45 protein-coding genes and 3 pseudogenes (1 of these 48 only partly in view) are annotated in these 57,671 nt (G+C 59.0%); 26 read left to right on the top strand and 22 right to left on the bottom strand.

Features of this window, described 5'->3' with window-relative positions:
- The 5 genes from ASD03_RS12345 to ugpC (ASD03_RS12325) all read left to right on the top strand — a co-directional run.
- On the top strand, window positions 1–1,262 hold the 3' portion of the coding sequence (locus tag ASD03_RS12345; protein ID WP_057213864.1) for a sugar ABC transporter substrate-binding protein. It extends 7 nt beyond the left edge of the window; the window shows 1,262 of its 1,269 coding nt (coding positions 8–1,269); its start codon lies off the left edge, out of view; it ends in the stop codon at window positions 1,260–1,262.
- A gap of 103 nt (window positions 1,263–1,365) precedes the next feature.
- Window positions 1,366–2,262, top strand: a complete 897-nt coding sequence (locus tag ASD03_RS12340; protein ID WP_057213861.1) for a sugar ABC transporter permease — start codon at window positions 1,366–1,368, stop codon at window positions 2,260–2,262.
- Window positions 2,259–3,074, top strand: coding sequence for a carbohydrate ABC transporter permease (locus ASD03_RS12335; RefSeq protein ID WP_025431308.1), 816 nt, complete (start codon window positions 2,259–2,261; stop codon window positions 3,072–3,074). Before ASD03_RS12340 ends, ASD03_RS12335 begins: the two co-directional genes overlap by 4 nt.
- A gap of 11 nt (window positions 3,075–3,085) precedes the next feature.
- Window positions 3,086–5,332: a glycoside hydrolase family 2 TIM barrel-domain containing protein gene (locus ASD03_RS12330; RefSeq protein WP_057213858.1), complete on the top strand. Its 2,247-nt coding sequence runs from the start codon at window positions 3,086–3,088 to the stop codon at window positions 5,330–5,332.
- Between the two features lie 9 nt (window positions 5,333–5,341).
- On the top strand, window positions 5,342–6,430 hold the full coding sequence (gene ugpC, locus ASD03_RS12325) for a sn-glycerol-3-phosphate ABC transporter ATP-binding protein UgpC (RefSeq protein ID WP_057207705.1): 1,089 nt from the start codon (window positions 5,342–5,344) through the stop codon (window positions 6,428–6,430).
- Between the two features lie 200 nt (window positions 6,431–6,630).
- Here ugpC (ASD03_RS12325) and ugpC (ASD03_RS12320) read toward each other — a convergent pair whose 3' ends face one another.
- The 12 genes from ugpC (ASD03_RS12320) to ASD03_RS12265 form a co-directional block, all read right to left on the bottom strand.
- Complete coding sequence (gene ugpC, locus ASD03_RS12320) at window positions 6,631–7,677, bottom strand: sn-glycerol-3-phosphate ABC transporter ATP-binding protein UgpC (RefSeq protein ID WP_057213855.1); 1,047 nt, start codon at window positions 7,675–7,677, stop codon at window positions 6,631–6,633.
- A 23-nt stretch (window positions 7,678–7,700) separates the two neighbouring features.
- Complete coding sequence (locus ASD03_RS12315; RefSeq protein ID WP_057213853.1) at window positions 7,701–9,422, bottom strand: beta-fructofuranosidase; 1,722 nt, start codon at window positions 9,420–9,422, stop codon at window positions 7,701–7,703.
- Window positions 9,423–9,425: 3 nt separating this feature from the next.
- Entirely contained in the window at window positions 9,426–10,319 is an 894-nt protein-coding gene (locus ASD03_RS12310) for a carbohydrate ABC transporter permease (protein ID WP_057207702.1), read from the bottom strand.
- The gene (locus ASD03_RS12305) at window positions 10,312–11,247 is read right to left on the bottom strand and encodes a sugar ABC transporter permease (RefSeq protein ID WP_057207701.1); all 936 of its coding nucleotides are present in this window, start codon (window positions 11,245–11,247) and stop codon (window positions 10,312–10,314) included. The genes ASD03_RS12310 and ASD03_RS12305 overlap by 8 nt, the downstream gene beginning before the upstream one ends.
- A gap of 102 nt (window positions 11,248–11,349) precedes the next feature.
- Window positions 11,350–12,642 (bottom strand): sugar ABC transporter substrate-binding protein, encoded by a 1,293-nt coding sequence (locus tag ASD03_RS12300; RefSeq protein ID WP_057207700.1) that lies wholly within the window; start codon window positions 12,640–12,642, stop codon window positions 11,350–11,352.
- A gap of 42 nt (window positions 12,643–12,684) precedes the next feature.
- Window positions 12,685–13,689, bottom strand: a complete 1,005-nt coding sequence (locus ASD03_RS12295) for a LacI family DNA-binding transcriptional regulator (RefSeq protein WP_057207699.1) — start codon at window positions 13,687–13,689, stop codon at window positions 12,685–12,687.
- A 221-nt stretch (window positions 13,690–13,910) separates the two neighbouring features.
- The gene (locus tag ASD03_RS12290; RefSeq protein WP_057207783.1) at window positions 13,911–15,284 is read right to left on the bottom strand and encodes an alpha-glucosidase/alpha-galactosidase; all 1,374 of its coding nucleotides are present in this window, start codon (window positions 15,282–15,284) and stop codon (window positions 13,911–13,913) included.
- A 23-nt stretch (window positions 15,285–15,307) separates the two neighbouring features.
- Window positions 15,308–16,960 (bottom strand): ABC transporter ATP-binding protein, encoded by a 1,653-nt coding sequence (locus ASD03_RS12285; protein WP_234907967.1) that lies wholly within the window; start codon window positions 16,958–16,960, stop codon window positions 15,308–15,310.
- Between the two features lie 34 nt (window positions 16,961–16,994).
- A complete protein-coding gene (locus ASD03_RS12280; protein WP_057207697.1) occupies window positions 16,995–18,122 on the bottom strand; it encodes an ABC transporter permease in 1,128 nt (375 codons plus the stop codon).
- A complete protein-coding gene (locus ASD03_RS12275; RefSeq protein ID WP_057207696.1) occupies window positions 18,119–19,132 on the bottom strand; it encodes an ABC transporter permease in 1,014 nt (337 codons plus the stop codon). The genes ASD03_RS12280 and ASD03_RS12275 overlap by 4 nt, the downstream gene beginning before the upstream one ends.
- A 111-nt stretch (window positions 19,133–19,243) precedes the next feature.
- The gene (locus ASD03_RS12270) at window positions 19,244–21,328 is read right to left on the bottom strand and encodes an ABC transporter substrate-binding protein (RefSeq protein WP_057207695.1); all 2,085 of its coding nucleotides are present in this window, start codon (window positions 21,326–21,328) and stop codon (window positions 19,244–19,246) included.
- Window positions 21,329–21,464: 136 nt separating this feature from the next.
- Complete coding sequence (locus tag ASD03_RS12265) at window positions 21,465–22,937, bottom strand: alpha-glucosidase/alpha-galactosidase (RefSeq protein ID WP_057207694.1); 1,473 nt, start codon at window positions 22,935–22,937, stop codon at window positions 21,465–21,467.
- Between the two features lie 191 nt (window positions 22,938–23,128).
- Between ASD03_RS12265 and ASD03_RS12260 the strand changes: the two genes are divergently transcribed.
- The 4 genes from ASD03_RS12260 (at window position 23,129) to repC (ASD03_RS12245) (ending at window position 29,373) form a co-directional block, all read left to right on the top strand.
- A complete protein-coding gene (locus ASD03_RS12260) occupies window positions 23,129–24,058 on the top strand; it encodes an AraC family transcriptional regulator (RefSeq protein ID WP_057207693.1) in 930 nt (309 codons plus the stop codon).
- 1,573 nt (window positions 24,059–25,631) lie between these two features.
- Entirely contained in the window at window positions 25,632–26,840 is a 1,209-nt protein-coding gene (repA, locus tag ASD03_RS12255) for a plasmid partitioning protein RepA (protein WP_057207692.1), read from the top strand.
- Between the two features lie 94 nt (window positions 26,841–26,934).
- Complete coding sequence (gene repB, locus ASD03_RS12250) at window positions 26,935–27,951, top strand: plasmid partitioning protein RepB (RefSeq protein ID WP_057207691.1); 1,017 nt, start codon at window positions 26,935–26,937, stop codon at window positions 27,949–27,951.
- A 204-nt stretch (window positions 27,952–28,155) separates the two neighbouring features.
- On the top strand, window positions 28,156–29,373 hold the full coding sequence (repC, locus tag ASD03_RS12245; protein ID WP_057213845.1) for a plasmid replication protein RepC: 1,218 nt from the start codon (window positions 28,156–28,158) through the stop codon (window positions 29,371–29,373).
- 1,838 nt (window positions 29,374–31,211) lie between these two features.
- Here the strand turns inward: repC (ASD03_RS12245) and ASD03_RS12230 are convergent.
- Window positions 31,212–31,424, bottom strand: coding sequence for a hypothetical protein (locus ASD03_RS12230; protein ID WP_225906445.1), 213 nt, complete (start codon window positions 31,422–31,424; stop codon window positions 31,212–31,214).
- A gap of 1,522 nt (window positions 31,425–32,946) precedes the next feature.
- On the opposite strand from ASD03_RS12230, the gene ASD03_RS12220 reads away from it, so the two are divergent.
- Window positions 32,947–33,384, top strand: coding sequence for a hypothetical protein (locus ASD03_RS12220; RefSeq protein ID WP_057213839.1), 438 nt, complete (start codon window positions 32,947–32,949; stop codon window positions 33,382–33,384).
- Window positions 33,385–33,596: 212 nt separating this feature from the next.
- Here ASD03_RS12220 and ASD03_RS12215 read toward each other — a convergent pair whose 3' ends face one another.
- Complete coding sequence (locus ASD03_RS12215; protein WP_057207687.1) at window positions 33,597–33,803, bottom strand: cold-shock protein; 207 nt, start codon at window positions 33,801–33,803, stop codon at window positions 33,597–33,599.
- A 903-nt stretch (window positions 33,804–34,706) separates the two neighbouring features.
- Between ASD03_RS12215 and ASD03_RS12210 the strand changes: the two genes are divergently transcribed.
- Both ASD03_RS12210 and ASD03_RS12205 read left to right on the top strand, forming a co-directional pair.
- Window positions 34,707–34,889, top strand: a complete 183-nt coding sequence (locus ASD03_RS12210) for a DUF3606 domain-containing protein (RefSeq protein ID WP_057207686.1) — start codon at window positions 34,707–34,709, stop codon at window positions 34,887–34,889.
- A gap of 1,269 nt (window positions 34,890–36,158) precedes the next feature.
- Complete coding sequence (locus ASD03_RS12205) at window positions 36,159–36,479, top strand: hypothetical protein (RefSeq protein ID WP_057207685.1); 321 nt, start codon at window positions 36,159–36,161, stop codon at window positions 36,477–36,479.
- 2 nt (window positions 36,480–36,481) lie between these two features.
- Here the strand turns inward: ASD03_RS12205 and ASD03_RS12200 are convergent, their stop codons facing one another.
- Window positions 36,482–38,143: a transposase gene (locus ASD03_RS12200; protein WP_057213836.1), complete on the bottom strand. Its 1,662-nt coding sequence runs from the start codon at window positions 38,141–38,143 to the stop codon at window positions 36,482–36,484.
- Between the two features lie 499 nt (window positions 38,144–38,642).
- On the opposite strand from ASD03_RS12200, the gene ASD03_RS38875 reads away from it, so the two are divergent.
- Complete coding sequence (locus ASD03_RS38875) at window positions 38,643–38,924, top strand: hypothetical protein (protein ID WP_156407948.1); 282 nt, start codon at window positions 38,643–38,645, stop codon at window positions 38,922–38,924.
- A gap of 106 nt (window positions 38,925–39,030) precedes the next feature.
- A complete protein-coding gene (locus tag ASD03_RS12190) occupies window positions 39,031–39,420 on the top strand; it encodes a hypothetical protein (protein WP_057207682.1) in 390 nt (129 codons plus the stop codon).
- Between the two features lie 59 nt (window positions 39,421–39,479).
- On the opposite strand, the pseudogene ASD03_RS12185 reads toward ASD03_RS12190, so the two are convergent.
- A pseudogene (locus tag ASD03_RS12185) lies at window positions 39,480–40,259 on the bottom strand (protocatechuate 3,4-dioxygenase).
- 203 nt (window positions 40,260–40,462) lie between these two features.
- Here ASD03_RS12185 and ASD03_RS12180 point away from each other — a divergent pair.
- The 3 genes from ASD03_RS12180 (at window position 40,463) to ASD03_RS12170 (ending at window position 43,017) form a co-directional block, all read left to right on the top strand.
- Window positions 40,463–40,777, top strand: a complete 315-nt coding sequence (locus ASD03_RS12180) for a hypothetical protein (RefSeq protein ID WP_057207681.1) — start codon at window positions 40,463–40,465, stop codon at window positions 40,775–40,777.
- Between the two features lie 352 nt (window positions 40,778–41,129).
- On the top strand, window positions 41,130–42,095 hold the full coding sequence (locus ASD03_RS12175; RefSeq protein ID WP_057207680.1) for a magnesium and cobalt transport protein CorA: 966 nt from the start codon (window positions 41,130–41,132) through the stop codon (window positions 42,093–42,095).
- Window positions 42,096–42,498: 403 nt separating this feature from the next.
- Window positions 42,499–43,017, top strand: coding sequence for a DUF4334 domain-containing protein (locus ASD03_RS12170; RefSeq protein WP_057207679.1), 519 nt, complete (start codon window positions 42,499–42,501; stop codon window positions 43,015–43,017).
- Window positions 43,018–43,147: 130 nt separating this feature from the next.
- On the opposite strand, the gene ASD03_RS12165 is transcribed toward ASD03_RS12170, so the two are convergent.
- Window positions 43,148–43,420 carry a DUF2188 domain-containing protein gene (locus ASD03_RS12165; protein ID WP_057207678.1) on the bottom strand — a complete coding sequence of 91 codons (273 nt, stop codon included), beginning with the start codon at window positions 43,418–43,420 and terminating at the stop codon, window positions 43,148–43,150.
- A 303-nt stretch (window positions 43,421–43,723) separates the two neighbouring features.
- On the opposite strand from ASD03_RS12165, the gene ASD03_RS12160 reads away from it, so the two are divergent.
- Window positions 43,724–44,707, top strand: a complete 984-nt coding sequence (locus ASD03_RS12160; protein WP_057207677.1) for a L,D-transpeptidase — start codon at window positions 43,724–43,726, stop codon at window positions 44,705–44,707.
- Window positions 44,708–45,390: 683 nt separating this feature from the next.
- Window positions 45,391–46,272 (top strand): zincin-like metallopeptidase domain-containing protein, encoded by an 882-nt coding sequence (locus ASD03_RS12155; protein ID WP_057213831.1) that lies wholly within the window; start codon window positions 45,391–45,393, stop codon window positions 46,270–46,272.
- Window positions 46,273–46,546: 274 nt separating this feature from the next.
- Here the strand turns inward: ASD03_RS12155 and ASD03_RS12150 are convergent, their stop codons facing one another.
- Window positions 46,547–47,020, bottom strand: coding sequence for an Lrp/AsnC ligand binding domain-containing protein (locus tag ASD03_RS12150; RefSeq protein ID WP_057213829.1), 474 nt, complete (start codon window positions 47,018–47,020; stop codon window positions 46,547–46,549).
- 158 nt (window positions 47,021–47,178) lie between these two features.
- Between ASD03_RS12150 and ASD03_RS12145 the strand changes: the two genes are divergently transcribed.
- The 4 genes from ASD03_RS12145 to ASD03_RS12130 all read left to right on the top strand — a co-directional run bounded on the left by ASD03_RS12145 (window position 47,179) and on the right by ASD03_RS12130 (window position 50,836).
- The gene (locus ASD03_RS12145; RefSeq protein ID WP_225968640.1) at window positions 47,179–48,075 is read left to right on the top strand and encodes a DMT family transporter; all 897 of its coding nucleotides are present in this window, start codon (window positions 47,179–47,181) and stop codon (window positions 48,073–48,075) included.
- 503 nt (window positions 48,076–48,578) lie between these two features.
- Window positions 48,579–48,887, top strand: a complete 309-nt coding sequence (locus ASD03_RS12140; RefSeq protein WP_057213826.1) for a DUF736 domain-containing protein — start codon at window positions 48,579–48,581, stop codon at window positions 48,885–48,887.
- 550 nt (window positions 48,888–49,437) lie between these two features.
- The gene (locus ASD03_RS12135) at window positions 49,438–50,247 is read left to right on the top strand and encodes a hypothetical protein (RefSeq protein ID WP_057213824.1); all 810 of its coding nucleotides are present in this window, start codon (window positions 49,438–49,440) and stop codon (window positions 50,245–50,247) included.
- 106 nt (window positions 50,248–50,353) lie between these two features.
- Window positions 50,354–50,836 carry a hypothetical protein gene (locus tag ASD03_RS12130; RefSeq protein ID WP_057213821.1) on the top strand — a complete coding sequence of 161 codons (483 nt, stop codon included), beginning with the start codon at window positions 50,354–50,356 and terminating at the stop codon, window positions 50,834–50,836.
- 490 nt (window positions 50,837–51,326) lie between these two features.
- On the opposite strand, the gene ASD03_RS12125 is transcribed toward ASD03_RS12130, so the two are convergent.
- The gene (locus ASD03_RS12125) at window positions 51,327–51,740 is read right to left on the bottom strand and encodes a DUF2721 domain-containing protein (protein WP_280137619.1); all 414 of its coding nucleotides are present in this window, start codon (window positions 51,738–51,740) and stop codon (window positions 51,327–51,329) included.
- A 533-nt stretch (window positions 51,741–52,273) separates the two neighbouring features.
- The gene (locus tag ASD03_RS12120) at window positions 52,274–52,933 is read right to left on the bottom strand and encodes a hypothetical protein (protein WP_057213816.1); all 660 of its coding nucleotides are present in this window, start codon (window positions 52,931–52,933) and stop codon (window positions 52,274–52,276) included.
- A 739-nt stretch (window positions 52,934–53,672) separates the two neighbouring features.
- Between ASD03_RS12120 and repA (ASD03_RS12115) the strand changes: the two genes are divergently transcribed.
- Window positions 53,673–54,896 (top strand): plasmid partitioning protein RepA, encoded by a 1,224-nt coding sequence (repA, locus tag ASD03_RS12115; protein ID WP_057213813.1) that lies wholly within the window; start codon window positions 53,673–53,675, stop codon window positions 54,894–54,896.
- Window positions 54,897–54,948: 52 nt separating this feature from the next.
- Complete coding sequence (gene repB, locus ASD03_RS12110; RefSeq protein ID WP_057213810.1) at window positions 54,949–55,917, top strand: plasmid partitioning protein RepB; 969 nt, start codon at window positions 54,949–54,951, stop codon at window positions 55,915–55,917.
- 589 nt (window positions 55,918–56,506) lie between these two features.
- Here the strand turns inward: repB (ASD03_RS12110) and ASD03_RS12105 are convergent.
- The gene (locus tag ASD03_RS12105) at window positions 56,507–56,998 is read right to left on the bottom strand and encodes a type II toxin-antitoxin system VapC family toxin (protein ID WP_057213807.1); all 492 of its coding nucleotides are present in this window, start codon (window positions 56,996–56,998) and stop codon (window positions 56,507–56,509) included.
- Window positions 56,976–57,227: pseudogene (locus ASD03_RS37625) on the bottom strand (type II toxin-antitoxin system VapB family antitoxin); the annotation flags it as partial. The pseudogene ASD03_RS37625 and the gene ASD03_RS12105, both read right to left, overlap by 23 nt.
- Window positions 57,228–57,338: 111 nt before the next feature.
- Here ASD03_RS37625 and repC (ASD03_RS12100) point away from each other — a divergent pair.
- Window positions 57,339–57,640 (top strand): annotated as a pseudogene (gene repC / locus ASD03_RS12100) (replication initiation protein RepC); the annotation flags it as partial.
- Window positions 57,641–57,671: the final 31 nt, after the last annotated feature.

Raw genomic sequence — 57,671 nt, 5'->3', positions numbered from 1 at the left:
GCAAAACGAACCTGTCGCGCGTTGCGGCTGGCGTGCTCGCCGCAACAAGCCTGCTTGCGTCCACCGCCGCCTTTGCCGGGGAAGTCACGATCTGGTGTTGGGATCCCAACTTCAACGTTGCGATCATGAAGGAAGCTACGGCGCGCTATAGCGCGACGCATCCCGAAACGACGTTCAACATCGTCGATTTCGCCAAGGCCGATGTCGAGCAGAAGCTGCAGACGGCACTGTCGTCGGGCACCACTGACGCGCTGCCGGATATCGTGCTGATCGAGGACTACGGTGCGCAGAAGTACCTCCAGTCCTTTCCCGGAGCCTTCGCCGAGCTTTCCAGCAAGGTCGATTTTTCCGGCTTCGCGCCCTACAAGGTTCAATTGATGACGATGGACGGGGCCGTCTACGGCATGCCGTTCGATTCCGGCGTCACCGGCCTCTACTACCGCAAGGACTATCTGGAGCAGGCAGGCTTCAAGCCTGATGATATGCAGGACCTGACCTGGGACCGTTTCATCGAGATCGGCAAGCAGGTCGAAGCCAAGACCGGCAAGAAGATGCTCGGCCTCGACGTCAACGATGCGGGCTTCATCCGCATCCTGATGCAATCCGCCGGCGGCTGGTATTTCGATAAGGACGGCAATCTTTCGATCGAGAACAACGCCGCCCTGAAGGCAGCGCTCGAAACCGAACAGAAGATCCTGCAGGCCAATATCCATAAGCCGGCTGCCGGCTGGACGGAATGGGTCGCGACCTTCACCTCCGGCGATGTCGCCACCGTGACAACAGGCGTTTGGATCACCGGTACGGTCAAGGCCCAGGCCGATCAGTCCGGCAAGTGGGGCGTGGCACCGATTCCGAAGCTTGACGTCGAGGGCGCCTCGCATGCGTCCAACCTTGGTGGTTCCAGCTGGTACGTAACCGCCAGCTCCGCCGAGAAGGACGAAGCCATCGACTTTCTCAACGAAGTCTATGCCAAGGACGTCGATTTCTATCAGAAGATCCTGACGGAGCGCGGTGCCGTCGGCTCGCTGCTCGCGGCCCGCAACGGTCCCGCCTATTCTGGAGCCGATGCATTCTTTGGTGGCGAGAAGGTCTGGCAGAACTTCTCCGACTGGTTGGCGAAGGTTCCAGCGGTCAATTACGGCGTCTTCACCAACGAGGTGGACACGGCAGTAACGGCGCATCTGCCTTCGCTTGGCGAGGGCGCGCCCATCGATGACGTGCTGAAGGCGGTCGATAGCCAAGCGCAGGGCCAGATCCAGTAACGGCTCAAAGGCAGGCGGCAACCGCCTGCCTTCTCGCTCGGGCGCATGCGGCCATCACGTCGCGTGCCCTCCGGAACATCATCCCTTTTCGTTGAGGGCACCCATGGCTGCCGGCAAAACAGGCGGATTGAAGCGCTACTACGACCTCAACGGCTGGCTGTTCATCGCCCCGTCCTTGCTTCTCATCGCAATCTTCCTCGTCTATCCGATTTTGCGCTCGCTCTACCTGTCCTTCTTCTCGGGCAAGGGAATGATGATGAAGTTTGCCGGCTTCGGAAACGTTGCACGGCTATGGAACGATCCGGTCTTTCTTCAGGCTCTGAAAAACACCGTCACCTTTTTCATCGTCCAGGTGCCGATCATGATCACGCTGGCGCTTCTGCTTGCCGCGGTCTTGAACAACGACAAACTGAAGTTCATCGGCTTTTTCCGCACCGCCATTTTCCTGCCCTGCGTCGCCTCGCTCGTTGCCTATTCCGTGCTTTTCAAAAGCATGTTTTCCGTCGATGGCGTGGTGAACTCCGGACTTCTGGCGGTCGGCCTGATCGCCACCCCGATCGGCTGGCTGACGGAACCTTTCTGGGCCAAGGTGCTCGTCATCCTGGCCATCACCTGGCGTTGGACCGGCTACAACATGATCTTTTACCTTGCTGCCTTGCAGAACATCGACAAGTCGATCTACGAGGCGGCGCGGATCGACGGCGTGCCGGCATGGGCTCGCTTCGTCTACATCACAGTACCAATGCTGAAGCCGGTGATCCTGTTTACGACGATCATCTCGACCATCGGCACGATCCAGCTGTTCGACGAAGTCTACAACCTGACCGAGGGCCGCGGCGGCCCGGCGAACGCAACGATCACCCTCTCGCTCTATATCTACAATCTCACCTTCCGCTTCATGCCGAGCTTCGGCTACGCGGCGACCATTTCCTACGTCATCGTGATCATGGTGGCGCTTCTGTCCTTCCTCCAATTCTACGCGGCGAGGGATCGGTCATGAACGCCTCACGCCTGGCCACAACCGCATTGCAATACGCCTTCCTCGCGGCTGCAGCCTTCCTGTCGATTTTCCCGTTCATCTGGATGGTGATCAGTTCGACGAACAAGTCGATTGATATCATCAGCGGCAGAACGGGTATCGGCGACGCCTTCGGTACAAATGTCACCAACTTCTTCGCACAGGTCGACGTGCCGCTGGTTTTCTGGAACTCCACGAAGGTTGCGGTGCTTGCAACGCTTTTGACGATCGTCGTGTCGTCGCTCGCCGGCTACGGTTTTGAGATGTTCAGGTCCAAGGCGCGTGACCGGATCTATGCGCTCGTGCTTCTGACACTCATGGTGCCGTTTGCCGCACTGATGATCCCGCTGTTCATGATGATGGCGAAGAGTGGCCTCATCAACACGCATATCGCCATCATGCTGCCGACGATCGCATCCGCCTTCATCATCTTCTACTTCCGCCAGTCGACGAAGGCCTTTCAGACGGAGCTGCGCGACGCCGCCAAGGTCGACGGCCTCAAGGAATGGCAGATCTTTCTCTACATCTACGTTCCGGTGATGCGCTCGACCTACGCGGCCGCCTTCGTCATCGTCTTCATGACCAACTGGAACAACTACCTCTGGCCGCTCATCGTCCTCCAGTCGAACGAGACCAAGACGATCACCCTCGTCGTCTCCTCACTCGCCTCGGCCTATTACCCCGACTACGGCGTGGTCATGATCGGCACGATCCTCGCCACGCTCCCCACCCTCCTCGTCTTCTTCGTCATGCAGCGCCAGTTCGTACAGGGCATGCTCGGCTCAGTGAAATAGGAACGTCGTCAATGCGCATTACTGAAAACTTCAATGCCGACTGGGTCTTCCGCAACGGCTTCGAGCCGGCACATGTTCACGCTCTTCAGTCGGGCGAAACCGTGCGGCTGCCGCATAGCGCCGTCGAACTGCCCTACAACTACTTCGACGAGACCGATTACCAGAAGCCCTTCACCTATCAGAAGCGGCTCGACTGGCGCCCGGAATTCGAGGGGCGCGAAGTCTCGCTCATCTTCGATGCCGCCATGGCCGACAGCGTCGTCTATCTGAACGGCCAGGAGATCATCGCGCACAAGGACGGCTATACGCCCTTCGAGGCGCGACTGACGCCGCATCTCACGCGTGGCGAAAACCTGATCACGGTCAAGATCGATGGCTGTGAGAACCCCGAGATCCCCCCCTTTGGCGGCCAGATCGACTACCTCTGCTATGCCGGCATCTACCGCGACGTCTGGCTGAAAGTGACAAACCCCGTCTCGATCGCCAATGTGAAGATCGAGACGCCGGATGCGCTTGCCGAAAAGAAGTCCGTCACCGCTCGTGTCTTTCTCTGCAATCCGCAGGGGCACACGTTGTCCGGCATGCTTTCCGCCAAGATCCGCCGCAAGGGTGGTGGCGACGTTGCGGCTTCCTCGATCAAGTTCGATGGCAACGAGGTGGCCCTCACCTTCCCCGATCTCACCGATATCGAACTCTGGGATATCGACAACCCGGTGCTCTACGCCCTGTCGCTCAAACTTGAGACAGAGTACGGCGAAGACGTGCTGACGCAACGTTTCGGTTTCCGCACTGCGCTCTTTACACCGGAAGGCTTTCTGCTGAATGGTCGACCATTGAAACTGCGCGGATTGAACCGGCACCAGGCCTTTCCCCACACCGGCTACGCCATGGGTCGGCGCGCGCAGGAAAAAGACGCCGACATCCTGAAGCATGAACTCGCCTGCAATGTCGTGCGGACGTCACACTATCCGCAGTCGAAGTGGTTCATCGAGCGCTGCGATGAGATCGGCCTGCTCGTTTTCGAGGAGATCCCCGGTTGGCAGCATATCGGTGGCGAGGCCTGGCAGAAAGAATCGATCGAGAATGTGCGCCGCATGATCGAGCGTGACTGGAACCATCCTTCGATCATCATCTGGGGCGTTCGCATTAACGAAAGCCAGGACAACCACGCCTTCTACGCGGAGACCAACCGTCTGGCGCGCGAGCTTGATCCGACCCGCCAGACCGGCGGCGTACGCTTCATCACCAATTCGGAATTGCTCGAAGACGTTTACACGATGAACGACTTCATCCTCGGAAACGAGGAGTTGCCGGGCAACAACCGCGGGCGCGTGGTGCTGCGCGATCGGGTGGAGACGACGGGTATTCGCCGGCCGATCCCCTATATGATCACCGAATACAATGGCCACATGTATCCGACCAAGCGCTTCGACCAGGAACAGCGCCAGGCCGAGCATGTGACGCGTCACCTCTTGATCCTCAACGCCGTTGCCGGCGACCAGGATATTTCCGGCTCCACCGGTTGGTGCATGTTCGATTACAACACCCACAAGGACTTCGGCGCCGGCGACCGCATCTGCTATCACGGTGTGCTCGACATGTACCGGATACCGAAACTTGCTGCCTATGCCTACGCTTCGCAGGGAGATCCGAAGGACAATGTCGTGCTTCAGCCGGTGACCTTCTGGGCACGCGGCGAACGCAATATCGGCGGCGTACTTCCCCTGATCGTGCTGACGAACTGTGACTATGTCGAAGTGAAGTTCGGCGAATGGCCGACAAAGCGGATCTACCCGGACAGGGAGAACTACCCGCATCTGCCGCATCCTCCCGTCGTGCTCGACCTGCGCAGCGTGACGCCTGAAGAATTCGGCACCTGGGGTCGGGTCTGGCGCGAAGGTACCTTCACCGGCTACGTCGACGGCAAACCGGTCAAGACGCTGACCCTTCCGGCCGACCCGGTCCCGGCGACGCTGGAGGTCGTAGCCGACGATACGGAGCTTCGCGCCTGCGAAAAGGATGCGGTGCGCGTGGTGGTGCGCGCGCTCGATCAATGCGGCAATTTGCTGCCCTATTTCGAAGAGCCTGTCCTGCTTTCGCTGGATGGCCCCGGCCGGATCATAGGGCCCTCAGAACATACGCTGAAGGGCGGCGCGACCGGCTTCTGGATCGAGGCCGGCGAGGCCAAGGGCAAGCTCGAACTAACGGTGACGAGCCGCCGCTTCGAGAACCAGTCCATCACCTTTACCGTCAGCTGAGTACCCGCCATGGCCGAAGTCCGTCTTACCGACATTCGCAAGCGCTTCGGCGCGCTCGAAATCATCAAGGGTGTCGATCTGTCGATCGATGCCGGAGAGTTCGTCGTTTTCGTTGGCCCATCGGGCTGCGGAAAGTCGACGCTACTGCGCATGATCGCCGGTCTGGAGGACATCTCCTCCGGCGAACTCACAATCGGCGGCGAAGTCATGAACGACGTTGACCCCTCCAAGCGCGGCATCGCCATGGTGTTTCAGTCCTATGCGCTTTATCCGCACATGACGGTGCGTGAGAATATGGGCTTCGCGCTCAAATTCGCCGGTATGGCAAGAGAGGAAGTCGATAGCCGGGTCAACGACGCGGCACGAATTCTCGAGCTTGAACCGCTGCTGGATCGCAAGCCGAAGGCGCTCTCGGGTGGTCAGCGGCAACGCGTCGCGATCGGCCGCGCCATCGTGCGCAATCCGCTCGTCTTCCTGTTCGACGAGCCGCTGTCGAACCTGGACGCCGAGTTGCGTGTGCATATGCGCGTCGAAATCGCCAAGCTGCACAAGGAACTGAAGTCGACCGTCATCTACGTGACGCATGACCAGGTGGAAGCGATGACGCTGGCCGACAAGATCGTCGTCCTGCGGTCGGGTGTCGTCGAACAGGTGGGCGCACCGCTCGATCTCTACGACGACCCGGCAAACACCTTTGTTGCCGGCTTTATCGGCTCACCGCGCATGAACTTTCTGAAAGGCCATGTCGCAAACGTCGCAGACGGCCGCGCGACTGTGGCACTCACGAGCCAGCCCGGTGTCGCGTTGACTCTACCCGTTACATCGACATCTGTTGCCATCGGCGACGTCGTCACCCTTGGAATTCGCCCCGAGCATTTTCTCGCTGAAGGCAAGGGTGATGTTGATCTCACAGTCAAGGTCGATGTCGCAGAGCACCTCGGCAATACCAGCTATGTCTACGCTCATGTCTCGGACAGCGAGCGGATCATCATCGAACACGGTGACGTCCGCAACATCGCCAGTCGCGAAACCCTCAGCATCGGCATCGCCGCATTACGGTCCTTCCTGTTCGACAAGGATGGCATCCGTCTCAGATAGCGAAATCGGTGGCTCCGTAGCAGAGGCGATCGTTTTCCTAGCCTTTTCGGCTCGACCGATGGTCGCGCGTCATCGCCGCTCGAAGGAAGGGGTAACGGCTGTCCTGCCCCCGTCCGACCTCGAAGAAGCGCCGCTTGCGCGCAAGTGATCGAACTGTGCGCAAGCGGCGTCGAAACCCGTCAACTGACGAAACCATTGTCTCAGTTCAATCGCGAGCCCTGTGACGAAAACAGGTGGATTTTCGCCAGATCAGGGGCGATCGCCACGGTCTGCCCGGGTCGAAGCTCCATTCGATCGCGGATCACCAATGTCGTATCGAATGCGCCGAGCTTGACGACCAGATGCGTCTCGGCGCCAGTCGGCTCCACCACGCCGACTGTCGCTGGAATGCCGCTCTCGGCAATAGCCAGATGCTCAGGCCGGATGCCATAGGTGTGCGCAGCACCGCCGGAATAACCCGGCGGCAGCGGAAGCGTTTTGCCGTCCTCTGTGACGAACTGCCCATCGAGGATCGAGCCGTGGAAAAGGTTCATGGCGGGCGAACCGATGAACGTGGCGACAAAGGTGTTTACGGGTCGATCATAGAGGTCGAGCGGCCGGCCAATCTGCTCGACCACACCACCACGCATGACGACGATCCGGTCTGCCATTGTCATTGCCTCGATCTGATCGTGCGTGACGTAGACTGTCGTTGTCTTCAGCCGCTGGTGCAGATCCTTGATTTCGGCACGCATGGTTACGCGCAGTTTGGCATCGAGGTTCGACAGCGGTTCGTCGAACAGAAACACCTGGGGATGACGGACGATCGCACGGCCCATCGCCACGCGTTGGCGCTGGCCGCCGGAAAGTTGCTTCGGCAGGCGGTCGAGCAAAGGTTCGAGTGCCAGGATATCGGCCGCCTCCTTTACCCGGCTTTGGATCGCGGCCTTGTCCTGTCCCTTCAGCTTCAGCGCAAATCCCATATTCTCCGCCACAGTCATATGCGGATAGAGCGCGTAGCTTTGGAAGACCATGGCGATATCGCGTTCTTTGGGCGCGATATTGTTGACGATGCGGCCGCCGATGCGGATCTGGCCACCGCTGATGTCTTCGAGACCGGCAAGCATACGCAGCAATGTCGACTTGCCGCATCCAGAGGGCCCGACGAGTGTGACGAACTCGCCATCCTCGATGTCAATGGAAACATCGTGAATAACCGGAACGGCGCCATATTGCTTTCTAACCTGTTCGATCGTGACAGATGCCATTGCTTATTCCTCCCCTTGCGCGATCACAGTTCGAGTTGCCAGATCGTGGCGGCGGTAATGTTGCCCGCGGGCGCTGATAGGCGTGCCGTGCTGACGGCGGCAAAGCCTGGCAGACGTTTCGTTCCCGTCCAGCGACCGTTGTCGGCGAAGACCTCAATCGAGCCGACATCGAGGAAAATACGCAGCGTCGACGGTTGCGCCCCGACAGCGATGTAGCGCGGTGCGCCCTTGCCGTCCGGCAGGTCGTAGTGAATGATCAGGCCTTCCGCTCCGAGCTGAACGCCGAGGCCAACGTCCGGATGATCAAGCTCGAGATGAAACTGCGCACCCGGCCCCGCGAGTTCGATGACGATCTCGACCGCCCCGTTGTTAAGGCCGACAGGCTCCTGCCCCTTGAGTTTGTTGTCGTCGATCAGGTCACGACGCAGCGTCGCAACCGTTTCGACCGGCGGCGTCAGCAATGCGTCCTTTTCCAGCAGCAGCTGGCGAGGCAGTGTCATTGCCGTTGGAAAGTCTACTTTTTTTGACACCTCGGTCCAGTTGGCAAGCCAGGCGATGCCGATTGGCCCGGATCGATCGACGAATGCCTGGAAAGCATAGGCATCGGTCGCGAAATCCAGTTCCTGCTCGAATTCCTTGACGAAGCTGCGGCCGTCGAAGCGGCCGACAGTCGCCGCTGTGATGTTCCGGCGGCCGGTCTGCGGGTCGCGGCTCGTCAGCAGTCCGAAGATGAGCGCCCAGCGCGTTTTCGGATCATCAGCCGGGCCGTCGAGCGGCACGATGCACGGGCACTCCGCCGCCGTCATCCCGTACCGGTCTTCCCGGTGGATAATGCCGACAAAGGTCCAGTCGGAAGCACCGTTCGGATCGCCACATTCGTAGAGCAGGACGACGCCGCCGGCGCGGTCGCGGCTGCCGATCAACATTTTCCAAAGGTGGTCCGGGCCCTTGAAGACATAGGGGTCGCGAAAGTCGAGCGTCAGGTCAAGGCCGGACGGCCGGTGGGCAAGAATGATCTCTTGCGCGCCGGCCGTGATTTGGTCGTGCGATACCGCCGTCAATTGGATCTGCTCTTCGGGTTCCCGGTCCTTGACCTGCTCCGTGAAGAAGACACGGATACCCGGTTCACCTGACGATAGCGGAATTGCCGAGCCGGAAAACGCCCCGCCGCGGCCATCGGCGCGGGCCGAAAGGTCCGAGGAGGGAAACAGGAAGATCGGCAAGTGTCGCCAATGAATGTAGTCATCCGATACGGCATGGCCCCAATGCATGGTGTTCCAGCGCAGGCTGTGCGGATAGTGCTGGTAGAAGAGATGGACATGGTCGCCGAAACGGCCAAACCCGTTGGGATCGTTCATCCATCCGAAGGGTGGGCGGAAGTGGTACCCGCCGACGACCGTCGGCGCCGCATTTTCCCGGCTGCTGTGCAGGATCTGAACGCCCTCGGTCAGCACATTCTGGTGCTGAAAGGCATAGGCAACGGAGACCTGCGTTGTGGTCGGATCATAGGAGAGAACGGTTCGACCGCCCTGCCCCAGGTCCAGGCTGCGCTGCTCGAATTCGTCGCTGTTGGACGCCATCAGACGGTCGATTTCGCGGCCGGCCACGGTCGCTTTGATCCCGGCCGATGTTCCCAGCTGTCTCGCTTTGAGCCAGATGTGGATCGTGGTCGCATCCGCAAGGACTGCGCTGATGTTCTCGACGTCTGCCGCGGCGGCCGAAGCGGTTTCTGCATGCGTTGTCATTGATCAACCTTTCACGGCCGAACCAACGAAGGAACTTACGAACCAGCGCTGGAAGGCAAGATAGAGGGCGAGGATAGGCAGCATCATCAACACGGATGCCGCCATAGCGCGGTCCCAATAGATGCTGTCCTGGCCAAAGAACGTAGCGATCGCGACGGCTATGGGCCGCGCATAGTCGGTCTGGGTGACGAGGATCGGCCAAAGGTACTGGTTCCAGCTCTCGATCCCCATCAGGATCGAGACAGTGGCAAGTGCCGGCAGGCTGAGCGGCAGGAAAATCGACCGGTAGATGCGAAAGATCGATGCTCCGTCGATCTGCGCGGCCTCGAAGAGCTCCTTCGGAAGCTGGGCAAAGAATTGGTAGAAGAGGAAGATATAGAGCGGGCTAGCGATCCAGGGCACGATCTGCACGGCGAATGTATCTGTTATTCCGGCGCGTGACACCATGATCACGAGCGGCATGATGATGCTTTCCTGCGGAATGACGTAGAGGGCTATGACCAGCGAAAGGATAACTGCGCGGCCGCGTACGGAGCCCCAGGCAAGGACAAAGCCTGCCATAGAATTGACGATCAGGCCCGACCCGACCGTCAGCGCGAGGATGATTAGCGAATTCAGCAGATAGCGCCCAAAGGCAAGCTCGCCTGAGAAATTGCCGACCTCCGCAAAGTTGGCGAGCGTCGGATCGGAGACCCAGAACGCCCTGAAACTCCCCATGTCGGCCAGGATCTGGAAACGATCGTCCTTCAGGCTGGCAATCAGCAGCATGAACAGGGGGGAGACGATGACGAGCGCGATAACAAGGATGCAGGCCGTCTGGACGATGCGCAGCGAACCAACGGCCGAGCGGGTGTGCATCGCCTGAGCGTGTGGTGTGGAAATTGCGATATCAGACATCGAAACGCCTCAGAAGTTGACGCTGAAGCAGCGCGATAACGAGAACGATGAGAAAGAGAATGACCGATACGGCCGAAGCATAACCGAGCTTCTGCTCCTCGAAGCCGGAACGCACCATGTAGTGGACAACGGTCTCCGTGCTGCTCTTGGGACCGCCTTGGGTCAGGATGGCAACCTGGGTATAGAGCTTGAATGCCTGGATTGTCGTAATCACCAGCACGAAGACATGGGTCGGCCGCAAGCCTGGCATAGTCACATGCCAGAAGCGCTGCAGCGCGTTCGCGCCGTCGATCCGCGCTGCGTCGTAGAGTTCATCCGGAATGGACTGAAGGCCAGCGAGATAGACAATCATCTGGAAGCCGTAGGCCTGCCAGGCCGACAGCAGCACGATCGAGAACATTGCCCAGTTGGGGTCCCCGAGCCAGTCGATCGGTTCGATGGCTCCGCCCGACAGGAAACCGATCACCTGGTTGAATGGTCCGGTCGGGTACTGAAAGAGCGTTCCCCAGATGACGCAGACGACGACCATCGACGTGATCGCTGGCAGGAAGAACAGTCCGCGAAAAAGATTTCGAAACGGCATCTTCTGGTGCAACAGCAGTGCGGTGGCAAATGCCAGGCCGCATTGCACCGGCAGGATCCAGAAAGTGAAGCGCGAGACGTTCCAGAGCGATGTCCAGAAGAGATCGTCCCTAAAGATGCGCAGGAAGTTGCCGAAGCCAACAAAACGGACCGGCGTTGGCCGCGGGACCAGCGGTTGATTGGTCATCGCCGTCCAGAACGACAACAGGAACGGAACGATAAGGAATATCGTCAGCAGCACCACTGCCGGCGCAAGCATGCCCATCTCCTGAAGCAGCCGGCTCTTGTCCCGGCGCCAGGCGGGACGCGCTGCAATCGCCGGCTCGGCTGATTGTTGCAATGTCATATTCTCCTCCTCCTCCTCCTCGGATCGATGCGCAGGCCGGCGACGGGTACGATGGCGTCAGACCGGCTGCGGCCGCACCATCGTGGTCCCGTCTTTGGTTGCCTATTGCTGCTCGTCGAATGGCGGGTACCCGTCGTTCTCCTCGATGTCTTCGTCGATCTTGGCCGCGGCCGCCGACAATGCCGTCTTGGCATCGCCCCCGTTGAAGATCTCGTCGACGGCCTGCATGAAGGTCGATGTGATGACTGGATAGGCCGGATGCGGAGGACGCGCGACCGCGGTCTTGGACGCCTGTTCGAATGCGACGGCGAGCGGACCACCGGTGTTGTACAAGGGCGATGCTGCCGCGAAGCTTTTCAAACCGGGATAGCCGGAATCGGCGATTGCATAATCCCGGTAGAGCTTGTCCTTCAGCATGAAGCTGACAAACTTGCCGGCGATGTCCGGATGCTCGGAGGCGGTCGTGATGCCCCAGATCCAGGTGCCGTTGGGGCTAGCACCCTTCGGCCCGAACTTCGGCAACGGCATGACGACGATGTCGTCCTTCATCGACGCGGCAGCTTCGGCGTAGAACCAGTGGCCCCCGAGTGCGAGCGCTGCAGGATGGCCTTCGGCGAAGAACTGGTTGGTGCCGGACGATTGCGGCACGACCCAGCCGTTCTTCACCCATGTCTGCATCATAGTCAGTGCCTTGACGCACGCATCGCTATCAAGGGTGCCCGTCGATTTCCAGGTCGTGCGATTGATCAGGTCGCAGCCCGCCGACTGCAGGATCGGGCCGTAGGCGTAGGTGATCCATTCGGTTTTGATGCCGTAACCGCGAAACGTGTCGATCGGCCACTTGACGCCATCGACCTTTGCCAGTTTTTCGAGGTAGCCTTCGAACTCTTCCTGGGTCCAGGCATCGTCCACGGACTTCGGAATGCGGGCGCCGATCGCTTCCAGATACTTCCTGTTGCCGTAGAGCACGACGGAGGAGTCGGTCAGGCCGATTGCATAGAGATCCTTGTCGATCGGATAGGTGCCCTGGGCGATGTTCGACGGGGTCATGTCATCGAGCACATCCTGATCGATCAGAGGCTTGATCGGCTGCAAATAGCCGGACCAGACATAGTTGGCGAGGAAGGGGGCATCGAGCTCCATGACATCAGGCAGTTGTTTGGACATGACCGCTGCGCTGAACTTTTCATTGTAGGCATCGTGCGGTGCGTAGATCAGCTCGACATCCACATCCGGATTGGCGGCTTCGAAGCGTTTGGCGACTTCGCCATAGGTCGAAACCCAACCTGGGTCGCCTTGGTGCATGACATGCAAGACTGTCTTCGCCTCTGCACCCACGGCGGTGGCCATAAGGGCAACCGACCCCATTAACGTTGAAAGTAAACGTTTACCCATCGCTGCAACTCCTCCTCAACAGGGTTTGGTCTTTCAGTTTGATCAGACGGATGAGCGCTCCACCAACTGGAACGCGAGTTTGCGCACCTCGCCGGGGGCGCTATTTTCGGCAAGCAGAATGTCTGCTGCCAGGCGGCCCATGGCACGGTGCGGCAATGCCATGGTCGTCAAAGGGGGATCGAGCCTGGTGGCAATGTCCACCTGGTTGTCGAAGCTTGCGACTGCGACGTCATCTGGAATTTGTGCACCCACCCGGCGCAATGCGGCGTAGACTTCCATGGCAACGCGATCGTTGCCGCAAAGGATCGCATCCGGGCGCTCCGGTCCGTCCATCAGCGCGGTTACGTGTGCAAGCACGAGGCTGTGCGCCCGGTCGCTATAGATCGCCCGGCGGACCGCCGGCAGGACGCAGGCACCACCTGCATCAAGCCCGGCTTCGTCAAGGGCACGCCGGAAACCGGCTTCGCGCAGCTCTCCTGCCAGAAGCCCCGGCAGGTTGATAAAGGCAATGTTCCGGCGGCCAGCCTCGATCAGATAGGTCGTGATCTCGTGAGCGGCAGCGATCTCGTCCGGCACCAAGGACGTCACTTTGCCATTGGCCTCACGGCAATTGATCATGACGCCGACCGTATCTGCGAACTCCGCCGGCAGCGATACCATCTTGTGATACATCGCGGCGTAGGCAATCGCGCGTGGGCGGAAGCGGCGCACCTCTTCAAGCACGGAGGCCACGTCGCGACCTCCGCCGAGCGTCATTGCAAAGACCGCCATGTCCGCCGCGCGGGCGGCACCATCCAGTCCGCGGATGATCTCGGTGGCGAAGGGCGAGGTGATCAAGTCATCGGCAACGACACCGATCAGTGGCATCCAACCCTGTCGCATGCCACGAGCGGCCAGGTTAGTGACGTAACCCAACTCTTCGGCGATTTCCTTGATGCGCAGTCGCGTTTGTTCGGACATCCGCGCCGAGCCGCCATGCAACGCGCCCGAAACGGTCTTGATGGAAACGCCAGCGCGTTCAGCAATATCGCTCAATGAGGTCGTCACGGGCAGGCCTTGGGTTAACGGTTACCCAGTAACTACCCGATCGCGATAATTGAGTCAATCTCAGGCACCAATCAACTGCAGTAGGGGTTTGTAGCAAAGGGTTTATCACCCGCACCGGCATAGCATGTTGATTGCAACTGACCCGTCCGGCTGGCGACCGAAGGAAAGCCCCGGAACTGGGAGGTTCCGGGGCTTCCTCGCCGCGCGACCGGGAGAAAAAGCTACGCGGCGTGAACCTTTCTTTCGCTTCTTGCCCATTCCGGGATCCAGTTTCCGTGAGCGGCAAGCAGGTCGTCGGTGAGCGACCAGATCTGATCGAGATCGAGCTCGGCGGCCGTGTGCGGATCCATCATGGCCGCATGATAGAGATGCTCGCGGTTCTCCGTCAACATCGCGGCGACCGTCAGTTCCTGCACGTTGATGTTGGTGCGGATCAGTGCGGTCAACTGCGGCGGTAGATCGCCGATAAAGGTAGGCTGTATGCCGTTTTCATCCACCAGGCATGGCACTTCCGCTGCGCAATTGTCGGGCAACGAGGTGATGCAGCCATTGTTGCGCAGGTTGCCGTAAATGACCGAGGGCTCGCCGGTCCAGACGGAGTTCATGATCGAGGAGGCATACTCCTTCGACGGCTTGACCTCGATCTTGTCGGCGGAGCGATAGGCCGCCGCCTGCCCTTTCCAACGCTCGATCTGCTCGATGCAGCGCTTGGGATATTCGTCGAGCGGGATGCCGAATTTTTCGATCAGATCGTCGCGGCCTTCCTTGATGAAATAGGGCGTGTATTCGGCGAAGTGCTCCGAGCTTTCGGTGACGAAATAGCCGAGCCGCGTCAGCATCTCGTAACGCACCTTGTTCGGGCAACGCGGATTCCAATGGCTGGGCTTCGGGAAGCGGCCTTCGCGATAACCGCGCAGGAGATCTGGATAAAGGTTGCGATAGGATCCGTCCGGCTGGCGGTGCTCGAATTTGAGGAAGAACGCCATATGGTTGATGCCGGCCGAGCGGTAGCGGATCTCCTCGTAAGGAATGTTCAGATCCTCGGCGAGTTCCAGCGCCGTGCCCTGCACGGAGTGGCAAAGGCCGACCTGCTTGATCCGGGGATATTTCTCGGCGATCGCCCAGGTGTTGATCGCCATCGGGTTGACGTATTGCAAGAGGATTGCCTCTGGGCAGACCTCGGTCATGTCGGCGCAGATCTTCCACAGATGCGGCACGGTGCGCAGCCCGCGCATAATGCCGCCGACGCCAAGTGTGTCTGCGATCGTCTGACGCAGGCCATACTTCTTCGGCACTTCGAAATCCGTGACCGTGCAGGGCTCATAGCCGCCGATCTGGAATGCGACGACGACGAAGTCGGCACCATCGAGCGCCTTGCGCTGGTTGGCGTGCAACTCGATGGTCGCTTTGGCGCCGAGCGTTGAGATCAGTTTTCGTACGACGACTTCGCTTTCCTCGAGCCGTTGCGGATTGATGTCCATCAGCGCGATCTTTGCATCCGACAGGGCCGGACGCTGCAGAACGTCGCCGATGATGTTCTTCATGAACACGGTCGAGCCGGCGCCGATGAAAGTGATCTTGGGTTGTCTGGTCATGGATTGCCTCTGCTTTCTGACGATCATGCTGCCACATCGAAGGCGGCTCGAACGAGCCGCTCCGTGTAGGCGGTCTTGGGATTGGTAAGAATGTCGTTCACCGGCCCTTCCTCGACGATCTTGCCGTGCTGCATGACCACGACGCGGTGGCAGAGTGCGCGCACGACCTTGAGGTCATGGGAGATGAAGAGGTAGCTCAGGCCCCGCTCATCCTGCAGTCGGCGCAAGAGATCGATGATCTGCGCCTGAACGGAAAGGTCGAGCGCCGAGGTCGGCTCGTCGAGCAGGATGAATTCCGGCTCGAGCGCGACGGCGCGGGCGATGGCGATGCGCTGGCGCTGACCGCCGGAGAATTCATGCGGGAAGCGCGACAGGATATTGCCCGGCATGCCCGCCGCGACCAGCGCATCCACGACCCGGTCGAGCCGTTCCTTGCGGTTCTGCCCTATCCCGTTGACGACGAGCCCCTCCTCGATGATCTGGCCCACCGACATGCGCGGGTTGAGCGAGGCAAAGGGATCCTGGAAGACGATCTGCATGCGCGAGCGCAACGGCCTCATTGCGGTGCGGTCCTTGTCGTGGATCGGGACGCCGTCGAAGAAGATTTCGCCGCCATCGGTGTTGATCAGGCGGATCAGAGCCTGTCCGAAGGTTGTCTTGCCCGATCCGGATTCGCCGACCACTCCGAGCGTCTCATGTTTGCGCAGATTAAGGCTGAGACTGTCGACGGCAACGAGCTCGGAAAGCTGGGGTCGGAACAATCCGCCCTTCTTCAGCATGAAGGATACGCGGACGTTTCGTCCATCGAGTATGATCGGCACATCGTCCGGCAGCGGATTGGCCGCCCCCGATGGTTCCGACGACAAAAGCCGCTTCGTGTAGGGATGCAGCGGATTGCCGAATAGAGCGGCGGTGGTGTTGTGTTCCTTCACCTCGCCATGCTGCATGACATAGACGTAGTCGGAAAACTGCCGCACCACGGTCAGGTCATGGGTGATCAGGATCACCGCCATGCCAAGCTCGCGCTGCAACTCGCGGATCAGGTTGAGGATCTGCGCCTGAACGGTGACGTCGAGCGCCGTCGTCGGCTCGTCAGCGATCAGCACGTCAGGCTCGTTGGCAAGCGCCATGGCGATCATGACCCGTTGGCGCTGGCCGCCGGAAAGCTGGTGCGGATACTGATTGAGCCTGAGCTCGGGATCCGGGATCCTCACATGGCGCAGCAATTCGATGGCGCGCTCGGTGGCCGCGCGCCGGCTGAGCTTGCGATGCGCCCGGATCGCCTCGACGATCTGCGCGCCGACCGTGTAGACGGGATTGAGCGAGCTCATCGGCTCCTGGAAAATCATCGCCAGGCGATTGCCGCGCAGGCCCCGGCGCTCACGCGCGGAAAACTTGAGCACGTCCTTGCCGTCATATTCGATGCGGGACAGCGAGGCGATCGTCGCGCGTTTCGACAGAAGCCCCATAATGGTGCGCGCCGTCACCGATTTGCCCGAACCGGATTCGCCAACGATGGCGATGGTCTCGCCGCGATAGAGCTGGAAGGACACGTCCTTCACCGCCTCTACCGTGCCGTGTTCGACCTTGAAGTTGACCGCGACGTTGCGCGCGTCGATGACCGGCTTGCCGTCTCGGCTCGAAAGGTCCTTCCTTTCGACGGGAGCAGCGGCCATGAAGTCGATCGTTTCTGCCATGAGACGCTCCTCCTCAATAGGGGTCGATTGCATCGCGCAGGCCGTCGCCCAGCGCATTAAAGGCGAAGACTGTGACAAGCACGAAGGCAACGGGCGATAGAATCCAGGGATAGGACCCGATGACCGAATAGGTGGCGGTGTCCTGCAGCATCAGTCCCCATGAAATCAGCGGTGGCTTGACCGCAAAACCGAGGAAGCCCAGGAACGATTCCAGCAGGACCACCTGGGGGATCGACAGGGTGACGGCGACGATCACATGGCTCATCACGTTCGGGAAAATGTGCTGGAAGATGATGCGCCGATCGCTGGCGCCGACGGCGATGGCCGCCCGCACATAGTCGATACGGGCGAGCGCCAACGTCTTGCCGCGAACCTCGCGCGACATCTGCGCCCAGCCGAGCGCCGACATGACGATGATGACGAAGGCGAGGAACACATTCGTTGGCGCCGTTACCGGGATCAGCGACGTCAGTGCCAGATAGAGCGGCAATTGCGGAAAGGCCAACACCAGCTCGACGAAACGCTGTGTCCAGGCATCGAAGCGCCCGCCGAAATAGCCCGAAGCCATGCCGACGGTGGTGCCGACGACAGTGACGATCGAGACGACGACCAAGGCGATCATCAGCGAAATACGCGATCCATGGAGAATGCGCGAGAGCACGTCGCGGCCGAACTTGTCGGTTCCGAGCAGGTGGACCGGTGAACCGTCGATCGCGCCGAAAAGGTGCCGCTCGGCCGGGATCAGGCCGAAGAGCCGATAAGGCGATCCCTTGACGAAGAAACCGAGGACCTGCGGATTGGCATAGTCCGGGCCGATCTTCGGCTGGAAGGTGATGGGATCGAGCTCTTCGGTCTCGCGCAGCGGATAGCTGCGCGGCGGGAAGGCGAAATCGCCGTTCTGATCGCTGAAGCTGATTGCCTGCGGCGGTGCGAAGCCGACACCGGTCGCCTTCGGATCAACCGGTGACAGGAAATCGGCGAAAATCGCCATGACGAGCAGCAGACCGACAAGGATCAGTCCGAGCATCCCGGTCCAGGAGCGTTTGAGCCGACGCCAGACGAGCGCCGAATAGCTTTCGTTGTGCTGTTCGTCCTTGGGGTCGACGGCAAGGGGAATGGCGCTATGCATCTCGATGGTCATGCGTGGGCTCCTCCCCCCATGCGCACGCGCGGGTCGAGAGCGGCGAGCAAGAGGTCTGCGATGATGTTGCCGAGGATCAAGGTCGCCGAGAGCACCAGCATGAAGGTTGCGGTGACATAGACGTCTCCCACCCACATGGAGCCAACGATGGCGGGACCGACTGTCGGCAGCGCGAAGATGATTGCGGTCTCGATTTCGCCGGTCAACATGTAAGGCAGGACGACGCCCTGATACATGATCAGCGGATGCAGGGCGTTGGGCACGGCATGGCGCATGACCACGGCCCCTTCGCTCAAACCCTTGGCCCGGGCGGTCTCGACATATTGCGCATTTAGCGTGTCGAGCAGATTGCCGCGCATCACGCGCATATTGTAGGCGAGGCCGCCGAAGGTTGCGATCGCCACGACCGGCCAAACATGTTTGATGAGATCGACGAACTTGCCCCAGGACCAGGGCGCGCCGCCATAGCGGGCGGAGTGGAAGCTGTTGATTTCGCTGACATTAAAGTGGAAGACGAGGACATAGACGATGATCAGCGCCATCAGGAAGCGCGGCACCGTCATGCCGAGGAAGGAGACGGTCGAAAGTAGGCTGTCGATCCAGGAATATTGCCGGGTCGCTGCAATGATGCCGAAGGAAATGCCGATAACCGACGCAAGGATATGGCAGACGAGAGCAAGCACGAGCGTGCGCGGCAAGCGCTCGCTGACGACATCGGCGACGGGCTTGTTGTAGTAGAGGCTGTGGCCGAAATCGCCGCGCGTCAGAATGCCTGTCATCCAGGTGACGTATTGGACCGCCATCGGCTTATCGAGACCATGCTCCTTGCGATAGGCCTGGGCCTGCGCATCGGCCTCCTCGAAGGACGCCCCGCCCTGGTTGATGAGCTGCGAGCGGATGTAGTCGCTATAGTCTCCCGGCGGCGCCTGGATGATGGCGAAGGTCGCTACGCTTAGGACCAGCAGGACCGGAATGGCAGAGGCGATGCGGACAAGCAGAAATCTGAACATGCCGTTTCCTTCTGTCGGATGGACTTGCAGTGCGCCGGCTAGAGACGGCGCACCGGGTGAATGCGGGTGCCTCCTCCGGCCCGAGATCGGGCCGGAGGAGGCGAGGTCTCGTTAGTTGCTCGGCCCGCTCTCACCAGGCTTGCCCGGAAGCTGCTCGGCGAAGAGTTCGAAGTCGGCCTGCTTGTCGGCCGCCACGAAGACCCGCTCGCGGATGATTGTGTCTTCAGCCCAGTTGAACATCAAAATGGGCGCGCCTGTCGGAATGTTCGAGAAGCGCTTGTTGATGATCAGCGCGCCGGGATATTCGGTCAGACCAACGGTATCGACATTGGTCGTTGCGACCTTCTGATACTGCTTCATCAATTCCGCGCGCTCGGCGTTGTCGTTGGTCGCGATGAACTTGTTGACGATGTCGACAAGCTCCTTCTCGAACGGCATCAGGTCAGGAACACCGCCTTCCGGAGCGCGATGGTGCCAGCTCGTTCGCGGGCCGGTTGCCGCGAGTTGCGGGGTGTTTTGAACGACGGAGGCAAACTCCGCCTGATTGCGGTGCACCATCCAGTCGAAGCGACCGGAATAGTTGGCCGCGTCGCGCTGCTTGCCGTCCATCGCATTGAGCACGACGCGCAAGCCAAGCTTCTCCATCTGCCCGATGATGCCCTCGGCCAGATTCCTGTCTGTGCCTGTGTCCGAGCCCACGAGCAGCACGATCTCGACATCGCGCCCACCGAGCTTGTCGGACGGGAAGTTGACAAAGCCGTTGCCGTCGGTGTCCTTGAGGCCGACCTTCTCGAGCAACGCCTTCGCACCGTCGAGGTCATAGGGATAATAGATCGTGGACTGCCGGTCGTAGAAGCTCGTGCCGGAGGAAATGCCGCCCGGATAAATCGCCGTGAAGGGTCCCTTGACCAGAGCCTCACCGAGCTTTTTCCGGTCGACCGCCATGGTCACCGCCTTGCGGAAATCCTCGTTGCGGTTGAGTTCGCGCACCGCTTGGGCCCGCTCGTCTGGCTCACCCCAGCCATTGGCCGAGAAGTTCATGTGCATGTTGTAGCCGATGAGACGCGGACCGAACGCAAGCCGTGCGGGGGCTGCCTCGTCGGCTGCGCGCTTCAGCGATTCGACGAAGTTTTCCGGCTGTTCCAGGTTTGAGAAATCGCCCGAACCGGCGACGGCCTGCACGTCGCGGTCGGCCCAGGTCGAGAGCTTGTAGTGAAGCTCGTTGAGGTAAGGCAGCTGGTTGCCGGCCTCGTCGACCTTCCAATAGTAGGGGTTGCGGCGCAGCACGATGATGTCGTCCGGCCGATAGGCGACCGGCACCCACGCACCCATCACCGGTATATTCATGTATTCCGCCGGAAAGCCGTTCTTGTACTGGTCATAGGTCGTGCCAGCATATTTTGGATGTTTGGTCTTGAGGATATGCGACGGGCCGGGGCAGAAGGTGCCATAGGCCATGGCATAGAGGTGCTGGCGCGGGAAGGCCTCCTTGAAGGTCCATTCGACCGTATACGTGTCGATCTGCTTCAGCGTCGTTCCCTCGCCGAAGGTCTCAGGCGTCGCGCCGTTCAGGGGCGTCACGCTCGGATCGAGAACATTGTCCTCCCAGTAGAACATCACGTCCTCGGCGTCGAAGGGATCGCCGTCCGACCATTTCGCGCCCTCGACGAGATGCATGGTCAGCTTGTGACCGTCCGCGGACCAGTCCCAGCTCTTTGCAAGGTTCGGCAGCGGTTCGACGTCCTTCGCCTCCACCTGGAAGAGCGGCGCCGTGCGCGTCAGACATTCCGACATGCCGATATCGATGCCGCCCCAGCCCTGGCTTTGGCCGGCGCTGTAGTTCCAGCCCTCCGGCCGGCCGCCGATCACGTGGCGCAGCGTGTCGCCATAGACGCCGACGCCGTCAGGCATGTTGCCGGTCTTAAAGACCATCGGCTCCTTCGGCAGGCGCTCGGCGACCGGCGGCAGCTTGCCGGCCTTCACGTATTTTTCCGTAACCCAGGTCGGCTCCTTGTATTCCGGCAACGCCTTGAACTCGGCGATCGAGTCGCGTGGCACGAAGGTGATCTTGCCCTGCGCCGGAAACGGTGGCTGCTCGGGCACGACAGTCGGCTCCGATGCGGCCGCCTGCAGCGCGAAGCTTGAGATGCCGACAAGCAGCAGGCTCGCCATTTTTGTCAGTCGGTGGCTGTTCATGGTCTGTGGTTCTCCCTCATGTATCTGCCACGCCGAAAGGTGGCCTCCTCCTAGAAAGTCTCAGAATGTCCCGCGGGGGCGGGCATGTGGCGGCAAGCGGGGTCCGCGTCTCCTCACGCAGTGGCCCCGCCGGCCGTCAACCGGCGGCGCGGGCTTTGGTCTCGTGTCGCTCGGCGCGGATCTCGTCCACCGAGCGCACCTGGCGTCGTGCCGCCCCGTTCCAATCGCGGGTCTTGACGGTCGCCCGGCTCAGGCGCTCTCTGGCACCGTCGATCGCGTGGGCGTATTGCGGTAGCCATTTGGCTTGTGCGACGACCATCTCGTCGACCATCTGCCAGACCTCCTCTGGCGTACAGATGGCGCCAACCAGCGGATCGTGCAGCATCGCCAGCTTGAGCAGATCGAGATCGCCTGAAATGGCCGCATGCACCGACATACGCTGGACATTGATAGAGGACAGGCAGGTGGCGGCGCAGGCCTGGGGAAGCGTGATGCCCGAGACCATGTTGATGCCGAAGCGATCGACGAAGCCGGGAGACTCGATGATCGCATCGGCAGGCAGATTGGTGATGACGCCGGTATTCTTGACGTTGAAATGGCCGCGATAGACGCGCCCCGTCTCCAGAGCCTCCAGGATGTGGCTGGCGTGCTCGTTCGAGCGCTTTGTCGCATCGATCGGACGCCGGGCATCCTCCAGGAACTGCGGGAACTCGGTTTCGAACCAGTTGCGGGTTTCCGTCGAATAGCGGAGGTAGCCGCCGGTTTCGCCATGGATCCAGTCCGACATGTCGATCCAGCGGGTGATCTCATCCGGACGCTTGCGATACCAGGGAAGGTATTCGGAGAGATGGCCGTTGCTCTCGGTGGAATAGACCCCGAAGCGCTTCAGCACGTCGATCCTGAGCTTTTCCTGCTTCGAGAAGACCGGATGAGCCTCGAAGGCGGCGACAAGTTCGTCCTTGCCGATCTTGCGACCGCGCAGCCTGATGTCGACGAACCACGTCTGGTGATTGATGCCGGAGCAGATGAAGTCGAGTTCGCCCTCCCCGGCGCCGAGGATCTCGGCGATCTGCTCGCCGCCATGCTGGACGCCGTGGCAAAGCCCGACCGTGTCGACCTTACCGTACTCGATCGCCGCCCAGGTGTTCATCGCCATCGGGTTGGCATAGTTGAGGAACTTCGCGCCCGGCTCGGCCAGTTCGCGGATGTCCTTGCAGAAATCGAGGATGACCGGAATGTTGCGCTGGCCATAGAGTATGCCGCCGGCGCAGATCGTATCGCCGACGCACTGGTCGACGCCGTATTTGAGCGGGATACGGATATCATCGGCATAGGCACTGAGCCCGCCGACCCGCACGCAGCTGATGATGTAGCGCGCGCCTGAGATCGCTTCGCGGCGGTCGGTGGATGCTGTGACCCTGGTCGGCAAGTTGTTGGCTTCGACGATCTTGTCGAGGATCGACTTGATCATGTCGAGGTTGTGCGCGCTGACGTCTGTGAGCGCGAACTCGACATCGTGGAACTCCGGAACGCAGAGAATATCGGTAAAGAGCTTCTTGGTGAAACCAACGCTGCCGGCGCCGATGATGGCAATCTTGAAGTTACTCATGCTGTCCTCGTCGCTGTTCGTTCAACCGAATAAAGGCGGTCTGGGTAAAATTGGTGCGCCGACAAGGTTGCGCCAAAGCGCGGTTCCCTCCCGGTTTACTCCCCACGTGCCGCCTGAAATCGGCCGTCTTGCCTTGTTGTGGGGCATTATGCGTATAATGTTTGGCGTCGCCAGAGAGGTATTGTGCTTTCATGGGTAATTCTATGCTGAAACGGCTGATCGAGAATGGCCCTGCCATGAAGACGGTCTCGCTACCGCGCGGGCGTCACAGCCTGCACACCATGCCGACCAGCACGGGCTATGAGATCCGCACGGACGGAAGTTACGATTGGGATGGTCGCAAGCGGGGACAGACACCGTTTACCGTGCTGCAGTATACGATCTCAGGCGCGGGAAACCTGCGCTACGAAGCGCGCAATCACCGTGTGCGCGAGGGCGAAACGCTTCTCTTGCTGGTGCCGCACAACCATCGCTACTGGCTCGAGCAGAATGGTCGGTGGGAGTTCTTCTGGATATCGATGAACGGCGAAGAGGCACTGCGCATCCACAAGGCCATTCTTTCGACAACCGGCCCAATCCTGAACCTGAAGCCCGAGACAATCGAGCATCTGGCAGACTGCAGTTTGCGGCTGATTTCAGGCGGCGGCGAAGCGTCGGGCAGCGCATCGGCAATCGCCTACGAGGCCGCAATGGCACTCTATGACGACGTCTTCGGCGCCCATCCCGTATTCAGCCAGGAATACCGGACAATGCAGCATGTCATTCAACATATCATGGCGAACCTTGCGCATCCCCTTCCCGTCGAGACGCTTGCCGAAGTGTCTGGGCTCAGCCGCGCGCACTTCTCGCGCGTGTTTGCCGCTAGCGAAGGCATGCCGCCCGCGGAGTTCGTGCTGCGCAAGCGATTGCAGCGGGCAACGAAACTTTTGACAAAGGCGGCACATCTCTCGGTCAAGGAAGTGTCGATCATGTCCGGCTTCGAAGACCCGAACTATTTCGCCAAAGTGTTTCGACGCTATTTTGGTGCGAGTCCCACCGAGTTCCGTACGACCGGGATGTATTCGAGTGTCGCGGCGAAAAGCCAGGAAGCGGTCAATCACTCTCGTGGGGAAAACGAATAGCCAACGTTGCGGCCAGCGTGCTTTACGTCACAATCTCGCCTTCTAGGCCAATGGCCCGCCCCATCCAGCGATGCGAAATTGCCGAACTGACAATCTTCCTTGAGCTCTCTGCACCGGTTCTGCGCGTTCAATGCGCTGCTTAACGCTTGGAGCTTTTAAGTGCCGGTCAGCCAGGGGATCGCTTCGCACCAATCGTTTGCCTGTCCTGGAGCGGACAAGCAACGCAGCATACGCATAGCTGCATTGCACAAAAAATGTTTTCCAAATGATCAAAAAACGATCATAACGCTCACAGCTGATGCACATGGCGGCTTCTCCTCCCAGTGCCGCCGCAGCAGCTGTTCCCCTCTGGAGGTTTTATGACCTTCACACTTCATGGGCCGCGGTTTTCCGCAGGCCCATTTTTTTTGCCAAAATTTTTGGCCGGCGCCGATCAATCGGCGCGACCGGTCAGCGCAGAAACCGGTTGCCATTCGTGTCCGACGATGGCTCCTCCCACCTGACACTCCCTTGATCGCGCTTAATGCCAACCGGACGGCCGCTGGCAAGCAGCCCTAGGATACAGCCGCGCAGGAATCAACTAGCTGTGTCGCAGAGGGTCTTCTTCTTCGGAAATGCGTCGCCAACGTCGATCGGCTGATCGACTGAAGCGAAGTGTGCGCTAAAGCCATGCCCGGAGAGCTGCGTCGTGCGCGATTTATGATTTCGGCTTTTGTCGGTCAAAGTCTCGAACTGACATAGCCTCGAGCTACGCCTTGACCAGTGTGGTTGCCCGGTGCGCTTGGCGCCCATGTCGCTCTGCAGTACGACATGTGGCCGCACTTGTTTTGCCCGGAAAGGCGAGTCGGCTTGCAAACCTCAGGCCCGTCTGCAGTCGGCAAACACGTGTTGGATCATCTAGGGCCGACTAGCCTCGAGGATTAGCTCCTCTGCCCCAACGGGCTCTGCTTGCAGATCGGGTTCGGGACTCAGATCCAGTTTCCCCCAGATCGATGTCTTTTGGCTATCGGCCTTCACCTTGCGGGACGGCTTTATCTCAACAATAAACGGCTTTGTCTGCTGACGCATAGATCCTCCAAGCGACGAATCGCGTTCAAACGATACCGATTGGGCAGGCGGAAGCAACTGCCAGATCAGGTGAGTTCACCGCCACCCGGCAGAACACATCGCCGTGGAAGATCGGGTGACCACGCGGTCCCACTCAGCCGCTGACGCTCTTCCGGCTCGGTGCGAATCAATTGATTTGGCTGCGGAAGTAGACTGCCGGGAGCGGCGATTTTGCCGTTTTGCCCTGTTGGCCGTGTCAGTCAGTGCAAGAAACGGTTGACAACGCCACGTGAAGGGCCCGCAAAAGCAAGGGATTGTTGGGCGGAAAGGTGACGCCAAAGTGCCGCCAAGCTGCTGATAAGTATACGGAATGCGTCAAGGAGAAAGCAGTGGGATGCCGCTTCCGCTGCAACTGCTAAGTTCTTGTTATCCCTAAAGCGGCTTGTCGACCGACAACGAATCGTGTCTCTACTTCCAGACGGAAACAATGCGTCAGACGCGAAGAAACCGTTTTGAAGAGACCCCGATGTTGAAGCCCGCGAATCCCCAGGTTGAAAACGAGACGACTTCCGAGCGTATCACACGCCAGGCGACCGCGCTTTCGGACCGTCTGCGGGCCGTTGGTGAAATTGCTTTTCCGCCGAAGGCGATGAAGAGCCTGAGGTCGTTTACCTCAGGAGAGGTCGCGCAGATCGTTGGTGTATCGGACGGTTATCTCAGGCAATTGTCCTTGGACGGTCTCGGGCCGATGCCGGAACTGGGCACCGCTGGTCGCCGTTCCTACACACTGCGCCAAATCAACGAGCTTCGCGCCTATCTTGCCGAAGCACGCCCGAAGGAAGCCTTGAAGTTCTGGCCGCGCCGCCGCGTAGGTGACAAGCTCCAGATCATCAGCGTCGCCAACTTCAAGGGCGGCTCAGCCAAGACGACGTCATCGCTATACCTCGCACAGGGGCTGGCGCTGCAGGGTTACCGCGTTCTGGCGATCGACCTCGATCCCCAGGCGTCGCTGTCTGCCATGTTCGGTTACCAGCCGGAATTCGACATTGCCGAAAACACCACCCTCTACGGCGCGATCCGCTACGATGAGGAGCGGGTCAACATGCGTTCGGTGATCCGATCGACCTATTTCGAGGGCATAGACCTCGTCCCGGGCAATCTCGAGCTGATGGAGTTCGAGCATGAAACCCCGCGTGCAATGGGCAAACGATCCGGACCCGAGGATCTGTTCTTTCGCCGCGTCGCTGCCGCCATCGATGAAGTCGAGGCGGACTATGACGTCGTTGTCATCGACTGCCCGCCGCAACTCGGCTTCTTGACCATGGGCGCCCTCAATGCGGCAACCGGCATGCTGGTGACGATCCACCCGCAGATGGTCGATGTCGCATCGATGAGCCAGTTCCTGTTGATGACAGCCGATCTCATCGCGGTGATCGAGGATGCCGGCGCGCATCTGAACTACGATTTCATGAAATTCGTCGTGACCAGGCACGATCCGCGCGACGTGCCCGAGCAGGAGATCGTCGGACTGTTGCGCGACCTCTTCGGAAGCGATGTCCTCAGGGCTACGGCATGGAAGTCGACGGCCATTGCCAATGCCGGCCTCACCAAGCAGTCGCTGTTCGAATTGTCGAAGGGCGCCGTCGGGCGGTCCGTTTATGACCGAGCCATGGAATCGGTCAACGCGGTCAACACCGAGGTGATCGACCTGATTTCGAAGGTATGGCAGCGATGAGTGATTGCTCCCATTCCGTGCCAGTACTCTTTCCCCTTGGGCGGGGAATGTTGTCTACAGACAACGCCTCGCCTGTAACGAGGAGGTCCCTCCATTGAGCAAACGCACCCAGTCCATTCGCTCGATGTTTTCCGGCCAGAGCGAGCACTCCGTTGATGGTGACATCAAGCGTCCGGCGCTGCCGCGTATGAGCTCCGGCGCAGTCCGCTCGCTCAAGGACACCTTTTCGGACGTCGAGAAGGAGTATGAAGTTCTTCGCGCAAAGCTCGCGTCGGGCCAGCTCGCCGTGGAGATCGACCCCACCCTGATCGATCCCTCGCCTTTAGCCGATCGCTTCAGCGAGCAGGACCCAGCCAGTTTCGAGGCACTGATAACTTCGATCCGGGAAAGAGGACAGGAAATTCCCGTCCTCCTCCGCGAGCATCCTTCTTTATCCGGTCGCTACCAGAGCGCTTACGGACATCGGCGCATTCGTGCCGCTCGTGCGCTCGGCATTCCCGTCAAAGCCTATGTGCGCTCGCTGAGCGATGAAGATCTAGTCGTGGCGCAAGGTGTGGAGAACTCCGCCCGCGAAGACCTGAGCTTCATCGAACGCGCGGTATTTGCTTGCCGTTTGGAGGATGCCGGCTTTGCCCGTGCGCTGATCCAGTCGGCACTTTCTGTCGACCGGGCTGAAGTTTCCAAGCTGGTCGCTGTCGCACGCGCATTGCCGCGCGAACTTGTGGACGCCATCGGGCGGGCACCGAAAATCGGTCGAGGCCGCTGGCAGTCACTGGTTGATGCGATCGGCAACGAGCCGGCATTGAAGCGCGCCTTGGCGGTTGCAACCAAAGCCGGCTTTACGACACGGGAAACGGATGACCGCTTTATGCTGGCCTTTGCGGCCGCGACAAAGTCCGAAAAAGGGCCAGCCGCTGGGCTTGCACCTGAGACTGTCACTAGTGGATCGGGTGCGGAGATCGGAAAAGTGGCCACGAGCGACAAGCAATGGCGCCTGTCGATCCGGCGCGATCGGCATGACGGATTTGCAGATTATCTGACGGCGAAATTGCCCGAGCTGTTTGAAGCTTACGAGGCGGCGCTGGAGAAAACGCAGAGCAGCGCCGAATAGGGCGCCGTCCTGAAGACTGAAAATATAGAGGAGCAGCACGGCAAAAGAAAAAAGGCCCCCGAAACACCGTCTCTGAAGGCCCTTTCTCGTCATTTGGCGATTTCGAGATTCGCACTTCCGGGATTCACAGTCAAGACTCTCTTCGGAGATTTGGCGCCGTTTCGGTGACCGGCATTCCTTTGCCTGAAAAAAGGTAAGGCTGAAATGGACAGGTTATCCGTAACGACGCCATTCGGGCGGCGGCCGATGTCGCTTGCCCTGGTGAAGGGACAAATCAGATCGTCCGGCATCAAAGCCGGAAAAACCGTCGACAAGTGGAAGGTGCTTCGCGACGTATGCGAGGCACGGACCCTTCTTGGCGTCCAGGACCGCGCTCTGGCTGTGCTGAACGCACTTCTGTCATTCTATCCGCAGGGCGAATTGGCTGAGGGCAATGACCTCGTCGTGTTCCCGTCGAACGCCCAGCTGACCCACCGCGCCAATGGCATCGCCGGCAGCACGCTACGCCGCTGCCTTGCTGCATTGGTGGAGGCGGGCCTGATTTCGCGCAAGGACAGCCCCAATGGCAAGAGATATGCACGCAAGGACGGCGAAGGCGGCATAGAGGAGGCCTACGGCTTTGATCTCGCCCCGCTTTTGGCCCGCTCGGAAGAACTGGCAGGCCTGGCCCAGGAAGTTGCGGCAGAACGCCGGCGGTTCCTGATCGCCAAGGAGCGTGTCTCATTGTGCCGCCGGGATATTCGCAAGCTGATTACTGCCGCGATCGAGGAGGGGGCATCCGGCGATTGGGGGCACGCCGAAGACATGTTTGTCGCGCTTATCGCACGAATTCCACGCCGACCGAGCCTCAAGGATTTGCGGGCCATTGCTGACGAGATGACGCTTTTGCACGAAGAAGTCGTCAACATGCTGGATGATAACGCGATTTCCGAAATTATGGCTAGCAATGATGGTCTATCTGAGCAGCACATACAGAATTCAAAACCCGAATCCTTCAATGAACTTGAACCAAGCTCTGAAAAAGAGCAGGACGAAAAGCCGAGGGCGGAAAGCGGAGCAAAGCCGAAGGGGGTACAGCCATTCCCGTTGGAGATGGTTTTGCGGGCCTGCCCCGAGATCAAACCTTTCGGCCCGGACGGCGTGGTTTCGAGTTGGCGTGATCTGATGATGGCCGCGGTGACCGTCCGCTCGATGCTTGCGGTCAGCCCGTCGGCCTATGAGGAAGCGTGCGAGGTGATGGGGCCGGCGACGGCTGCGTCCGTGGTGGCTTGCATGTACGAGCGGTCCGGACACATCAATTCGCCCGGCGGTTATCTCAGAGATCTGACAAACCGGGCGCGGCGCGGGGAGTTCTCGCTCGGGCCGATGCTGATGGCACTGCTTCGTGGGGCGCCGACATCCAATCTGGCTTCTGCGTCGTGAGCCGGGCTGCGGTTGGGCAAACTGCTCTCGGCTTGACGCTTCCCCACGTGAACTGCACCTAGCCGGAGACAGCGATTGCCATCGGTCAGGTAGTGTTTGCCACACCCGGGTCCGGTCATGACTTCGAAAGGTTTGACATGCAGGTCGCCGTTTGCGGAGGTCTGGTCTCGGCTGTCGGCGTCACCACAGCAGTCGCCCTCCCCTTCTCCTCTTTAGTCTTGGTAGGGGATGCAGTTAGCGCGATTGCTGCGACACCACCGGGAGGTAGACAGTCGGGGTTGACGGCTTGTTGCCAACAAACGAGCTTCCGACAAGGAGATAGGCCGAAAGTGCGAGGACCGAGATGAGTAAGATACCAACGGGCAGGCCGCCGGAGGTGTGACGTTCTGGCTTTAGGTAGTTTCTTTCACCCAACATAGCGAACTCCATTTGCACGTCCGGAACGGGGAAAGGGTGCAGGTGGTTCCCGGGAAACGGGCGGAGCTGAGGGACAGGTTCTGAGAGCCTGCGGCCGACATTTTAGCACCATGACCGGTGTCTCGCCTGAGACCGCAGGTAGCATGTGGCCCGGATATCTAGATTGTTCGCGCTTGTTCGTAGCTAATTCGGGCGCTTTCAAACAGGTGGCGCTGAAATATGCCGACAAAGAACCCCGCACCCTGGTCGTTCAAACGCAGATTTCGAAATCTGGGCCCGCTGCTTGGAGAATGCGGTCTTCAGGCTGAAGGTGCTTGAGACCCGTCAGTCAAGTGATTCACACGGGATCCGCGTGCGCAAGCGGTTTTCATTTACCGGAACAGACCTAAGGAAAAATGATCCGATGCCGGCGACTCCCGACAAGTGGCTCGATCGCACGCCTTGTCATGGTCCGTATTTGTTGCCTTCGCAATTGAGATCTTTCGACCTTCACTGTTCAGCGCGATCGGTGCTTAAGCACGAGACCGGAAAAATGGCATCGATGCGCGGGGTTCAATATGATTGGAAGCGACTGTTGCGAGAGCCAAACAGTGAACTGCCAGCACTGCGACCAACTGTTGGGCTCCGCATAATCGCACGAGCATCTCGAGATCGGCGTGCGATATGTGAAGGACTTCCACCTTGCCCCGTTTCCCTCGGGGCAAACTGCTCGTGGGGTCGAAACAACTCCGGCGCTCACCGCCGCTTTTACAGTTGCCCACGTCCGAAACCGTCCTTGGTTATGACGGCAGCAAACACAAGCGGCGGGAAATATGACGAAGGCGAGAGGCAAGTGTCTTTTCGCCAAAGGCCTGTGATGATTGGCCAGGGCCGAGGCACCGTCGCAGGAGATTGACCACGACCGGCATTTGAGCCGCATCTGTTCTTCGGGCTGCCATTGGTGTTCGAACAGTCTAGCGGATCGACCAACGCTCGACCGTGTATTAACAACTGCTTGTTTACCGGCGCGCAGTAGCCTCGACGAGAGGTTCCGTTGACAGTCACGGTTGCGTGCTGCGTGCGGAAAACGGCGACATCGCTCGCGCTATCACCGACCACTCGAACGAGTGCCAGTTGAAGAGCGACGATCTCATTTCCAAGGACATCCTGCCAATCACTCAAAGGCTGGACCGTCGAGCCGGTCATTCGCGCTGCAAATCCGTCGCGGAAATCTTAATTGTCGTAGCGTGAGCCTTTTGAACAACCGCTTTAGGTTTCACTTGCCGAGGAAAAGCGGGGGCGTGTTCACCAGCCCTGACACTAAAAATTGCGCACAACGACCCTAGGCAATGAGTAGTATTTGCTCGGGCTCGCCTCGGGTTGGGAAGCTCAGGGCGGCCAATTCCAGCCTTTCCCTAACTCGTGACGATGGCGTGTTAAAGTCAGACCTTTCCCGAAAACGGCACCAGCTTGCTGCTTTGCCGTTCGTCAGGTCGCCTTTCCTTTCGCAGCAACTGCGGTGAGACGTTCCATTGGCGGGCGTTGTCGCCGTGCACAGTCACCGTTTTGCGGTTGCGACGGATGACGATTCCAGCCTGCGTCTGGCCGTTACTGTCTTCGAATATCACGCGCTCGCCGATCGCCAGTTCAAGCAAGGCATGCGTCGTCTTCCTTCTGCTCATGCAGAAAGCGCAGCCGGTCGACGACCGCATCGTGCAATTCGATCAGCTCTACTTCGCTCAAGGTATCAAGGTCGAACTTCTGCATGCTGGCTCCATTCATGAAGATGGTTGCCTGGAACATGGGCCAACGCAATCGCGCAGCACCAACAACCCACAAGATCCTCCGGCAAAGGGAAATCCGGCGCCGTCACCGTTTCTGCCCCATGTCCTACCAGGCAAGAGCGTCCGGACGCAATTTGGCGCGTGCTAACTACATGAACTTGCTTTCAATGTACGGCGTAACAGAATGGAAAGTTCAGTTTACTTCCGCCACGCAAACTCTAACGCAGAAGGGGTCTGATTGTGGGTATGGCGAGGCGCGCTGATTTCGGATTGGAAATCCTTTGAGATTCCACTTGGCGGCCTTGCGTTTGGGTCAGAAAATTCGGCAGCAAGGCGCGGGGCTGCCATTTTCAACCCGCGCATCGCCCGGCTGTTTTCGTTGTCGGGCGACATGCAAACCTGGTCCGGTAGCGATACCTAAAACTAGTCTCTCTTCCACACATTAGGAGGGGCTGATGGGCGCGGAGGCAGTTACGAAGTTCTCGGCGGGAATGGTGCGGAAAGATGGAGTGCTCGCACCGCACGAAGTGACTGCAATGCTGCGGCTCAAGAAGCTGTGAGCAGAGGCGCATCGCGTGAATAGGAAACTGCCTGTCCATACAAGGATCCAAGCCGTTTTGGCGATCCTGTCGCCAGCATCCGATTTGCACTGCATGTGCCTATGTCGTGACCCTTTGGCGCGTATGTCCGCAGTTGAGCAAATTCCGTGGCGCTGATGCTCACAGCTGTCGAGGGAAAATCAACCCATGCGCCGCATCGATCTGGTGGCCGGATTTTCGCTACAGGTATGTCGCGCGAAAGAGTGCGGTGGCTTTGCCTTTCCAAGGATGGATTAAGCAAGCGCCCAAAAGCGCGTAGACGTATTCCGAAAAATTGCGCCGTATGTCGAAACGGTTGATGCCCAAGTTGAAGATTTCAAGGGTACCATGCTTGGCACAATTGATGAAAGATGAAGACCCGTTGCCCGGCGGGCCCGTCAGTTTCATTCAATACCGATCGGCCGGAACCCGGCGCAGGGGTTACCTACTGGACAATCAGGGGGCGATGGGTTGCCGGTTTGGGAGAACCGATACAACGGGTGTGGCAGTTCGCGAGCAATTCGCCGGGTGTTTCGTCGGGAGTGCGGACCGTGTCCGACCAAGCCCAAAGGCGGTTCACCATCTCCAAACCTCCAATTGCGCCATGATCCCGCACGTTTCGTCGTTTCGCCCAGATCATGATGCCTCAATCGTTGTTTTGAAAGACGAGTTCAAAAACGAGCGAATTTACGCACCAAAGCTCCATTCCAGCTACGATATTGCCTGTCACCAGCATCGTGATTGGACAGCGCCAACGACTAGGAACAGGCTGGTGCTGGGCTGGCTCTCGCAACGTCGTTTGATTGGAGGCGACAATGAAGCATCACACCTTGGAGCAGTTGCAGACCATCGCGCAGATAGAGCCAATTTTCGGCGCGCGCGGGATGACACGCCGACAGCGACTGGAACGTTGGGCCGAGTTGCTAGAGCAAGTTCGGCACAGGCACCTCGACACGCTTCATGAGACCGAGTTCCAGTTTAGCGACGAACGAAATGCACTGCGTAGCGACTACTCGCCGATAACGGTTGCCTTCCGCGATCCAGTGCTGCATGCGGCCGGCTTGGACAACGACACCTACGGCGAGGCGAAACGGTTCTTTGAGATCAGTGACGAGGAACTGCATGACATCGTCTGCTACTGCCACTTCGGCAGGACGGTGAGTGCGGCTGCAGCGGCTCGCCAGGTCCGAAGCTTACTCTCGGAGCGTCCGCAAAGCTTCTGGTCGGCGGTGGCTGCATTCTTTGTCGCCTAGGTGCCCTTGAACCCGATTTTTGCCAATCTATGTGGGCGCAATGGACGCCGCTGAGTTGCCTCAAGGGTGACATGGTTCTGTAACGAAAATGCGGTTGATTTGCGTTGCTGACAACGAACTTGTGCCTTGATGTCGTAGGCAGATCTGGAGTTCATTACGTCGCCTACCATTGGCCGGCGCAGCCGGCCAATGGTAAAGTTACGGGAGCCGTGTCAGGCCCGCAGGTTGTCAGCCGATGTCTTGCCTGATTTGCGGTCCTCGACGAGATCGTAGCTGATCTTTTGGCCGTCGTTCAGACCACGCATGCCTGCCCGCTCGACGGCAGACGCATGGACGAAGACGTCCGTGCCGCCATCGTCGGGCTGGATGAAGCCATAGCCCTTCGTCGAATTAAACCACTTCACGGTACCAGTCGCCATAACATTCCCCTTCGTGAGCCTTGGAACCAGGGGTTCGCACGGCGTTTGTTGCGCCATCAAAACTAATGGATCGGGCGGAGAAGGGAAGAGGGTGCTTGAAATTAAGTGCTCTGACAGATTCCTTCGTACCCTTACCGCCGCGCGCATCTTCGTCTGTAAATTTCGCGACCTCTGTGGAAGCATCAGAGGCCGGCACGGCCTCGGGGCGGCAGTCAGCTGACTTAAGCGAGCCCGGTGAGGTTTGATTTGTTGTCTGCAGACAACGATGTCGGTTGAATGTGCAGCAAGACAGCACGCAGAGGTGGTATTCAGAGGATTTGACCTGGCCCGGTACATGCGTTGTTGTCTGCAGACAACATGGGACGATGCACGAGCCCCGCTCGTCATAGCCGCCGCCCGCCGCGTAGGCGCATCCCTAAGTAGGCAGCGGCGTCAAACCGCGGCGCTGTTTCGGCAACGCATGCAGTTTCCCGGTGGACGAATGCCAAGGCGAAGTGTTTGTGCGCGTCGTGCTGCCTTGCTTCAGTGCCAACGACATTTGAGATTGGATTGGACTGCATCGTCGCGTCGCGCTGGCTGCGTTGGGTCGACGGCCCGCTCCCGTTGTTGTCTGCTGACAACAACCGGGCTCAAGACTGCCGGAAGCCGGGAAACGCGTTCTGGCTTATTTTTCGTTGTGCCGGCCTGGTCGGAGCTCAAAACGGGTGATCTCTCCCTAGATGCGCCCTCTTCTAGACTGCAGGTGTTGGCAAGGTGGCGACGTTGTCTGCAGACAACATGGCGCCTTCCGTTTCACCAAGTGTCCGTTACGGCGGGCCAGTGGCTATCACCCCGTGTGGGCAATTTTGAAGATATGGAACCTGGGATTCTCGTCTGCGTTGATCGTTAGGAAGGAGATCCTAGATGCAAGATGACAAGACGAAGACAACCAGCCCTCGCCGACTCGCGGCAGGTAGCCAGAAATATGAAGTCGGCTATTTCGCAAAAAAGCACGGGATCAAGGAGAGTGACGCCCGGCGTATCATCAAGCAGCATGGTGGCGATCGCGACGCTGCTGATAGAGCCGCCAATCGGCTGCGGGGATAGTTGGGCATATGTTCGTCGCTGCTGTTGACGCAGGGTGGGAGCAATTACTCGCGTCCACCCAGTGAGTGACAATGTGCCCATGGGCACCGCGGTGGATCGCGTTAGCTTCTGCATCTGGAGCGGTATTTGTCGTTGCCTTCTGAGGTCATAGCGTGTTGCCGCGCTACATCGGTTGGCGCCATGGGACCCGGGCGAGCCACCGGAGTTTGAAGCCCTATCGCGGTAAGGCTGGTATGCGGCCGGCATAAAAAGTGCCCGCGATGGGACATATTTCAATGCGAGCCTGCTGTTCGGGACAAGATGGGATGAGCGCGACTCTACCGAGCGATCGATTCATTAAGCGTTGCCAATTGGAGCATTGGCGGGGATATCGCCTCCCGGGTCGACTGTACTGAATGCGTATTGTTGGCTTCGGTCTTCCAATCGTCGCTTTCGTGAAGACGTGCCATTCTATACGATCGGCGTGATGCGCATGCCGGCATCGCAACGCACTTGCGGTACGCGATGGGAATTTCTTGCCAGGCTAACTGGATTGGATAAGGCCGTACAGGCCGGGCTACTTCGCATGGCAACCTGAGCGCCGACACACGCAGCAAGTTGGAATGATTGCCATGGCTGGGACCCCGTCGATTGCCGTTGAAGGGGGCTGTGTACGGGCGTCGTCTACCAAATCTTTCAGCTTCCAGATTTTGTAATTGCGGACCATGCTCGCGAAGCGGCCCAGTTCGGCACCAATTGCCGATCCTGCTTCGAGCGATATTCTTCTCGTCGATCGTGCATCGGGCGATCGCCGGTTCAACCTCGGTCGTCGGGTAACGCTCAGGACGCCGGCCAAAACTTGCGACATTACGATTCTACATTACCCGGATTCAGTGTTGAAGTTGGTATCATATCAAGTTGACTCACACGGTAATGCCTTTGACATACAGTTGACGGAGGCTAGAATACCTATACTGGCGCGCCCAAGCGGCGCGAATGGCATGATAAATCACCCCCAGCAGTCGATCCTATCCGACCGAGCGCAACGCTTGCAACGCCAAGAGTGACGGAAGGGAATGACCGATTGGCTTCTGATTGCCAGAACTCTGCAGCATATTCAATTAGTTAACAATCACAGATTTCGACTAGGGATGCGACAAGAACGGGTACGTGGGGCAGAAAGGGTGGCGGCGCCGAAACTCAGTTGGTTGATGATGTTGTGGGTAGCTGTTGATCCGCGTTGCATTGGTCGAATTTCGGAGTGACGATCGCTCTGGATGGAGGCCCAGGATGCACGGGATCGACCTTGACGCATTGAATGAAGCAGAGCTGATCGAATTGCACGACGCGGTTGTCGATCGGCTCCACTTTCTGCATCAGCAGAAGACGACGCATGCCTTGCTTGAACTGGCGATCGGCGAGCGCGTGGTGTTCGAAGACAATAACGGCCAGACGCAGGCCGGAATCGTCATCCGTCGCAACCGCAAAACGGTGACGGTGCACGGCGACAACGCCCGCCAATGGAATGTCTCACCGCAGTTGCTGCGAAAGGAAAAGCGGCCTGACGAGGAGCAGAGCGGCAAGCTGGTGCCGTTTTCGAGAAAGGCCTGACTTTAATTCGCCATCATGACGAGTTGCGACAAAGGTGGAATTGGCCGTCCAGCGCTTCCCAACCCGAGGCGATCCCCCAGGAAATGATAGAAGGAGATGCCGAGCTTTTGGCAGGTCTTCATCAGTCCGAGCATGACGTCGCGGGCAATGCGACCGTCGGCACTTATGGTGCCGCCGGAGATCTTGCGCCTGGTGACGAAGGAACGAATATCGTTCTCCGACGCGTTGGTGTGCAGTGGAATATATGGGTGCTCGAGAACTTTGAGCAGTTCAGCCTTTCGTCGGTGGAGACGCAAGAGCAACTTGTCGAGCTCGGTATAGCCGGTACGTCGCGCGAATATTTTGTCGAACCTGCGCCGAAACCCGGTGATCAACTGCGGGGAAGGTTGTTGATTCCAGACCTTCAGCGCCTTGTAAAAGCGCCAGACGAGGTCACGGATCGTCGTGACCAGCCGTTCTTGTTTCGCTGTCGCCGGCATCAGTTTCTGCAGCAGGCGTTCCGCATGAATCCAGCACAAGGCGTGGTTGGCGACACGGAACTGACCCGCATCGTCCGAAACGATCACCGTGCTGCCGAGCAGGCCGTGATGGCGGATGGCGCCCCAGATCGCCGCCTCCGCGACAGGACGCAGAAGCTGTCGGTCGAGGATATCGATGCCCTTGCTGGCCAAATGCTCGAGGAACGCAACCTGATCGGTGAATACTGCAGGGGGATTGGTCTTGAGCCTGGCCATGATCGCGTGCTCGACGCCCTGCGCCTTCAACCAGTTCATCGCCTCGTCATTGAGAACATAATCCTGATGGCCCGACCGCAGGACGGACAGGAAATTAAGCCGCGATTTGGAGAAGCTGGTGCGAAAGGTGGAAAAACGCTCGCCGCCAATCTGGGTGGTGGAGGCATTGCGCCGATTGTGCCATGCACCGGTATCGTCGACCGTGATGAACGGCGCCGACACCAGCCCGGCATGAAGAACCGCACTGTCTTCCTCGACGAACGGATCGAGGTTGGTGGTGAGCAGCCGGACAACCCGCCGCTTGGAGATCTCGACGCCGATGCTGTTGAGGATCGCGGTCAGGCGCGGCGTCGTGACCTGCCCCTGGGCATGCAGCGCCAGACAGGCGCGGCGCAGGTTCCGGCCAAAGCCGCTGGAGACCCCTTCCGGCAACGGCGCGACGACGCCTTCAGGCGTCAGCCAGCGCTCGCGGCGGTAGTTCACAAGTTCTGCCGCCAGCACCAGATCGCGCACGAAGAAGCTCTTGTAGCCTTTGAACCGAGAACCTTCAGGCGCATCGGCCCTCAGTGTCACGGTGCGGGTGATCCGGTTCCGGTCACGCTTGGGGCCGCGTGGCGATTTACCAGCCGCACGATCACCGTTACCGGGTTCTGTCGCCTTCTCCATGCCGGACGGTCGAAACGGCGGACGCGGCGGCAGTTTCTTCAAGCGCGCAATCTCGTCGCGCAGCTGTTGGTTCTCAGCCTTAAGACGTGAATTGTCGAGCCGAAGTTGGGCATTGTCTTCCCGCAAGGCTGCGTTCTCGGATCGCAGTGTTGCGACCTCTGTCTTGAGCGCGTGCAGTTCCTCGACAAGGCCACCGACGAGACGGCGCATCGCCACCAGGGACAGCGTCTCAACATGCTCGACCGAGGGCAGCCGCTTCTTCATGACTGGAGGAACCAAGCGGCGGCCGCCATGACGCCCACTGCCGTCAGGCACAATTGGGCGAGAGGCCAAGTCCGTTGGACAAACGCTTGAGGTGCAAGCCGAGCGAGGCTTGACTCCCGACTCCACCATCTCCGCCGGCAATCACCACCATTTGTCGTAATAGCCGCGCCAGCTCCCCACCACCTGATGTGAAGGATGCTTGGTTCGCGTAGCGCGCGGCGCCTCGAACCCATAGAAAGGATGTGCGCCGTCCACGGCTGCTATTGGTCCGGTGCTGAGACGGTTGCTACGTGGGAATTTTTATCTCAGAACCTGTAGACCGTCAGGGTTCCAGCTCTCGGCTCGAATCGGTCCAATCCGCCCCCTTCGGGTGGCGCCACTGGCGGCCCGGCCCGATTTGCAAGTGGGCCGATCGTTCGCTTACGAGACCGATATGTGCTTATATCGACAACTTGTCTTTGGTTTGCTTTAATTACGCAATCACAACGTGGGGGCTTCTATGGCTTGGGACGGTTGGAACAGAGATGGCGATGGATGTGTCAGGATATCTGCAGTCCTGGCTTGGAAAAGTGCAGCACTGCTAGGCGAAAATGCCGATATCGGCTTGCGGATTGAGTTCTCGGACGAACCGGCATCGCACCACGTCAGCGCGCTTCAGTTCGGCCTGACAGCGGCGCAAGCGAGAGCCTTGAGCGCCGATCTGGCAGCTCATGCCGATAAACTGGAAGCGCAGCAATTCGGCATAGCCACATCGATGGGAGATCGACAGCACGCCAGTTGACGCGATGCCTGAGCGGCGCGCACGGCGTGTTGTCGGTCTGCAAGCGCTCCCATGCGCGCTGATGCGTTCGTACTCTGCCATAACCTTCGTCGAGAGGAGAAACCGTATGTTCAGTGAATCCGGGGTCCAAGGTGAGGTCGAGGCCGCTGGTGAACTTGGTACTCGTTGGCTGGAGCCACAATCAATCGCTGTCGAGATTCTGCATCCTTCGTTGCTCACGGCGCTTGAGCAACGCAACGACGTGGCGGATTTTCAAGGCTTCCTGGCCCGTGTCTATGAAATGCCGGGAGATACCCAAAACGGCTTCTTTCATATCGCCGTCAATCCTACGATATCCGAGGCTGCAGGCCTCCATACCGTCAGCTTGATCATGGGCGAAAGGTATGCGGAAGACATTGAGCTTGCCATCGGTCCGATCTGGCTCGATGCAGGTGACGAAAATGAAGCGGCGGCCGAACTCTACGCAATCTTGAAGGATGTCGGCCGGCTCGCCTGACCTGAGGGAAACACAGACCTTCGGGGTTCGCGGCGATTGGCCCGGCCCGCAAAGCGAATCTATGCGCCTGCGACACCGATAGTGTAGCTTGCTTGCAGAATGCCGATTTCGAGCCGTTCGACGTCGAAGATGAATTCCGACGCCTCCGCCGCAGAAAAAACGCTGTCGCTGCCGTTCATCGTATCGCGCTGCGGGCGCGCTGCATAATCGGGGTGGCCTTGATAGACGATATCGCTGAGCGGTTCGTCGAACAGGAGTTGCGTGACCAGCAACTCCATGCCCTCAATCACGATACGCAGATGGACATGGACGGTACGGCCACTGTACCAGCCAGGATAAATGCTGAGAAAATTCACACGGCCCTCGGCGTCGCTGATCTGCCTGCCCCGCAAAAACGCGAGGCTGCTGGCGTCTTGATCGTCCGCGTTGCACATCCCTGCCGCGCGCCCGGAATAAACGCCGCGCGTATCGGCATGCCAAATCTCGACGTCTGCACCTTTTATCGGGTTGCAATCCTCGGACCGCAAAAGGCGCTAGCTGATGCGGGTGGGCAGTCCGTTGACGCCTTCCGTCACGTCGCGTCGGATGGGAACGTCATTGGTATGGCAGGGACCGAGGGTCTGCGCGAGGGTGGTGACGCATTGGGGCTGTTCGCGAAACACCGGATCGGGCAAGTCAGCGGGTACTCCAGCCGTCCCGCCGGCTCGCAGCCCCGAGGCGGTCCAGTCGATGCTGTCACGCGACACCGCATCGCCGCCGCCGCTCCTGCCGGCCAGCAGAGCAACGTTTGCTCCTGCCAGAAGGGCTCCTGCTCCAAGAATGATGGTACGTCTTCTCATCGCCTGGCCGTTCCCAAAGTTCGCAACAAAGACGCCCCCTGCACACCAATAGAACAACAGCGACAGTGAGCAAAATTACGTTTTCGTCACACGACGCGTTTCGCGCCAGTACTTGTCACCAGTATGTCAAAGTTAATTGTGTGAGGGCGCCCCTTAAGATCAGCATGGCGAGCTATGACGTCGGAACCGAACAGGATGTCTGAATGCCCGATTGGCGCGCCGTAATCCTTGAGCAGGCAGAGATCGCCATGGCGGTCGAGAGAGTTGTACTGCAGGCCCTGTCACGCGAGCAGCTTGCCAAGGCAGAAGCGCTTCACCTGTGGTCACGGGTTGGGGAACTTTGCGTCAAGGCGCAAACCGTCGGCGACGAAATGGAAGACGGCAACGCGGATCTCGAGGCGATCAAGGATTTCGAGGCGATCGAGGACATGTATCGCGCGCTTCATGCCTCGCTCGACGCGCGCCTGGTGATGATGGCAGGGCTCGGCCCGCTGGTGTGCTCTGACGGACTTCACTGAAGGTCGAGCGCATATCCAGTCGGCGAAAGCACAGAAACTTGTCTTTTGCCGGCTACAGACTCTACTGCAACGGAGGCTCACCATGTCGCTATGGGTGAGCAGCGTTTGGCCGTGTAGTCAGCCGATTCGGTGCGGACGGCGGATAGTTGGCCGTGCCGACCGCGGTCGGTTGTGCACGAAGGCAGTTGCTCTTACTGCAGTCGGTGGGTATGCCGATGCGTTGGAAGCAGGTCGGATCTCGTTGCTTTGTTGCCAATAACCGACCGGCACGCCGCTCTTGTCGCACCGTTACCTGTCCCAGCCACCAATCTCAACGGGCCCTTTTCCAGCCCCCGCAATATGGATCGAACTGATGAGTGTCGTCGCGTCGTATTTGTATCGCAACGGAAAGCGTGCGGATACGCTCGAGCTTTCCGGACAAGCGCGGGTAATGGATGAAAGCGAATTCGCCTGGATAGGGCTTCACGACCCGACGCCGGAGGAAATGACGGCAGTTGCCGCGGCATTCGGGCTTCACCCACTTGCCGTTGAAGATGCGCTCAATGGAAATCAGATCGCCAAGGTGGAGGTCTACGGCGAGCAACTGTTCGTAATTGCCAAGACTGCCCATCTGGAGAAGGACAAGATCGTCTACGGTGAGACGGCGATCTTTGTCGGCAGACACCACATCATCACAGTCCGGCAGGGCTCGGCACGCAGTCACACAGAGTTGAGAGCACAGCTCGAGGCATCGCCGCAATTGCTGGCGCGAGGGACCGACTATGTCCTTCATGCGGTCATCGATTTCATTGTCGACGGCTACCTGCCGATCGTTCAAACGATCGAGGACAAGGTTCTCGGCATGGAAAAACACATGCTTGTAGCCTTTCTAGAGCGGGATGAAATCAGGCGAATTTTCCGGCTGCGGCGGCAGGTCATCCTGTTCCAACGCATTCTCGGTCCCATGTCGGAAGTCGCCAGCAAACTGGTTCATCTGGAACTTCCGTGCGTCGACGATAACGCCAGACCATATTTCCGCGACGTGCTGGATCATATCAGACGCGTCGAAGGCATGGTTGCGGGTTTGCGCGAGGTCATCACATCTGTGTTTGAAGCCAGTAACCTGCTCGAACAACAGAGACAAGGAACGATCACGCGACAGCTGGCTGCATGGGCTGCGATCCTTGCGGTGCCTACCGCTATTGCGGGCATTTACGGCATGAACTTCAAACACATGCCCGAACTCGACACGCTCTATGGCTACTACGTGGTTCTCGGGGCGATCGTCTTTCTCTGTGTGGTGCTCTTCTTGCGCTTCCGCAAGGCTGGGTGGCTTTAGCACAACGAGCGCTGCGTCAGCCTGCGTGGGAGAGGCCCTGGTGGGGGGAGCGTAGTCGTTGAGGGAGCAGAGGATCGACGCCTGGACCATGGAGGTACGCCTTTGGCGCCTGTTGGTTATCCTTCGGCGCGCTGGTATCATCGAAAGCACGCGCCGGCCGTTAAGGCAGAGAACCACGCGCGCCGGTTAGGGACGGGAACAATTTTGATGTGCCGCGCTTTCAGTAGTGCACGCGCAAAAACGATCCAGAACTTAATCCCTCCGGATCGTGTGCAAGATGAGCGACCCTTCTTGGAGGTCATCTTTTATGGTTCACGGCTACCACCCGACAGAAGGTAACCTGTGACCATGAAACCACGCACTCGTGTATCCTGTGATAGAATGTCTCTGCCAACAAAATGCTATGATTGATCTCTCGCCGATTACCACCGTGGAAGCCCTCGAACGCTTTCGCGAACTCCCACCCGCCTATAGGCGCGAACTCGCTGGCCTGTGGCGCGGCTCTGGATTGCCAACAGGCCATCCCTTGGATGGGGTTCTTGAAAACCTCGGCTGGTTTGGCAAGCGCTTTCATCCGAACCTTCGCGCCGATGCACTTTTGTTTCAGTTCGGTCCCAATCGACTGGTCGCGCTCGATCCGGCCTATATCCCGCTGGGATTGACATTGCGCCTGGGGTCAATCGGGCGCACCCGCTTGGCTCGTCATTGTTTTCGATTCCTGCAACGCCCCCTGCGGGCGTGTGGGCCAACCGCTACCCTCGAGATGCAGGACTTCGAAGGAATACGTTCAGCAGCCATGGTCTATGACCGGCAGCCAATCACCGACCGATTTCGACGGATGGGCGACGATCAGTTGTTTGGAATGATGTCGGCCCACCGTGACCCTCGGCCCTATTTCTTCATCCTGACGCGTCAGGAATAGCGCTGCCGCCGGCATAGTGCGTTGGGAACACACCTCTATGAAGCAGATGTCCAGTGTACTCAAGTTCTTAGCCGGCTATCCGCATAGCTTCGATGGGCGCGCTAAATATTTATGCCGCTGGTTCCACCAGCTATGAGGTTTCGTGCCCCGTTGGATGGTTGCCGTCATCGACGACTTCGGTGTCGGGCCGATCTTCGCCGTCAGCGTGTTCCTGGTGCCAATGCCCGGTTCGGTCTTGATACTCGATTTCCGCGTCTTTCCCCGCGCTTTGGTGTTCTTGAGCGGCTATGCGCGCGGCTTCAAGAGCATCGTCATGAGAGGGGAAAGTTTCCGAGAAGACATCGCCCGACTTGTACGCCCAACCACCGTCATGGGGGACAACCTCGTATCTCGCTTTCGTCATATACACCTCCGATGCAAGAATTCCGGTTTGACGACGCTAGGCTGTTTTTCTGCAACCCCATGGCTCCCGCCTAAACGTATGCGCGGTGTTTCAACAGCCGCAATGAGCGTCCCCAACCGGGCATGTCAGATCCCATATAGGGTGCCGAGATCATGTTTGTACCGCATCCAGAGCCTTCCACGGCATCACCGGCACACCCATCACCAATCTGCAGATCACTCGCATGTCCAAGACTTCCGATCGTTATCTTCCCGGCCGGGGCGTCGATTTGGAACAATACATGTGGACGCTCGTTGGAAGGCCATGAACAGAAACGAATTTGTTACAGCACTTACGATATCAACACTGATCTGCGGCCCCGCCATGAGTTTCGAACTTTTGCCAGAGACAATCAATACGGCGTCGCTCTATTCTATTCCAACAGCCGAAACGTCATCGACGCGTCCGGACAATCCGGATCCTGCCATTGTGCAACTTCAGGTGCTTTTGGACCGTGCCGGCGCCTCCCCAGGCGTGATCGACGGGTATTTCGGCGAGAATGTCAGCAAAGCGATCGCAGGCTTCGAGGCGATGAATGGGCTACCCTCCGATGGCAAGCTCGATCCGGAAGTTATCACTCGTCTCAACAACAATGCCCCGGTCGTTCAGAGCTACAAGATCACCGCGGCAGATACGACCGGCCTGGTTCAATCGATCCCGGCGGACTATGGTGAAAAAGCCCGGATGGATCACCTCGGTTATACGAGCGTGGCGGAGAAGTTGTCCGAGCGCTTTCATATGGACATCGACTTGATCACGACGCTCAACCCGCAAGCGTCCTTTGCCGCCGGAGAAACGATATCGGTAACGATGCCAGGCCCGCCCAAGGCCGGGAAGGTCAAACGGATCGAGGCCAACAGACGGACGGCACATCTCTATGCCTATGGCGAAGACGGCACCCTATTGGCAGTCTATCCAGCAACCATCGGCAGTTCCGAGACACCTGCACCGTCGGGTAAGCACAAAGTCAAGGGCGTGGCGCGAATGCCTACCTATGTCTACAACCCCAAGATCAACTTCAAGCAGGGCGACAACAGAAAAATTCTGACAATACCCAGTGGGCCAAATGGGCCAGTTGGCACCGTATGGATCGATCTTTCGAAGCCGACATACGGCATCCACGGGACACCGGAGCCTGCCCTTATCGATAAGGTCGGTTCGCATGGTTGCGTGCGCCTTGCAAACTGGGATGTAGAGGAATTGGCCGCGATGGTCGAACCAGGCGTCTCTGTCGAATTTGTGGAGTAACTTCCGACATCGAATGCGACCGCATGGATTGGCCTGCGCACCTCCCCGTTGAACGGAAAGCAACCGGCTCTTGATCCGGTATCAACTGTCGTGTGCAGATCTCAATAGGCGATCAAGCGGAGCTAGCTCACGCTGTTCTGATCCCACGCCACCGTTATTCACGCGATTAGCCCGGGGACGCCCGCGGGCAGCCTTTCTCGTCGCCATCCTGAGCATAAACACTCTCCGGCGGCCGCAGCGGCTTCATCCTCTACCGGCACTTGCGCGCCCCCTCCCCCGCCGCGTCGCAACCAATCATGGGGTTTCGCTCTGACAATGCGCCCGACCACCACCAGGTCGCCATTTCGCGCGGGGCCTGCGGAAATCCGCAGCAACTGTCGCCTCAATGCGCATTCGTGGGCCTGACCCGACCGGCTTTGCCTCTTCCGGTTATCCTCACGCGATCCGCAAGCCCGCAGACGAGGCGACGGAGCCCGGCAATAATCCGGCGATCGCGCGAGGCATGGCAATCGGCTCTTCCAGGGACCGGCGCGGCGTAGGGGAGCAGGCTGCTACAGGCCGCGGTGCAAGCAAGGGCAAGCCCTCCTTCACGTCCGTTTCGGCCCTGCGGGTGCATGCGCCGCTTATGGCCTTGCGCTGCTGGAAGCTCCCGCCGCTCAGGCGGTCCAGAAAGGAGCCACACCATGCACACCAAGCGCGACACCTATCAGATCATCACCGATACCATTCTCCAAGCCCTCGAAACCTGCGGACCCTGCGAGCGTCCCTGGGTCGGCCCGTCGCTGACCATGCCGGTCAACGCCGTGTCAGGTCACGAATACCGCGGCACCAACGTCGTCATGCTGTGGGTCGCCGCAAACGAGGCCGGCTACGCGGAAAATCAATGGGCGACCTTCAAGCAGTGGTCCGAAAACGGCGCAAGCGTCCGCAAGGGCGAAAAAGGCACCCCGGTCATCTGGTTCAAAATGCTCGAGCGCCAGGGCGACGAAGTCGGCGACATCGACGCCGAAGACGAGAATGGCCGCCGCATTCCCTGTGCCCGCCTCAGCTGGGTGTTCAACGTCGCTCAGCTCGATGGCTACCAACCCGAGAAGGCTCGCGCGCCCGAGCACAATCAGGTGTCCCCGATCGAAACGGCCGATGCCCTCATCACTGCGAGTGGCGCGAAAATCCGCCACGAAGGCGCAAACGCCTTCTACCGGCCCAGCACCGACGAAATCGTGCTGCCGCCGCAACACCTGTTCACCGGCACGTCCACCAGCAGCGCCGCCGAGGCATTTTACGGCGTCATTCTTCACGAGCTGACCCACTGGAGCGGACCACGGCTCAAGCGCGAGTTTGGCAAGCGCTTTGGCGATGATGCCTATGCCGCCGAAGAGCTGGTTGCCGAACTGGGCGCAGCGTTCCTCTGCGCCCGCCTGGGCGTTTCGGCCGAGCCTCGCGCCGATCATGCCAAGTATCTTGCCAGCTGGATCAAGATCCTGAAGGGCGACCGCAAGGCGTTCATCACCGCCGCCAGCAAAGCGTCCGAGGCCAGCGATTACCTGCTGGCTCTCCCAGACTGAAAGGAAGCGAAGGAGCGAGCTACCAGCGCGTCTTTAGACGCGCAAAGGTCGCTACAGCAGAGGCCGCCTCCTTCGCTAATTTTCGCTGCGTGGGGCCCCGCCAAGAACGGTTGGACATTTTGGTGCAGTTTGCCGGTCTTGTGTCGAGGTCCATAAACCGCCGCTCAGACAAGCGCACCGATTGGAAGGGTTGGGATCGCAGTTCATCGGCACTCGCGCGATTTGCCCTGCTCGATGCTGGCCGGTTTCTAGTTGGAAGTCCTGCGTTAAAGCCTCAAATCGGCAACAGGGCATCAGGCTTTACATCTGCAACGGATGCGTAGGTATGGGTCTCCCTTACACCGGGTAAAGGCAATATCACCCGCTCCAGAAAGTCCTGAAACATCGTCATGTCGGCAATTCTCGCTTTGACGAGATAGTCGAAGCCGCCGATGACCATGTGGCATTCCAGAACTTCCGATGCATTTGAGATTGCCTCGGCGAACCGCTCGAAAATGTGCGGAGCGGTGTGATCGAGGCGGACCTGAATGAACACCACTGTTCCCCGGCCAACCTTCTGCGGATCAAGGATCGCCCTGACGGCTTTTACATAACCCTCCCGGAACAGACGTTTGAGGCGCTGGCTCGCCCCGGTCGGCGACAAGCCGACCCGGTTCGCCAATTCGAGCGTAGTACGACGACCGTCTTCCTGCAGCAGCCTCAGCAGGTTGCGGTCGATTGCGTCGAGTTCGGCAGCTTCTTGTTTCACGCAGCTTTATCCAAAGTTGAGCCATATTCACTTCTAAATCACGAAATAAGTATATTCAGACACGCACGCTTGAGCAATACGATGTGACCGTTGTTTCCCGGTACATTCGGTCGCCTGCCAATGGCCAGGCCGGGTCCCCTGCCCTTACGGAGGCAAGAGTGCGTATTTCGATCCTCGCAGACAGTGACGGCAGCAAGCGGATGGCTGTTATAGCAGGGGCAGCATTCGTCGCGATTACCACCGTGCAATTCGTGGCCGCCCGCTTCAGCTTGCGCGAACATCTGACCGCCGCCGATATCGTCGGCTTACGGTTTGCTGGCGCTCTTTTCGTCTTCCTGCCGGTGCTATGGAAGACCGGCACGGCAAAGCTGAGGCTGTTAGGCTGGCGCAAAGCCGGTCTGCTGGCACTGCTCGTGGGATTGCCTTACACCCTGATCATCAATCAGGGGCTTACGCACGCCCCGGCCGCCCATGCCGCAGCCCTGTCTCCCGCCTCCATCGTCTTCTTCTCGTTCCTGCTCTCGCGTCTCGTGTTCAAGGACAAGGTTTCCCGCGCGCGCATCATCGGCATGGTCGCGATCATCGGCGGACTGCTTCTGTTCGTTTCCCCCGCAGCCCTAAAGACAGGCGACACCCTGCGCGGCGATCTGCTCTTTGCGGGATCGGGGATCATGTTCGCGCTCTATGCGGTGCTGGTGAGGTTCTGGTCCGTTGACGCGAGAACGGCGGCGATCGCCGCTGTTCTCTTCTCCTGCTTGCCGCTGCCCCTGTTGTACATCGTGGCGCCGAGTGGTTTCGCAGCTGCCTCCATAGCCGAGATTGCGACGCAATTCGTGATCCAGGGCTTCCTTGCCGGTGCGGTTGCGATCGTGCTCTATACTTATACGGTTCATCAACTTGGCCCGCGAGAGGCCTCGCTGTTCATGCCGTGCATTCCAGTGACGACGTGTGTGGTCGGGATGGCAGTGCTCGAGGAAATGCTGACCCTTCCCCAGTTCGTTGCTATCGCTGCCATTACATTTGGAATGGTGTTCCCAATGCTACAAAAATCCTGAACTTCGCGGCAAGTTCACTGGCGTGGGCCATCGATAATCGACTTTGCCTGACATCACCTCCCTCCAGGCGACCAGTCGCGACTGAACGTTTTCGTTAGGCCTGTTGGATGCAACCGTCCCATCAGGTGTTAGATACCGTACTCGCGGAACATCGCGGCCTGCGGAAATGGATTGAACCTACGACACCGATCGGGAGGCTCCATTCGTCAGAGGTGCGATTGCCATGTCCCTCTCACCCACTGGTGACAGCGCTCCCTCGGCGGGCTCGATGAGGCGTGTCTGACCGAAGATCGGCTGCGCCTCGATCGTCCTTCCGCAACGGCAAGTCGCAGTTTTCTTACCCCTGTCAGCTGCGCCGCCATTCCTCGCGCACTAACAAAACTGCGACTTGCCGCCCTCCATTCCATTGCGGCCCTATGGGTGCGGACCAATCGTCCCCGGTCCTTGCGACAGCCATCGAGGCCGCAATGGTGCGGCCCGACACAGCGAGAAGGAACACGACAATGGCAACCATTGGTACCTTCACCTCCACCGAAAACGGCTTCAACGGCTCAATCCGCACCCTCGCACTCAACGTCAAGGCTCGCATTGCCAGGGTCGAGAACCCCTCCGACAAGGGGCCGCATTTCCGCATCTACGCCGGTAACGTCGAACTGGGCGCGGCCTGGCAGAAGACCTCCGATCAGGGCCGCGACTATCTTTCGGTGAAGCTCGACGACCCGAGCTTCTCAGCCCCGATCTACGCCACACTTGCAGAGGTCGAAGGCGAAGTTGACCTCAAGCTCATCTGGTCGCGGTTGAACCGGGACTGAGACTTAGATCATGGCCCCGCTACATCGGCGGGGCCTACCTCGTCGAATACGGCATCTGCAGCATTGCTGAAGCAGCACGGCAATATCGCCGTAGACTCTGGATCGTCTGCCCAGAACAGATTTCCGCGTTTAAAAAGGCCCCCATCCCCCTTTTCCGTTCTTCGAGCGCCCGCGGCGGAGGACCGCAACACTGGGCGATCGGCGGCGAGCGCGTCGGTCGCCTGCCTCACCTCGGATCGCGTCGTTCATCGGTCGCAGCCTCACGAACGCTATCGATGCCATGACCTGCCTTATAAAACTCCGACCGACGCAAGCCGCGGGCGAATTACGAGGTGCGGCTGCGACAGCAGGAATTTGCACCACCCGGTGCTTGTGGAATTGCCAGTATTTGCATTTGTGGAACGGTTGTCACCGCCCACCTTTTTTGCCGTGTGTGGTTGCCCTGCACTTGCGACGAAAACAAGACTCAATCATCGTCGGCTGCAGCATGCGATCTGGGGGGTTCCTGCATGGCTCCATCGGTTGTTTGAAACTACACGCAGGTAGGAGCATGACTGTGGCATCAGGTTCGCTGAAACTCTTGAGTTACGCCGTCCTTCTCACGTCCATCACCGCATCGGCGCATGCCCAGTCCAGCAGCGAGGAGCTAGCGAAGAAGCTCTCAAACCCAATTGCGTCGCTGATCAGCGTTCCATTCCAATTCAACTACGATCAGGGCTACGGACCGAACGACGGCGATCATACCGTGGTGAACATCCAGCCAGTAATTCCAATTTCGCTCAATGCAGACTGGAACCTGATTTCCCGTACGATCCTGCCTGTGACCTGGCAAGACGACATTGCCGGACCGTCGGGGAGCCAGTTCGGCCTCGGTGATACGCTGCAGAGCTTCTTCCTGTCGCCAGTCAAGCCAACCGATGGAATCATCTGGGGTGTTGGCCCGGTGTTTCTGATTCCCACAGCAACCGACGAGTTGCTTGGAAGCGGAAAGTGGGGCGCGGGGCCGACCGGAGTGGCTCTCAAGCAAGACGGGCCCTGGACTTTTGGGATATTGGCAAACCATGTTTGGTCGTTTGCCGGACAGAGCGACCGAACGGATGTCAGCTCGACCTTCCTGCAACCGTTCATCTCTTACACCACGCCGGAAGCCTGGACCTTCTCCTTGAACACGGAGAGTACCTATGACTGGGAAACCAATGACTGGTCGGTTCCAATTAACTTTCAGGTCTCCAAGGTGGTAAAGTTCGACGAACAGCCCGTGAGCTTTGGCGTGGGCGCGCGTTACTGGGCGGAATCACCGGAAAACGGGCCTGACGGCTGGGGAGTTCGTGCAATCGTTACGTTCTTGTTCCCAAAGTAGCAACTTTGCAACGCTCACTACTGTGCCGTCGAAACTCTGGCTTTTGGCGACACTTGAACCTCGCCCGCTCGCTAATTCGGATCGGGCGCCTTGCCCTTGGATAACCATGGACAAATTATCTGCTCCCAACCCAATTCTTGAAATAGCGCTTGGGACCGTCATGGTCATTTTGATCATGTTGGTACACGGCGTTGGCATTCGCACGATCAATCGGCGTTTCAGCAGGTCCTGGGTTCTCGTGAACAACACCACGCCGCATTGGCGTATCAATCTCTTGCTTGCGGTCGCGATCGGATCGCTGGCAATCCTTCATTTCGCTGAGACTCTCGTGTGGGCAGCGCCGATATCGATGATGGGGATAATCCCTTCAATGCGGGACAGCTACTACTTCGTCCTGGAGAGCTACACGACGCTTGGTGAAGGCACGGTAAAACTACCTGATAGTTGGCGTTTGATCGGGCCGATCATGGCGGTGTCGGGCTTGTTTACATTCGGATGGACGGGCAGCGTTCTGGTTAGCATCATGACCGAGTTCGGCAAGCTCGACAGAGGGCAGGCCAAGAAGGAATCGAAAGACTCCGAAGGATGAAATCGGCAAGGCTTGGGACGCACCAATATAGGTAAGATGACTTTTCGTTGGTCAGTTTTGACGGTGATTTCGGCGACATTTCGGACAACCTCGACGTCTCGCCGTCATGCGACGGCTGAGGCACGGTATGATCGCTAAAATATCGCCGGCGACGTGTTCTACATCGAACTGAGAGCTGATCCGCACACGCCCCGCTGCATCTTGGCCTACAGCGTCGGAGTGACGCACTTCTGGGGTTTCGCTCTGCTCGAAGATCAGGATGGCCGGCTTGATGAGTTCGGTGGCGTAAGAGTCCGGTCGATGTCGAGCGGGAGGACAGTGCCACGTGGGTGGACGCGGTGGGCGGCGGCCCCGACTTCGACGGGGATGGCGGCCCCGGACTCGGCTAAATTCAAACGACACTTTCTCGGCAGTGGCCGGATAAAGCGACGTGGGCGTCGACTACGCGGACGACATCAATCATCGGGGTGTCCACTTCTGAAGATTGACGTCAGCGCATTGGCGATTTCGGCGTATTGCCGTCGTCGTGCTCAAGCTGGGAGAGCCTGATGTCCTGCAGGAGGCGAAAGAGCGACGCCGCCAGAAAGCCGAGAGCCGCCATGAACAAAACGGCGGCTCCTGGTTCGTGGCGGTACCCAACAAAGGCGATGACGAATCCGAAGATCAGCAGAAACGTGACGCCGATTCCTGCCAACACGGCCAAGTGAAGCGCATTGTTGAGCACACGTTCTCGCCGCCGCAGTTCGGCCATTTCCTTCTTCAACCACGCTCGGGCATCGCTTTCGTCGAGCTCCCGAAGCGTTCTGATCCGCTCCGTTACGCCGGAAATCCGATTGGCCAGAATCGCCACCATCGCAGCGACCGCGTTGAGCATGAAAGCCGGCGCGACCGCATGACTAATCATGTTCGCAAGCTGGTTAGCGTCAACAGAGACCATGTTTCTCCCCCCGTCCCCATGTATCTAAATTCTACCGGACCAATCCCAGATTGATAAATTGAACACGTGCACCGGACGAACAACGAATCGACCCGCCAAAATCGCTACTCAGTTCTGCCCCGTCTTAACCACGGCGTGGAACCCCGATGCATTTTGCTTGGATAAATCATTGGTTCAGCCCTAACACCGGCGGATATGTCCATGGCGAATTGTATCACGTTCAGTTCGGACCCTCGCAGGACTGGTCGGCCGGCGCCCGCTTCTATTTGGACTTGCCAGACGATCCCTTCCGCTGGAGGCGGGTTTCATGGGAGGACAGAAGGCGTGCTCATCGGACTTGACGCCTCGGCGGCTGATGGCTCGGGGCACAACATAACTGGCGTTGTGCTTCATACGCTCAGCTTCCAAGGTCGCCCGGCCCGTCATAACGCATGGCGCAACGTGGGCCGAGGGGCCCATCAGCTTGGAGCGGCCGTAAGCCCGCAATCGCGGTTAAGACACTACGGGATGACATTGACTGCACGTGCGGCCACGAGCACGAGTGTCAGAAGCGCGATGGCGCTTTCGAGCATCATCAGGAGCTTCGCGCGCGGCGTGAGCGGCAGCACGTCGGTAGGACTGAAAGCCGTAGCGGTATTAAACGCCAGAAAAAGATAGTCGACATAGAGCGGCCGCCAATTGGCTGATGCGAATTCGGGAGCCGATGACTGGGGAAAGAGCCAGTCAGGTCTCCTTGATATCCCACGCGCGATGCGAGAGGGACCACCAGAATCGACCTGCCAATAGAGAAGCGAGAACGCCAGAACGTTGGTGATCCAGATAGAAAACGATGAACTCAACAACGACACCGCTCGCGTCTCGGGCGGGTGTATCGTGATGATCCCTATCATATCGCCAAGTTCCGCCGCCGTATTGGCAGCGTAGAGACTGGAAAGGAGCATGATCGCAACGTGCTCGATCCGCAGCCAGACAGCCTTCTCGGTCGACACCGTCACCATGATCATTGGAGCAATAGTTGCTAACAGGACCCCGTATGACACCCATCGAGGCAGCGCGGAGACGTGATGCGGTAGAACCTCCAAAAAAGCGAAGACCGCAATGATTGCCAGAACCGGGGGCCAGCGGCGTTCGTCACGACCTTGTTGGATGACATTGCTCATCGCGTGGTCCCGATTGAGAACTTGAAGTTGCCAACGCCTTCCTGCTGCACCTGCCACAGGTGTATCTCATGTTACGCTATTCGCCTGTGATGCCCTACCTCATCGCCTGGCCCTGTCGGGTGTCCGTTCAATCCGATCGCCCTTCGTGTCGCTGAGGCGATCAATGAAGTTGCCAGCTACAGATCGCCCTTGAGGTTGCCGCTCATGAGTCTGCCCCCTTTTTGAACCGGACAAGGTCCGTTTGCTCAAGGCCCGCCACGCAGACATCAACAAGCGCTCACTCCCGTTTCATCTCGCCCCGCGGGCGATCTCCACACGCAATTGGTGGCATTTTCGTATTGCCAACGCGCCAGTCAATTGCCCTTAAGGGATCCTTTCCGTCCGCTTCGAAAAGGATCATTATCTCGTGCCTCTCTCGGAGCTGGGCCAAATTCTTCCATTACCTTTCTAAAGCCGCCGCTCGCGCTACCCACATCATGCCGCATGAACTGAGGTGCGCGACGGCGGAAGCAAGTCTTCAGACCGAGTCCGATGGGCGCGGGGCTCAGAGGACCGCCATTATCTGAACATCGACCGGCCTGGGCTCGGCGATGGCACACCGCTGGCTCGCTCCAAAGCCTCAGAAACAACCTTAACCTTTTGTTAATCCTAAATTCCTTGCCAGCAGGGCGATTTCACCCATAATAACGCTTAGGCAGTCCTTCCGGCTGAAAAACCGTTATTCGAGAGCTCCCATGCAATGAACGCTAATTCACCTCCCGCAGCCCGTGCTCAGCCAACGCAGTTCGAGGACCTCATCCTGGAGCAGGGCGATCTGATCTCGAAGAAGCTCCATCTCCTCAGCATGCAGCAGTTTCCCCCGAACGCCAAAAAGCTGCTGCGTCAGTTTTCGCTGAATGAAGTCGCACAGTTTCTGGGCGTGTCGCAGAGCACCCTGAAGAAGCTGCACCTTGAAGGTAAGGGTCCCCTCCCCCAGACATCGACGTCGGGAAGGCGTTCCTACAGCGCCGAACAGATGGTGGAGTTGCGCCGATATCTCGACCAGCATGGTCGCTCGGAAGCGCGCCATTACATGCCGAAACGCCGAGCCGGTGAAAAACTTCAGATCATCGCGGTCGTCAACTTCAAGGGCGGTTCGGGCAAAACGACGACCGCTGCCCATTTGGCTCAGTACCTGGCTCTGACCGGACACCGGGTACTGGCAGTCGACCTGGACCCGCAGGCCTCCTTGTCGTCGCTTCACGGTTTCCAGCCGGAACTCGACCAGACACCATCGCTTTACGACGCGATCCGTTACGATGAAGAGCGCCGGCCGATTTCTGAGGTGATCTTACCGACGAATTTCCCCGGTCTTGATATCATCCCTGCGAACCTCGAACTGCAGGAGTTCGAGTATGATACGCCGCTTGCGATGTCTAACAGAAGCTCGAACGAGGGTAAGACCTTCTTCACGCGTATCTCGCGCGCGTTGGCCGAAGTGGATGACCGATACGACGTCGTGGTGATCGACTGCCCTCCCCAGCTGGGTTATCTCACCATCACGGCATTGACTGCAGCCACGAGCGTCTTGATTACGATTCATCCTCAGATGCTCGATGTGATGTCTATGGGACAATTTCTCTTGATGCTCGGCGGCATCTTGAAGCCGATCCGCGATGCGGGCGCGGAGGTCAATCTGGAATGGTATCGTTATCTGATCACCAGGTACGAGCCGACCGACGGACCGCAAGGACAGATGGTTGGCTTCATGCAGACGCTGTTTCACCAGTTCGTCCTGAAGAACCAGATGCTGAAATCAACGGCGGTGTCGGATGCCGGCATCACCAAGCAGACACTTTATGAAGTCGACAAGAGCCAGATGACCCGCTCAACCTATGAGCGCGCCATGGATGCCTTGAATGCTGTCAATTCGGAAATCGCTGACCTGGTCCACGCCTCCTGGGGACGTAAGGTCGCCGGCTGACGATCGACTATGGGATGACCGCTCATGCGGTACAGACAAACGGAGTAACGAGATGGCGAGAAAGAACTTACTGGCAGGTCTGGTTGACGGGGCCGATACTCCGCAGACAGACATCGCGCCTGCCTATCCAATGCGGGGTGCATCGAAGAGCATGGTTCGTTCGCTTGATGAACTTTCCAGGCAGGCCGACAAGTTCCTTGAAGGCGAAACGATTGTTGAACTCGACCCGGATTCGATCGACGGATCCTTCGTGGTCGACCGCCTTGAGGATGACCGAGAGGAATTCGAAGCTCTCAAGCACGCGATTGCCGAACGAGGCCAGGATACGCCGATCCTTGTGCGCCCTCACCCGTCGGCGCCTGGTCGCTATCAGGTGGTGTTCGGACATCGCCGTGTCCGGGCCGCCCGCGAACTCGGCGCCAAGGTCAAGGCCGTTGTTCGAGCGCTGGATGATCGCACGCATGTCATTGCGCAGGGGCAGGAGAATTCCGCGCGCGCCAATCTCTCCTTCATCGAGCGGGCGAGCTTTGCCCATCGGCTGGAGGCGCTTGGGCATGATCGCTCGGTAATCTCTTCATCCCTTACCGCCGACAAGACGGCGATCTCGAAGATGATGACCGTGACCGAACGGATTTCGCCGGAGGTCATCAGGAGCATTGGCCCTGCCCCGTCGACCGGACGCGATCGTTGGCTTGAGCTCTCGCTGCTCGCTGGAAAGGCGGACAACGCGGGACAGATCGGCGAAGTTCTGGCACAGCCCTCGTTTGGCTCGCTCACCAGCGACGAGCGTTTCAATGCGCTCTTCAACGCGCTTGCGACCTCGAGGAAGCCTGTCAGGAAGGCGGTGCTCCAGGTCAAGGATCACTGGCAAGCCGAAGATAAGGCTGTGCAAGCTCAGTACTCGAACTCCGGAAAGGCATTCGCGCTTTCGATGAAATCGAAGAATGCCGGGCGGTTTGGCAAATACCTCGCAGACAATCTGGATCGGCTTTACGCCGAGTTCCTGTCCGCGAAGGATTGAATGGGAGCCCCAACGGGCTTTCGTTTCGATCACTTTCTTTGCTGGGAGGCTTGGACAGATTGACCGTTTGCAAAAGGGATCCTGAAGGCCGGGTGAGTCTTAAAGTTTGTCTGCCAGCAAGCAGAAAATTGGTGTGCAAACCCAATGGTGTATTCGGAGATTTGGTCAGCATGAAAGCCTGGACCGAAAAACGCTCGCGAGTGGGCCCGTAAGGCAAGAAGTTGTCGGCCGGCAATTTCGGGACAATCCGATGAAGAATCAATGAATTAACGCCGTGCGGACTACACCAGGCCGGCGGTAGCGTCTGCGGCCCGGACGCAAACGCGCTCAGCAGCACCGCCTGAATCGCGCAGATCGATCAGGCAGACTCGCTTTTGAGCGATGTTGCGTCTATTGAGACAGGCGGTTGTTGGAGGTAGCACCGCGGGCAGGGCTTTGGCGAACGGGGCATTTGATGCCGATTTCGGATCCATCTTTCGCAAGACCTGATGAACAGTCGGTCCCTACCGTTATCGCGCGCGAGTTTCCATCGCGCGACATTCGCCTATCATTCGATACGGCAAGTGCAGCCTGCGCCGGTCATTGATTGTCAGGCTGCTTCTATGTCTGTGCGCGAGAAATCGTCGCCATTGAAGAGCAATGGCTCGTTGCGCGACTTGGCCAGCGCATAGGAAAAACAGTCCCCAAAATTCAGGCTCGCCGGGTGCCGGCCCTTGCCAAAGTTACCATTGAAGAGCAATGGCTCGTTGCGCGACTTGGCCAGCGCATAGGAAAAACAGTCCCCAAAATTCAGGCTCGCCGGGTGCCGGCCCTTGCCAAAGTTGCGCCAGGCACGTCTTGCAATAGCAATCTGTTCCGCGTCGACAGCGACGACTTCGACACCCGCTTTGTAGRGCCATAGATCGAGCTCGGCAGCGCCCGCCTCGCCGAGGCGAGCCTCGATCACGATGGACAGTTCAAGAATTGTCGCAGCTGAAATGAAACGCCGCGGAGCGTCGACTACTTTTTGCTCGTAGGTTTCTGCGTCCGGTTCGTTGAACGCGATCGCAACAATTGCAGTTGGGAAGGCCGTTTTCGTCATACCCCAAAATCTCATCGGCAGAGCGCTTATCCAGCACCGGGAGCTTCGCCCAGCGTTTACGGCTCGCCGCCAGYTCCTCGAGAAGCACTTCGCGATTTCCGGCATTTGCGAGGCGCCGCAGCCGCTCTTCCAGGGCGCGGCGCGTGGCCATGGTGATAGTTTCTCCGGTCTTCTCGGCCAGGGCCTTGGCAAGCCGTTCGGTCTCCAGATCTTTAATACTGAGCGCCATCGAAGGTTCCTTGGTTCCTGATTTTCTGTATTCTACCTGACCGCAGTGTTGATGCAAGAGAAGTATCCGGGCTGATGGATTGCGAAGAAACCGCTGAAGTCGCGCTCTCAGAAGATCGCGATGTATGGGCCGGAAGGCGCGATTTCGAGTTGGCGGGAACTGATGACGGCCGCGGTGGTCGTCCGATCAATGCTCGGTGTCAGTCCGAGCGCCAACCAGGATGCTTGCGACGCCATGGCCCCGGAAAATGCGGCCGCGACGATGGCCTGCATTCTCGAGAGGGCAGGGCACATCAACTCGGCCGGCGGGTATCTTCGCAATCTGACGGACAAGGCGCGGCGAGGGGGTTTTCGCTCGGACCGGTGCTGATGGCTCTATTGCGGGCGAACCCGGTGATTGCTCGAAGCGCCTAGCGAACGGCTCTTTGGAGGGCAGCAACCTGAA

It is taken from the genome of Ensifer sp. Root127, assembly GCF_001425225.1.
Classification (GTDB): Bacteria; Pseudomonadota; Alphaproteobacteria; order Rhizobiales; family Rhizobiaceae; genus Ensifer; species Ensifer canadensis.
This window is presented reverse-complemented; position numbering and strand designations above follow the sequence as displayed.

Bases quoted from the DNA above. Each gene is read 5' to 3' on its own strand.
- ASD03_RS12260 (WP_057207693.1), top strand. From the start codon at position 23,129: ATGGGTAATTCTATGCTGAAACGGCTGATCGAGAATGGCCCTGCCATG.
- ASD03_RS12310 (WP_057207702.1), bottom strand. From the start codon at position 10,319: ATGTCTGATATCGCAATTTCCACACCACACGCTCAGGCGATGCACACC.
- ASD03_RS12265 (WP_057207694.1), bottom strand. From the start codon at position 22,937: ATGAGTAACTTCAAGATTGCCATCATCGGCGCCGGCAGCGTTGGTTTC.
- ASD03_RS12210 (WP_057207686.1), top strand. From the start codon at position 34,707: ATGCAAGATGACAAGACGAAGACAACCAGCCCTCGCCGACTCGCGGCA.
- ASD03_RS12315 (WP_057213853.1), bottom strand. From the start codon at position 9,422: ATGACAACGCATGCAGAAACCGCTTCGGCCGCCGCGGCAGACGTCGAG.
- ASD03_RS12130 (WP_057213821.1), top strand. From the start codon at position 50,354: ATGGACAAATTATCTGCTCCCAACCCAATTCTTGAAATAGCGCTTGGG.
- repC (WP_057213845.1), top strand. From the start codon at position 28,156: ATGGACAGGTTATCCGTAACGACGCCATTCGGGCGGCGGCCGATGTCG.
- ASD03_RS12330 (WP_057213858.1), top strand. From the start codon at position 3,086: ATGCGCATTACTGAAAACTTCAATGCCGACTGGGTCTTCCGCAACGGC.
- ASD03_RS12220 (WP_057213839.1), top strand. From the start codon at position 32,947: ATGAAGCATCACACCTTGGAGCAGTTGCAGACCATCGCGCAGATAGAG.
- ASD03_RS12125 (WP_280137619.1), bottom strand. From the start codon at position 51,740: ATGATTAGTCATGCGGTCGCGCCGGCTTTCATGCTCAACGCGGTCGCT.
- ASD03_RS12305 (WP_057207701.1), bottom strand. From the start codon at position 11,247: ATGACATTGCAACAATCAGCCGAGCCGGCGATTGCAGCGCGTCCCGCC.
- ASD03_RS12200 (WP_057213836.1), bottom strand. From the start codon at position 38,143: ATGAAGAAGCGGCTGCCCTCGGTCGAGCATGTTGAGACGCTGTCCCTG.
- ASD03_RS12190 (WP_057207682.1), top strand. From the start codon at position 39,031: ATGTTCAGTGAATCCGGGGTCCAAGGTGAGGTCGAGGCCGCTGGTGAA.
- ASD03_RS12170 (WP_057207679.1), top strand. From the start codon at position 42,499: ATGATTGATCTCTCGCCGATTACCACCGTGGAAGCCCTCGAACGCTTT.
- ASD03_RS12205 (WP_057207685.1), top strand. From the start codon at position 36,159: ATGCACGGGATCGACCTTGACGCATTGAATGAAGCAGAGCTGATCGAA.
- ASD03_RS12215 (WP_057207687.1), bottom strand. From the start codon at position 33,803: ATGGCGACTGGTACCGTGAAGTGGTTTAATTCGACGAAGGGCTATGGC.
- ASD03_RS12180 (WP_057207681.1), top strand. From the start codon at position 40,463: ATGCCCGATTGGCGCGCCGTAATCCTTGAGCAGGCAGAGATCGCCATG.
- ugpC (WP_057213855.1), bottom strand. From the start codon at position 7,677: ATGGCATCTGTCACGATCGAACAGGTTAGAAAGCAATATGGCGCCGTT.
- ASD03_RS12135 (WP_057213824.1), top strand. From the start codon at position 49,438: ATGACTGTGGCATCAGGTTCGCTGAAACTCTTGAGTTACGCCGTCCTT.
- ASD03_RS12155 (WP_057213831.1), top strand. From the start codon at position 45,391: ATGCACACCAAGCGCGACACCTATCAGATCATCACCGATACCATTCTC.
- ASD03_RS12160 (WP_057207677.1), top strand. From the start codon at position 43,724: ATGAACAGAAACGAATTTGTTACAGCACTTACGATATCAACACTGATC.
- ASD03_RS12175 (WP_057207680.1), top strand. From the start codon at position 41,130: ATGAGTGTCGTCGCGTCGTATTTGTATCGCAACGGAAAGCGTGCGGAT.
- ASD03_RS12335 (WP_025431308.1), top strand. From the start codon at position 2,259: ATGAACGCCTCACGCCTGGCCACAACCGCATTGCAATACGCCTTCCTC.
- ASD03_RS12285 (WP_234907967.1), bottom strand. From the start codon at position 16,960: ATGGCCGCTGCTCCCGTCGAAAGGAAGGACCTTTCGAGCCGAGACGGC.
- repA (WP_057213813.1), top strand. From the start codon at position 53,673: ATGAACGCTAATTCACCTCCCGCAGCCCGTGCTCAGCCAACGCAGTTC.
- repB (WP_057213810.1), top strand. From the start codon at position 54,949: ATGGCGAGAAAGAACTTACTGGCAGGTCTGGTTGACGGGGCCGATACT.
- ASD03_RS12275 (WP_057207696.1), bottom strand. From the start codon at position 19,132: ATGTTCAGATTTCTGCTTGTCCGCATCGCCTCTGCCATTCCGGTCCTG.
- ugpC (WP_057207705.1), top strand. From the start codon at position 5,342: ATGGCCGAAGTCCGTCTTACCGACATTCGCAAGCGCTTCGGCGCGCTC.
- ASD03_RS12140 (WP_057213826.1), top strand. From the start codon at position 48,579: ATGGCAACCATTGGTACCTTCACCTCCACCGAAAACGGCTTCAACGGC.
- ASD03_RS12270 (WP_057207695.1), bottom strand. From the start codon at position 21,328: ATGAACAGCCACCGACTGACAAAAATGGCGAGCCTGCTGCTTGTCGGC.
- repA (WP_057207692.1), top strand. From the start codon at position 25,632: ATGTTGAAGCCCGCGAATCCCCAGGTTGAAAACGAGACGACTTCCGAG.
- ASD03_RS12280 (WP_057207697.1), bottom strand. From the start codon at position 18,122: ATGACCATCGAGATGCATAGCGCCATTCCCCTTGCCGTCGACCCCAAG.
- ASD03_RS12300 (WP_057207700.1), bottom strand. From the start codon at position 12,642: ATGGGTAAACGTTTACTTTCAACGTTAATGGGGTCGGTTGCCCTTATG.
- ASD03_RS12165 (WP_057207678.1), bottom strand. From the start codon at position 43,420: ATGACGAAAGCGAGATACGAGGTTGTCCCCCATGACGGTGGTTGGGCG.
- ASD03_RS12340 (WP_057213861.1), top strand. From the start codon at position 1,366: ATGGCTGCCGGCAAAACAGGCGGATTGAAGCGCTACTACGACCTCAAC.
- ASD03_RS38875 (WP_156407948.1), top strand. From the start codon at position 38,643: ATGGCTTGGGACGGTTGGAACAGAGATGGCGATGGATGTGTCAGGATA.
- ASD03_RS12120 (WP_057213816.1), bottom strand. From the start codon at position 52,933: ATGAGCAATGTCATCCAACAAGGTCGTGACGAACGCCGCTGGCCCCCG.
- ASD03_RS12290 (WP_057207783.1), bottom strand. From the start codon at position 15,284: ATGACCAGACAACCCAAGATCACTTTCATCGGCGCCGGCTCGACCGTG.